Consider the following 57671-nt stretch of genomic DNA (forward strand, 5'->3'; position numbering starts at 1 on the left):
ATCGCCAACATTTGCTCCAATTTCAGCGAAAATTTGTTCAGCCATTCTTGTGGCAATTCCTGGAATAGAATCGAGTCATGACATTATTAAAGAAATATATAAAGTGGCTTTTTAAAAATAATGGTAGAAAATATGATTTAGCTGAATTTCTAGCTGAGATTTTTTTCCTATTGATCTTGAGTTCATTATTTTCACAAAAAGGTTCTTTTAGATTAATCTTTTTAATGCTGTTTTTGATGCTAAATTTTATTGTTTTATTTGAGGATATTATCAGAAAAATATTAGGTAAATTTAATATGAAATTTCCAAAATGGATAAGTGTTATTACATTTCCAACATTTTTGTTTTTCTTTGTTATCTATAAATATTAATTAATAAAAACTTCATAGGTAATATGCAACTAACGCAATGAATTAGTTTAACAACATGATCGACGATTCGTCGGTCATTTTTTATTGGACTAAATGGCAGTTTAGTTAAATAAGAAAAGGGGATATATTTCAAATTTTAGTTCAAATAATAATATGTAATAATAGTTAAATGGAATTATTAGATACATTAGATAAAGATGACTGCAAAAGATGGAGGATATAAAAATATATGAGAAATAAAAGTATAGAACTTGGAGATATCTATGCATGTAAATTACCTGATGGAAGATATGGCACAGTTAAAGTTATCAATAGAATAGAAAAATCATATTTAATTTATATTTCAAAATATATTGACATTAAATTACCAACCTTAGAAAACAAAGAAATAAATGAGATTTTGAGATCAAATAGATTTCTTTATGAAAATGAAGAAGAATTACTTTGGAAAGATGGAAAGTTGCACAAAGATATGATATATATAGGAAATTCTCATGTTTCGGATTATGAAAAAGGATTAGTAAGTTCATCATACGGTGGAAAATGGCATCCAAGTATAGCTAACCCTGTCTATTATGAATGGCGATGGCTTCATGATCGTGAAAATTATGAGAGGGAAATTCTTGAAGAGCAAATTAAAGAAAGAGAAGAATTTCTAAAAAAACCTCAAAAACCTAAAAAAATGATGAATGATGATACATTTTGGTCAATCATTTCACTTTTTGAACTTGAAAATGCTAAACATGATGAAGAAATTCTAAGTCCAGCTATTGAAAAACTTTCAAAAACAAGCGTAAAGGATATTAAACAATTTGAAGAAAATCTTGCGTATAAGCTTTATTTATTAGATACAAAAGAACACGCCAAAAACATCGGTGAAAATTCATTTAGTGAAGATGAATCTAATTTCTCTCCAGATTTATTCTTATATAGTAGATGCTTTGTTGTTGCTAAAGGTCAAGAGTTTTATGAGTTGGTTTTAAATAACCCCAAAAAAATGACAAAGAATAACTCTTTTGAGCCATTACTATCATTAGCGTCAGAAGCATATTCAAAACGAATGGGTAAAGAGTTTGAATACATTTCAGGTTGTGATTATGAAACATTCTCGAACGTTGAAGCTTGGAAATAATAATGTTAAAATGCTTTTCCTAACGCATGCATTAATTACATAAGAGTTCCAATAGGTTGTCTAATTAGACAACCTTTTTTAGTTCAAAAATCAACATTTCAATTTAACAAACCCCCTCTAAAAAAGAAAAGGACCTAAACTAGGTCCCTAACACAAAATTAAACGCGATACTCATCCGCTCGCCAATTTTTAATATTTTGTTTAATCTCTTTCGAACTCAGACCTTCATTTACCGCTTTTTCACTTAACGCTACAAATTCCTCATCACTTGAAAATCGTAATGCAATGATTTGCCCCATTGTTAATTGAGGATTTAACGGTTTACCAGTTAGCGTAAAGTGACGAAAATTTTCTTCCATTCGAATGACACGGTCTTGCACTTTGTTCGAATAAAGTCTTGTTAGAAAAAACGAAACAATTAATAAAAGCGAAGTAACTAAAATAAATAATGCTAACCAAATATGATCGCTATTTTTTATCGCGCTGCATAAGTTAACGATTGAACCAATGAGCGTGATTAACGCTAATGGTGCTCCAAAAAAGTGGAAAACTGGATGATATCTAACGTGATGATCTAAGCTTTGCTGTTTCATATGTACATCTCTCCTCTGAATGTGTTTTATGTACCCTATTCTAACATTATTATTCTAACTGCTGTTTTATCATTAAAGAATTTTTATTTACAATAAAAAAATCTAGTAAGCTAAAAAAGCTTACTAGATTTGAATAAAATTAAATCCTTTTTTCTGACACCGCTTCGCATATTACACTATACATATTTTCAACACCTTCATTAGAAGATTCAAAAGTATAAGCATTTTCTTTTAAAATCCCTAGGCTACTTGCTTCTTTTGCTACATCTATATTTGCACCCATGAAAATAAATTCCCAATTATACTTTTGTTGTTGGTGATGGATAAGCTGTTTCACTTTACTATACGTAAATTCAACGCTCGCATTCTCTAACCCATCAGTCGTAATAACAAAGATGACTTTACCAGGTCTTTCCCTCTCGCTACATAAAGACAATCTGTTACCTACATTTAAGATGGTTTTACCTACTGCATCTAGAAGTGCGGTAGACCCTCTTACAAAATACTCTTTCTCCGTTAGTTTAACTTCATGTGCATTTATCCCGCTCCATAAGACTTCATATTGATCGTCAAAAAGCACTGTTGTTACATTTGTTTCTCCATCAAAACTACTTTGTTTTTTAATAAATGAATTAAATCCACCGATCGTATCACTTTCAAGTCCAGCCATTGAACCACTTCTATCGATTAAAAATATAATTTCTGTTTTATTACTGTTCATTCTAAATCAGCCCCTTAATTCTTGATGTTATAATAGTAACTGAATTAATTAGTAGGTAGGTCGCCTTAAAAGAGACATTTTCGAAGGGGTATTTTAAAATGCTTAACCAAGAATTATTGTTTGAATTACAAATATATGTAAAACGCCATTTAGAAGAAGTAAAAATAGAAGAAATAAGTTTTAGTAAAAATGAAGTGTATGCTGCTGAGCCTTTAGAAAATATAGAGATTGAAGCATTTATTAAAAATAAACTGAAACCAACATTTAGAGAGCTCTTATTTAGCTTTATTGATAAAAAAAATGTCAGTGATCCATCAATCTATAAAAAGGCGGGCATTGATCGAAAACATTTTTCAAAAATCCGCTCCATTCCTAATTACCTTCCAAAGAAAAATACAATAATCGCTTTATCACTAGCACTTGAATTAGATAAAATTGAAGTTAGCGAACTCTTAAGTTCTGCAGGCTATACATTATCAGACAGCGATTTAAATGATTTAGTCATAAAATTTTTCTTAGAGAAGAACATTTATGATATCGATTTAGTTAACGAAGCATTGAACCATTTTAATTTAAATCCACTAATAAGATAAAGCAGCAAAAAAACATCTTAAATCACCTTTTTCTGAAGTGATAAATAGATGTTTTTTCATTTAACCTTATTCTTTTTTTAGCAACTCACTTGATCTCTTCCATTATGCTTTGATTTGTATAATGCTTGATCAGCTTGCTTCACTAACTTTAAGTAATCTTGTTCAGTTTCAGCAATCATTGATGCGACACCAATACTTAATGTAACTAATTTTTTCTCAGATTGCTCATGTTCAATCTTTAATTTTTTTATATTTTTACATAAACGATTAGCTATTTTCATTGCATCATTCAAATCTGATTTCGGTAATAAGATTGAGAATTCCTCTCCACCATACCGTGCAACAATGCCCGATTCGCTTGTCGTCTCTAATTGTAAACTAGTTGCTACTTTTCTTAAGCATTCATCACCTTTTGGGTGACCATATAGATCGTTATATTTTTTAAAATAATCCACGTCAATCATTAATAATGTCATTGGTAATGATGTGTCATAGGATTTAGAACATCCATTTAAAAGTTGTTTTTCAAAATATCTACGATTATATAGTCCGGTTAGACTATCAAAATTTGCGATGTTTTCCATTTTCTTTAATTTTATTTCTGTATTACGTGTTTGATAGGCTATAAAGTAACTTAATAATAATGCTGGAACATACATTAAAATCCAAAACCCCATCGTTTGAAGTAACCTTCCAACTACAATGTCACCAATCGGTCTTAGCATCCATTTATCGATTAAATAAAAACCAATACATTTAAATAAAATGATAATAGGGGTCAAAATAAGAATTCTTTTCTTTTCATCCCATTTTTGATAATTCATATAAAATCCAAAAAGTAAAACAAATAATAGCAAAAGTGTATCAATTAAGTAAACATAGTTAAATCCATTAATAAAATAAAAAGCAATAATATCGAAAAAGAACATTGTTACTAAAGTAATATTCCCAAAAAAGATTGCTGCAATTTCCATTCCAAGTGCTTTAATTTGAATATTTGTTCCATGGTCTGTGAAAATTGGGAAATTTAATAATAAAATCGTTAATCCACTCAATAGAATCCCGATAAAAAATTCTTTTAATTTCGATCTTCCTGCAAACCTTTGTCTTGCTTCTCCCCATAAGATGAAAGAGGTTAAATAGAAAAAACTAATGATGATTGTAAGTGTTATGAAAATATTTTTAAAAAGCATAATCCCCTCCAGGAATTACCTTAAAATTAAAATACATCAGTACTTAAATACTCTTATTCTTACCCTTCTTGCAATATTATATTAACATACTTCCCAAGGAGTTTGTATACAATTTTAACACAATAAAACTTTTCATTTTTGAAGAAAGAAGGTCATAAAAAAAGGCGTCATTAAGCCCATAATTCCTGACCTTAAGACGTCCTTTTTTAGTTCCATTCGCGCTTTAATAGTTCTTTGTTGTTCATTCGAAAAATAATCCTATTCAACAATTCCCGTATGAAGTATATCTAAATCAACCTTTACTTTAATTTTTACACTCGAATACTGTTTCCTCCATTTTTTCCCATCAAAGTCCCTTTGATGTGCTTCTAATTTTGAGCCGAAACCAATCGGATCTACATTATTTTTTTGAAGGAGTGACATAAGCTCCTTTGCATTTTTTTCAATATCTCTTTTAATTGCTTTACTTATTTGTTTAATGTGTTTAGGTAATACTATTGGTTTTTCACCGGTATATTCTTGAATTCTGGCATTCATCTTCAAATGAACTGTAAACTCTGGTATTCCTTTTTTGATTTTAATATCATATTTACTTTTAGATTTTATATTATCAATTGCTACATATTCTCCATCAATTTTGAACTGATGTAATCCTTGTTTATAATTTTCTTTCATTCCTTTAAAAATGAAAGCATACTTCCATGGAATAATTGTTATGAGTTTATCTCTTTTGAAAGTTGCAATACCATTCAATTTAATTTTGTCATCTACTATTTTTAACACCGGTAAATACGGATCCTGCCCTACTTCAAAATATTGATAGACAAACGTTGAAAAATCGGTATAGGGAAAAGGTCCAGCCTCCGAATTATGTACAAGGAGATCGTGAAGATATAAAGCTATGTTTTCATTTTTATACTGTTTTAATGAAAGTAAATCACTTGATTCACCATCAACGATCGCTAATTGTATGATATTCCCAACGGCCGGGTCCCGATTAAACGTATCAACAATTGGAAAAAAACCTTTTTTGGCTAAGTCCAGACCGAATGTAACAACTCGCATCTGACCTGACATTAACCGATACCTCATTTGGCTATCTAATCTTTCCCTTACTTTTTTTATTGTTTCTCCACTTGCAGAAGACACTTTAAATTCGATCTGTCCAGTTGGCCGAAACACAGGAAAAACAACAGTCCCTTTCAATTGTTTCGGTTTTTGAAGGTCAAACCCAGCTGCTTCAATAATATTTAGTTCATTTACATTCGCAGACGGTACAAGTGCACAGCCATTTAAAGATAATCCAATACAAATAATAGATAATAGAAGATATTTTTTCATTTTGCTTTCCCAGACTTCATGATCATAAAAAGGATTGAAAAAAGTGGTATGTAAACATAAAAAATGTATAGAGAAATTTTACTTGTATAATCTGCAAATGCATTAATTTCATATCGAGTTTCAAGTAATTGACAAACAATGAAACTAATTACACTAATCAATATTAATGTATACTTTTGCTTCCATTTAAAAATTAATTTTAAACCTCTGCTTGAGCTCCATAATAATAGAGCTAAAATTGAAATAACCTTAATTAAAAAACTGGAAATTAGTATATATTCAAATCTTTCTAAAAATGGAAAATGAATTAATTTAGCTATATATAGTCTCGCCCAGATTACATGTGCAATTTGTTTTTCACTTAAAAGTAAAAATGTTGTAAAAGCCGATAAAGTAAAGACTAAAGTTGAAAAAGCGATTCCCCATTGTGCAAACTTTTGAGAAGAATTTCCATTTCGAATAAATGGAAAAACCATTAGTAATACTTCAAACCCCGAAATTGTATAAATTGTATTTTTTGCAGACAATAGCAAATCTTTAAACGAATGATCAAGAATAGGTAAAACATTATCCATATGTATATATTTATGTGGCAAATGAAATAGCAAAGCATAAAGCGCTGCTGTAAAGATTCCAGATAGAAATGCAATTCCGACTACTACACGAAAACCGCCTGATACGATGTAATAGCATAATAATAAAATGATACTCGATAATAGCCACGTTGATATAGACGGAAACATCCAAACTTGAATGATTTCAATATATAATCTTAAAACAGAAATAGATAAAATTACATAATAGGTTAGAATGACTAAACTTAAGATTGGTCCGATAATATTACCAAAAAATTGCTTATGGGCATCAATAATATCCCCTTTTGCATTCACTAACAATTTATACATAAACCAAACAATTATATTAACAACAAACCCAGCAATTATGACACTAATCCACGCATCATAACCAGCATCTTTTGCGATGATTCGTTGAAACCCTAAAACACCAACACCTATTTGAGAGCTTGTAATAATAAAAAATAGGAGATACGGTGAAACTTGTTGTCTTCTATATGATGCCATTAATAAATCTCCCCTTTTTTATTCATCAAAATCACTCGGTGGACCAGGTCTTTTTATATCATTTGTTGATCGAAAAAGTGAAGCTGGTCTTAAATTCGCAGGTCTTTTTTTCTGTTTTGAAAATGGTAATCTAATCCACAAATCATTAAATGACGTTTTCCTAAATGGATACGTTCCAATATAGGGTCTTCCTAAAGAGGTTAATCGGAGCAAGTGCGTCATTAAATAGATAAAGCCCATAAAAATCCCTAAAAGCCCAATTAGCTGAGCCATTATGATGACTGGAAACTTTATAAATCGAATCGTATTGTTAAATTTATAGATTGCAGATGTGTAGGATGCAAGTGTACCAAGTCCTACTAAGATTAAGAGAATATTACTCGTAAGCTTAGCTTCTACAACAGCTTGCCCAATTACAATACCACCAACAATACCAAGGGTTTGTCCAATTTTTGATGGTAATCGAAGTCCAGCTTCCTTTACTAACTCGATCGTAATTTCTAAAAATAACACCTCAAAAATTGGAGGAAATGGTACAGATGCTCTAGATATGACTAATGATTCAAGTAAGCGAGGTGGAATTAGCTCATAATGATAGGTCAAAACTGCAACATAAAAAGCCGTTATGAAAATCGAAAGTGCAAAACCGAACATTCTTAGACCACGGAAAAATGTAGCGAGTACCCAATTGACATAGTAGTCTTCCATCGCAATAAAAGTCTCATCTATTAAAGCCGGTGTAAGAAGGATATTTGGAGAACCGTCAACAACAATGGCGATTTTCCCTTCAGTTAAACCTCCGACTGTCCGATCAAGTCTTTCTGTTGGAATCGATTGTGGAAAAATAGAATGCGTGTTATCACCAATCATAGACGAAATAAATGAACTATCCGGAATATGATCATATTGGATATCTTTTATCCTCTGTGTAACTGTATTAACATTTTCATCATCAGCAATTCCACTTATATAGATAACAGCAACACTCGTTTTTGATAGCTTCCCAACTACCAATTCCTCAATATAAAGATCAGATATTGGTAATTTATTTCGAATTAAATTGATGTTTACATCCATATCTTCTACAAATCCAACTTGTGGACCTAGAGTAGTAGCTTCCATTATAGGAGGACCAATTGTTCTGGATACATTATTCGAAATATTAACAAGTAAAGAATCAGTTAAATTATCACCATACTGAATTGCCGTATAGCCCTTTAGCAGTTTACTTTTAATTTTAGAACTATCTGAAGTAATGGTAAGTTGTTGAACTGGAAGTTGAGACATCAATTCTTCAAGCGTATAATTCTTTGTCAAATATGGAAGTATTTGTTCATGCATGATCTCAGACCTAATTAACGTTCGGTAAAAATACACACTATAATAACTGTCATTCTGTAGATCACTAGAAGTTTTAAATTTAATAAAATCCTTTGATTTCGATAATTCTTCAATCCAATTTTCATTTGAGGAATCTTTTTTCATACCATCTTTATAAGTTCTCATACCGTTCCCCTATTTTGATTTTATTTTATGATTTGATAAGGGAATGGAAACTATTCTAATAAATGGAAGAAAATACATCGTTTAATTCATTGAACATATAAAGTTGGTATTTTAAACCGATATATAGATTAAAAATTACCTTTGTTTCATTACAAAAAATTGAAATATTTTTTTATAAAGCTTATCAATTGGATTTTTAATGTATACTATTAAGGATTAAACTAAGAAGATCTTTTATTGAAATAGTTAATACATTTATAGTAGGAGAATAAAATGGCAAAAGAGAAAACCTTAGAACAAATTGCATATGAAAAATTAAAAAAATTGATCCTATCAGGTGAGTATCAAACTGGTATGCATTTGAAAGAAACTGCACTTGTTTCTGAATTACAAATGAGCAGAACACCGATTAGAAGAGCACTTGGAAGACTTGTATCCGAAGGGTTGTTATCACATAATAACTTTCATGGAACGACTGTTACATATACTCATTTCACTTTACAAGAAATAATAAATATGATTGAAATTCAATGGTGCTTTGCTGTATTTTGTGTAGAAAAATCCCAAAGGAAGCATACTCCATTTAATGTTAAACTACTTAGAGAAATTACTGCCTCTATGGAAAAAGCATATCATCAAGATGATGCCCACAAATATCACAGTGCGTTAACTGAGTTTTATAAAACATTTTTACTAAATTCTCAAAACAATTTAATCATCGAAATGCTTGATAATTTATGGAAAAGATTTACTGAAGAAGCAACGTCATCTAATGTATTTAATGTAAGAAAAAATAGAATCCCAAACACATTAGACTTATATAACTCTCTTATTGATTGTGTGGAAAAATCTGAATTTGATAAAGCGACTGAAATTTTAACTCAACTTAAAGAGGAAGCATTTATGGATTTAATGTTCTAATGTGTAAAAACATCTAAAGCTTTTAAGGCTTTAGATGTTTTTTAATGATTATCGATAATGTATTTATAATGACTTTTGTTGTATACAATCTTTATACAAAATTAATAATACCTCGAATTATTTACTTCAAAAATTCCTCTCATTTCATTAAACAAATTGATAAATCCTATTAAATAATCTCTTCTTTTACCATATTATTGAAATAAATATTTTTCTATACTATTTTGTCAATTTTATTGTATACTTTGTGTATAATATTCGTTCTATTTCAAACACTTTTTCTTTTCTTCAATCTAGAAAAAAGGTTTAGTGAAAGCTGCGGTACATTACATTAGAATTGTGAGTATAGTGGCTCGTTAACGAAACATGAGTGGTTTTAGATCAAATCGCACTCTTGTTTCGCTGTGCACAAAAATAACACCGAAAGTAGGATGGTGAGTTTATTGCCTAATATAACACTTGAACAAAAAGCTTATGAAGAAATAAAAAAATCTATAATACAAGGTAAATATTCTCCTGGTACTTATATAACTGAAGCATCACTTGTAAATGATTTGAACATGAGTAGAACCCCTATCCGAAGGGCGCTTGTCAAATTGGAATCAACTGGTTTGGTTAAACATTTTAAAAACCAGGGCTCAATGGTACAAAACATTCAAATTACATTGATTGATATCGTAAATTTTTTAGAATGTCGTTTATTTTTAGGAATTGGAAGCATTGAAAAAGCTAAAAGGAAAATGCTTGATTTTCCAATTTATGAAATGAATGAATGCATTCAGTTATTGAAAAATGCGGTTGCTGATGAAGAGCATGATTTATACTACGAAGAAGCAAATCGCTATCATAATCTTATTTTACAAACAAGCCAAAATGATTTAATGATGGAAACAATCGGAGCTTTACAAAATAAATTTGAGATTATTGCAAGTAAATATTATTCCTATAGAAGAAGTTCAGTTGAAAATCATATTAAGAAGTACGAAGAATTAACTAAATTTTTTGAAGAAAAAGAGTATGACCAAGCATTGAACCTGTATAATGAAATGATGAAAGAAAAAATACAATCATTATTTTAGAAACATGAAAAAAAGCCTTATTCTTCACTTCGAATAAGGCTTTTTCAATGAAATTAGTACTTAAAAAAACACTAACAATTTAAGCTGTTACATCTCGTTTTGAAAATACAACCAATGATAATCCAAGGAAAATAACAAAATAGACTAATAATACAATTACTGAAAATGTCATTGTCATTCCTTCAATTGGTGGATTACCATTGACGTACTGCATTAAGTTTGTATTGGCAAATAAGATAAACTTTGTCCAATCAAAGAATCCAGCCAAAATAACTGTTACCGTATTTCCGACTGTTAATAGTAAAATTGAAATACCGATCGCAATTGTGTTGTTTCTAAATACTGTTGAAACCATAAACGCCATCGTAGCAAGCATAAATGTTTCGATGAAACTCATTACGTAAAGCTTTGCAGAATAGATCAGTCTACTTTGCTCTTCAACATGGCCATCGACATATGCTAAATATGAAGTATTCCCACTTCCTGTACCAAAAAGTGCTAAACCAAGTAGATTCGAAACTAAAAATAATATAAATAACATAGCAAAACCAAATAGAATACTAGTTAAATACTTTGACATAATTATTTTTTTTCTAGAAAACGGACGGATTAGTAATAGCTTAATCGTACCCCAATTAAACTCACTCGCCACAATATTTGCAGAAACAATAATCGTAAATAGTCCTACTAAAATAATTAAACTTGATGAAACATCCATAAAAGTCCAAACATTTGTCTTTTCATTTGGTGAAATATTATGATCTATTCTGTACTCATTAATTGCAATTGATCGTTCTAAATACTTTCTTTCAGGGTCATTTTTATCATTTATACCTTTTAATTGTTTTTTATCTTCTGCAGTTTGTACTTGTAATGTTTGCTTCCAATTCGGGTCTGCATTTTGCTCTTTTTTATGTTCATTATATTTTACAAATGAACCCATAGCTCCTACTAGTAAAATAATGAGAGCAACCATCACTATTGTACCTGGTCTTTTAATAATCTTTATCCATTCATTTTGAATCAATTTTAACATATTCTAAGTCCCTTTCTTTTTGAAATTCTAAAGCATCAACAAATTAAAGAGTTGTTAAACATTCGTAATTTCTAAGAAACGATCTTCCAATGTTTTTGCATTTGCTTTAAATCCATATACGCGAATGCGATTTTCGACTAACAACTCAATTACATTCGGTACATCTTCTCTCGTTAATTCAATATGTATTTCTCCATCAACTAACTGAGCATTATGTTTAGCTAACACTTTTAGTGCAGTTTCATTATTATTCACTTCAATTGAATACGTTTGGACATCTTCAGTTGTAAGCTCTGTTACAGTTTGTACATCTATTAGCTTACCTTGTTGAATAATGCCGATTCGATCACACATCATTTCCATTTCTGCTAATAAGTGACTCGATACAATAATGGCCATTCCTTTTTTCTTCGTAAGAAGCTGCAGGTGATCCCTCATTTCACGGATACCCGCTGGATCAAGTCCATTCGTAGGTTCATCAAGAATTAAAACCTTCGGGTCATGCAATAAACATTGAGCTAGACCAAGACGCTGTCTCATACCAAGAGAATATGTTTTAACTTTTTGACGAATAGCTCCAGTTAAACCAACAAGCTCAACAACTTCATCAATTTTCTCTTTTGTTACATTCTTATCCATTCGAGCATATTGCAGTAAATTATCATAACCACTTAGAAATTTATACAATTCTGGATTCTCTACAATTGCCCCTACATTCTTAATTGCTTCTTCAAAGTTGGACTTAATACTATGACCATTAATGACAACGTCACCTTCAGAAATATTCATCAAACCAACCATCATCCTGATCGTCGTCGTCTTACCAGCTCCATTTGGACCTAAGAAGCCAAAAACTTCGCCTTCAAAAATATCAAAGCTTAAATCAGAAACAATCTTCTTCCCCTTTATTTCCTTTGATAAGTTCTTAATTTGTACAATTGCCTTTTTCATTTCGTCCTCCTTATTTCCAATATTTTCTAAATCTAATTCTATTTTAACAATTTAAGATATTGAAAAAAACGGTCTAAAGACTGAATTTATTAAAAAACGTAATGTATTATTACTAAATTATGATAAATATTACAATTTTTTGTGTTTTTCACTGTTTTTTGAAATCTAAACCTTTAGCGTGTTAAAAGAATTAAGTGGTGTGTTTATATATAGTCAATTGGGTGGTAAATCGAGAAGTAGACTTATATTATTTTAAAATTATGTGGCATCCATATGTATTCATGCATGATATGAATGATCGATTGTAATACAAGTGGTAATTCCCGATTAGTTCCTTAGTTCCTCTTAAAACAAAAAAAAGCAGTTTCTACCTGCTCTAAAACTAATCTACTATTCTCATTAATTAATCTTTTATTTATTGACATTAAGATTCACTTTCCTTTCATAATTTATTCTCCTTTCAAAAAAAATTTAAAGTATAATTTAGTAAATTAGTATCCGATTAAAAAATAATAAAAGGTGGTAAGTATTCTGAAGCAGCCAGTATTAATAGTTGTAGCACCAATTTTAATAGTTTTATTGTTTTTAATCATAAACATATTTGATGTACTCAATGATCCTTATCTTTTCAGACAAATTGGTTTTGTATTTTTACAACGCTATGGATATATGGTATATATCAAAATAGAAAGTCATTTTTAAAGATAGGTGCGATGATATTCTGTTACTTTTTATTAATGTTTTGGGGAAATATTCTCTGATCAATTAACACGATAGTATCAACAAATTCGTTCGGATTTCTGAGCGAAAAACAACCTATAAATATTCTAATATAGTTCAAATAGTATCTTTTACATAAATAGTGGTAATTCAGTGAAAAAAAAATGCTGTAGGTTTTCACCTTATCGCAACTTTTTTACATTAATTTTATAGTCACTGTTATTCTCAAAGTATGAAGCAAAATGTTAGGAAGAAATAGGCCTATAGAATCCAAAGAATGTTAAAAAAAAATAGCCTTATCCCTTTAATTTGGGCTAAGGCTATTTTCTAGGAAATTAAGTTTGTTTAACTTTTTGCAATAGGAGCTAAAATTTTATACTTTTTATGATTGATTACAGTGTGATCATGTTCATAATAATTTCGATGGTTACGATCATTTCTCATATCTACAATCACAGAGTTTGAAAGAACTTTTGTTACAACTCCTTTTACAAAATTCGGTCTGATTTCTCTTACTTTATCCTCTTTTGGCATAAATTCAATTTCGTCACCAGGTCTTACATAATATTTATTCATTGTTATGATTGTTTTATTATTTTTGCACATCTGTTTATCACCTTTTTATTTACTTTTATTTAATATTACTAAAATATCTGAATATTCAAAAGTGAACTGGATACTAGATTTAATCGTGACTGTGTACCCAAAAATCCGTGTATAAATAGTGCTAGATAACTAATGTTATATTCTTTTATTGGGAACATGATGGAGAAGTGTAAGGTCTAATTAAAAGCATTAAAGGACTATTATCTTTAATATAGAATTTATATTATTAGTTAATTTAGTTGTAAAATATTGGAATTAAAAAAATGGTCAGAGGGGATAAAATGATAAAATTTTTAGTTATTAGCTTAATCTTTGTTCCTATTGTTATCATAGTTACAAATTCGGAATTGCAAAATATTAGTGTTTGGATACTTTTCTTGCTATTTGCACAAAGTGCTGTCTATTCCATTTGGGACTATGTTGTAAAAAGAAAAAATAATAAGAAACTATTCAACTAATGCAGTCCTTTAGTTGAACAACACGAGCTGCTTTTATGTGGCTTTTTTTATTTTAAGTAATTTGCAGATTAGTTGCATAAGAAACAATAAATAATAATGTGGTAAATGGGAAAATAAGGTAAAATAAATTATGTGTGTTACTACAGTTAAAGCTTCTTGGTGAAAACATTCTATTAATTAACTAAAAGAGAGAATACATAATTTTATATCTCTAATTCATATGGTGATATTCAACTTTATGAAAGATTAAGGAGCTAATTATGGAATTTATTACAGGAAAAGTAGTCATTATATCTGTATTTATATTTATAGTGACAATGATTGAAACTTTGGCTTATTCTACCAGAATTTCGGGTGCAAGAGTGAAACTAATTGCAACCGCATTATCATTATTTAGTACACTAGTAATCGTTTCAAGGTTTTCTACTATGATACAGCAACCAATGACTGCAAAACTCATTGCTAAAGCACCTGATGTTAACAAATTAACTTTTATAGAGGAACAATATAGGATCTTAATTGGGGTAACTACACTTGGAGTGTTATTTGGAATACTTCTATTTCCTACTTTTGTAAATATCTTTTCTAGGGCAATCATTCTGTTATCAAATGAACGTGGTTCAGTTATCGGACTGTTTATTAGTCAGTGTAATCGTAATGGATTTAATAATATTGTTAAGTGTTTTAGAGTGCCAAGTTTATCATATCTAAAAGGAATTACATTAAAAACGATTCCAAAACGGCTTTTTGTTGTAAATGTTATTATTACATCTGTATACACAATATCGGTTCTTTCATCAATCTATGCATCATTGATAGTACCGAAAGAATTTGCTCAAGCGGCATTAATGTCATCTGGAATTGTTAATGGTATATCTACAATTTTACTAACATTATTTATTGACCCTAAAGCTTCTGTTTTAGCAGATCGAGTAATGAAAAAACAAAGTGATTATATTTACTTAAAAAGCTATTCGATCACAATGATTAGTTCTAAATTTTTTGGTACAATCTTGTCTCAACTTATATTTATTCCTGCTGCATATTATGTTGCTTGGTTTGCAAAGTGGATCTAAAACTCTTATTCAATTAAAGCATTAATTAGTTGAACTACCCAAAGCTGCTTCGGTAGCTTTTTTCTTATTCAAGTAAATGGCGATTAGTTGCTTAAGAAAAATGGTATTATTATAATATTAGGTTCAAGGGATTTAGGAGCAGAACAATTAGATCTCTAAAATGATTAATCCTAATTAAAAGATACGGTTAATTAATCTTTTTGGAGTAAGAGTTAAAATAAATTTTCTTCTTGAACTACCCTACCAAATACTAAAATTAAAAGGCAGCCATTGGCTGCCTTTCTTGATTGGTCTGCTAAGTATGCGTTAGTTATGTAAGGAAATTTAGTTTTATAATTCTATTACCGAAGTCAGCATCAACAAAATTATCGCTAATATTTTTATATAGAAAGAAAGATTTGAGCAAAAAAACATTACCTAATATCTTAAAAGTAAAGCCAAGCTTATTATTATAATAATTACTTTTACATTCTTTAACTAAATTATTAATTATAAAAACATACTTGCACTCTTAAGTAACTAATTTTATTTATTAATAATATGGTCGTCAACTTACTCCCTGATTTAGTTGAATAGAAATCTATATTAAAGTAGAACAATTAAACTTCGAAATCATCAATTATTTCTACTACTTTAATTTTCCCATTAATTAATAGCTCAGGAAGTTCATTAGTAACATTACCCTTCCAATATTCTCTAGCTTGTTCAATTTTCCGAGCAAATGGTACACCATCTTCCTTTGGTAAAAGATTTCCATCCCCTTCAAAGGAACTCCCATTAACGCTTAGTTTAACGATTTGTAAAACTTTTCTATTGAACGAATCAAATATTCCCTTCCATTTCAAAGCATCTTCGTAATTTTTGGCAGCGTATAAGCAAGACAGTCTAGACGGATATTCTGGATATTCTTGTAGTCTAACCATTTCTAAAATTACTTCTCTAATTGCCCTAGTTGTTTGACCTACATACTTCTTAGCAACTTCAGCGTTTTCTGCATCCAGTTTCAAACCTGTTTCAGTAAAATGTCTGTAAAAAATCTGTATGAAATCTTCACCTTTAGTATTTAATTGCTCCATTTCAAAAAAGAAGCTATATAAGGTATTTTTCTGTTCACTGTTGAATTCAATTATCTGCCCAAGGATCATTTTTTTTCTAGTAACAATGTGATAAACATATATTTCATTATCTTTCATAGTTCGTCTCCTACTTGAATACATCATTAATTATCCTTATTTTACCAGAAATAATAAATCCTTTGTTCAACTAATCAACCATAAATTGAAATAGAGAATGATCGAATAATGATTATCCTCTTATTTTTTGTTTAGCTAATGTACTGCTTTAGTTGAATAATTTAATACCACTCGTTTACTAATAGACCGTAAATAATATGGTCTACATAATGGTCATACAACCACTCTGCTTGCCTGATTTTACCTTCTTCAACGAATCCAAATCTTTCAGGAAGTGCTCTACTTTTGTTATTTTCAACAGCGACACTAACTTCAATTTTATTCAGTCCAAGATTTTTAAATCCATAATCAATTAAAGATTTAAATGCTTTTGACATAATTCCTTTACCTTGGAAGTGCTCCCCTAACCAATAGCCAATTGTTCCAATTTTATTTAACTTATTAATGTCGTTAAAACCAATTGTACCTGCAATTTTCCCTTTATAAATAATAGCGAATGACCTAGGTATTCCACCATTTTCAGCAAATGATTTCAACCTTGCATTAATATTTTGAGCAGTATCTTCTACACTTTCAATGAAATCTAACCAACCAAGCCATTCTTTTAAGTAAGCCTTTGAACTGATCGTTAAATTATAAAATTCTTCAGCATCATTAATATTCAACATTCTTAACGACACATCTTCGTCGACCTTATGTATTAACATTTCTTTCCCCTCGCTAATAAAAAACGTTTTTAAATATTTTACCAAAAATATCCTATTACTTCATACTTCTTATTGAACTATACTGACATTTTAGTAGATAACAAAAAGGATGGAAATCTATGAACAAAGAAAGTTTATATTCTTTGTTCATAGTAAAAATGATTCATTCTTTCTTTCTACCTACGACAGGTTATCGCCAAATAAAGCGTATATCGCAGAGGTTCGGATTACATCAAGTCTTAATGAAACCATAGATTCAAAAACGATTGCTTTTTCGGACGACAAACATTACAAGCAAACCAAAAGGAGTCAAGGATGTATCATATACAATAAATAATGAATCAGCTAGCATTCAGTATGCTCGATTAGGCGACCCGAACGTTAAACAAATTCATTTCGAAGCAATTGATGACTCATACATGGCTGTTAAAAGATCAGATCAGAATGGAGTTGTAACAGAGGATCAATCAGAAGAAATGCCGTTTGATTAATCGGAAATCAAGGGGAAAACCATTCGGATTTATACAACTGATGGAAATAATAATAAAAGCGCATTTGAGACGATCGACATCCCATAATAATCATCTTTAATAGTGCAATAAATGTGCACATCAGATAAAACAAAACCCACCATCTATTGGTGGGTTCGATTATATTATTTAACCAACGTTCTCAGTTAGCTTTATCTTTTTTTGTAGGCATTCAAAATTAAATAATAAAATGATATTAATTTACTGTACGGCTCAATTCTTCACGAAGTCCGTTGCTAGCTAATTTATCCATATTTAGAAGCAGCGTTTTAACTTGTACAAAATCATCAGCACTTTCTAGTTCAAAGATTGCTACTAGATTGTTGTTATTGTCTTTAGAAACCTTCATTTTGTATTTACGTTTACGGAATAGTCGTTCTACCTTTGTTCCACGAGCTACAGAAATTCTGTAAGTGTCATTGTTATAGACTGTCCCCGCATCAAATCCATTATATGAAAAATTTGTAAAATCCTCATTAGGTATAGATACATCGATGTCTAATTCTTTGTTAAGAATAAAATCTTTCAGTAGGTCTAGTTTCGTCATTATCAATTCCTCCTTAGCCAATGGTGGCTTCTCTTGTAGTCGGAAAGTCAACCTCTGAAATATTAAAGGTCAGAGCTCATAATAGATAGCTCTTCTTCCTATTCAAATGATCATTTACCTCAAAATGAACTTGAATAAGTTTAATTTTATCATAATAATCCAAAAACATATAATAGTAGCTATTTTGTTAATTTGGCAACTCCATTTACTTCAACTAATTTGACCAGGCTATTACATTGATAATCAAGAATCAGGAAGAAATATTCAATAGATAGCATCAACCAAATGATTATTATATGTTCCTTTTCTACTAAACATAATTACTGTAGTTCTCAAGTTTTAAAAAAATTATATTTCATACTTTGTAGACTTTGTTTTAGAAGAAATCGAATGAGTTGAGATGATTCCATCTTTATTTACCTTAATCCCATGTAATATCCCACCATATGCAGCTGCCCCATCAATACAGATCTTCGTTTTACAAGGTGAATACCAAATATCGAATTTCCCTTCAGTTTTGTGAAGGATTGATGTTGGGGTATGACCGAAAATAAATGTTTTATTTGTTTCATTTTTACCGTAGTGGAACGCATCGCGAATCCAGTAAAATTCCTTGTCAGTCGTTTCTTTCCAATCTTCAAGATTAAGGTCGACTCCAGCATGAACGAATACATAATTTTCCCATTCAAAATACAATGGTCTAGATTTAATAAATTGTAGTTCAGATTCAAATTGCTCTTTCATTAATTGCGCTACTTCATTGGGACCTCTTTTATTTGTAATTTCAAATTTAAAAAATGAATTAATGGTTTCTAAACCACCCTGTCCGTAATAATACGCTTGTTTAAACTCAGGTTGCTCAAGCCAGTCCAATAACATTTGCTCATGATTTCCTAGTATAACAACCGCTCCGAATTCTTTTTCTAATTGTTGCGCTCTTATCAAAACCTCGTATGGATTCTCACCACGATCTACTAAATCTCCTAGTAACACTAGCCTTTCATGATCTGGATTCCATTGTTTAAGTAATTTTTCTAATTCATTTATACTGCCGTGTATATCTCCAATTGCAAATACCGTATCCGTATCCTTATCCATACATCCAACCCCTTCTGTAAACCTATTATTCCCACTAAATTGTTTAAATAATATAAATAGTTTAACAAATATGAATTACTAAAGTAAGTTATCCGTCTTATTGCCTTTTTACGTAATAAAGTTTTATTTAATTGTCCAATTATATCTAGGATAGTTTTTTTACCGCAGGGAATAATGAAAAGGTAAAATTTTGGTAAAGGGGATTTTTGAAATGAGTAATGAAAATAAAGATTTAAATAACAATGACTTTTTTATTGCAGATTTAACTAGTGATGCGAAGAGTAAGATTGAGAATTTGGAAGAAGAATTGGATATTACTTTGGTTGCTTATGATTGTAAGAAGTGAGTTTTCTAAGAGCGCTTTCCAGGGGTGCTCTTTTTTATTTTCTAAAAAAATAACACTCTTTTTAGTGAATGTTAAAGTAAGTATGTTTTAAATTTACAAGTAACTTTCTTGATGATGAATCACAATAAAATTGCTCCAAATTTGTAATGCCTCTTCGACTTTCTTCTGGACTAAAAATAATAAAGTTCCAAGGAAGTAAAAAAATAGGATTTATTTAGACGCTACCCGTATGATGAATAGACAAGCAACAAAAAACCATTTGTAGAATTAAGTAGATTAATGGAGAAAGGTTACAAAAGGAATTTCTAATTTCAAAAAAGAATTATTTCTTAAGGTGGTGGTATTCATGGGAGAACTAACGAATATGTTAAAAGATTTTCCAATAATTAATTTCGAATCGAAAAAACAATATCTACTGAAAGAAATATCAAAACGTTATCCGAATAATATAAAATTGCTTGAATTAGTAAATCAATTTAGAAAAAGCAATACTATCGTTTTTCCAAATGATTACCCTTTATCAAATGAATTCGTAAATACGTTATATATAGCTTTAAACTCTGATGAGGGTACGATTGAATTGTTGCTAAAAGAAAAGTTAGATGAACAAAATAAAGAATTAAAGGAAGATTATGACTACAAAATAAATTCTATCTTAAACCATTACGAAAGATTCATTAGCCTTTTGGAAGCTTATGATAATGAACTGGCGATTACATCGAACCATTTAGGTAGAAAAATTAACACACAAACTATTATCGACCTAGCAAGAAAACTAAAAATAGAATTAAAATCGATAGAATAGATAATAGGAACCTAACTTGGTTCCTTTTTGTTTATAATGTACCTCGCTGTAAATAAGTATTTAGTTTTGAAATAATTTCAGGATCGTTATCTTTAATACTCATTATTTCTCCGATAACTCTTTCCTGTTTTTTTCCGTCTTCTATTGATTCAATTAGATTTAATGTGTATTGTGGAATAGCTTTTCCATCGAAAAACCTAAATTGAATAGCATTCTTTAACATTGTTGATTTAGCTCTTACTTGACTAATTTGTTGAATATTGGTTGCAATTGAAGTCATAATTTCTTCGTCCCCTTCCAAAATATATTCATTTAATTCATTAATTATTTTTTCTAAAATTTTATCATCAGGTTGGAAGTAATAATCTAGGAATAATGTTATCATATTTGCTTTATCAGTGCCTAAAAAACCATACGATTCTATAACCTTTTGAAGACATGAAACTAAGATTTCGTAATCATCCTCTGAGTTGTCTCTATACATTAAAGGAGCTAAAGCCCAAATAATGGGATGATGATTAATACTTGAGTCTCGCCAGTAGAAATTTTTAAGATGAACTTCATTAAATGTAAAGACGTTTTTTTCTAATCCATCAACTGAATTGTATTCATACCTATTTCTAACTCCCGTGCGAGGGTATGAATTGAAACAAATAGCAAATGAATACACTGAACAATCAGGGTGATTACTTCTAATTAAACAATTGTACTCATATACTCTCCTCTGAAATTTTTTTTGAGAATAAGACTGGTTCTCGAAGTGAAGTAAAGTCTTCTTTTCCTCATCTTTTAAATGGACTTCAAAAAGAACATCAACAAATCTCGGTTCATTTTCCTTTATATTGAGTTTAGGTATGTCCGTTCCCTCGGATAGCAATCTAACGTGTCTGCTCCAATCAATTTTAAAATTAAAATCTGGATAAAAACATTGTAAATATTCTTCCAAAAACAGATGGAGGAGGTTTTTAAACATCCTATCGTGTCCTAAATTTTCAAATTCTTTACCCATATTTCCTCCTGGAAACGCATTTAGAATCAATTGTTTTTATAAATTGAAAAACAATGCTGTCTCTTGTATAGGTTCTTTTATTATATTGGATCTACTTGCACCAACCTTATCCTCCTTAAGTGTCTCATGTGAATCATAACTTTTTGAAGATCCGCTAATTTCGTTTTTGGGTCCTGGTTTTAAAAAGAAAATCAACAAAAAAACAATCGCAATAAAAGTTAAAATAAGAAATAATATTACTCTAAAAAAGCTCCCCATTATCCTCACCTTTTTCTTCAAATTACTAATCAAATAACTCTAGAACATTTAAATTCCAACATAAACTAAGTTAATCCAAAGTGAAGATACTAAAATTAAACTCAAACTTAGTCCAATGTTGATCTTCTCTTTCCATCTCTTATCTGATGGAATAATTGAAATCAGAAAACTCAGCAGGCTTAATAAAATACTTATACAATTTAAACTTAAAAATAGATTGAAGTTGTTAAATCCGTTATAGGTGACATTTAAAATGAAAACTGAATAACTAATGATAAGATAGTAGAAACTTTTCAAATTTAACCCATCCCTGAGAAAATGTTTTGTTTTTTGATTATATTAACATATTAAATTCTGGAAAAATGTTCTATATTTGAAAAATGTATGAAGATGAACTAATTATTAACGTTTGTTCCTTAAATTGTAACAATTAGTCATAATCTCTTTTATAAGAAAGATGGACTCAGAAGATGATTTTTAAACTACTGAAAATTCATATGTGTTTGCAACAAGTAATATAAAAGAAAAAGAACGATATAGAATTATCGTTCCGTTAAAAGGTAATGTAAAAATTAAAGGTAAAAATGATAGACTTCCAAACAAGGAAATTTTAAAAGAATTTAAAAATGCATTAAAGAAAAACGAATTAAGATTAATGCTTCCCCTTAATTATTGATATCAATTAATCACCACATATGAAGGTTCCCTAAGATCACTTCATTTGATGAAAAAATTCATCCAATGCTTCCCTCATCAATTTGCTTGGATAAGAACGTAACTTGTATAAAGGCGTGTCATTAAGATCAAGATTTAAGTGAAGCAAACTAATTATTTCATCTTCCTCTACCCTGTGGTAAACATAAGATTCAGCAAGATAAATCATATCATTCATTTGCGAAATAATACTTCGATCGCTTGTCGCAGTGTATTGAATTTCACCTAGTTGTTTCATATATTGATCAACTTTCTCCACATCAAATTCATTTGCCAGAAAATTTGTCACAATACTTCTCTTCATTAACTCTTCAAAATTTGTAAAATCCTTTTTTAATAGACCATACATAACAAAACAATATCTTGTTACATTATTCATTACCAATACACATTTTTTACGGCCAATTTTAAAGATATTAGCATGCCAGCAAAAAAGTTGATTCTCGTTTGATAAATCTGGTTTCTCTACTTTTATTTTTATTTCATCTGAAAGTTTTTTTGTTAATTGAATGTACATGTTCTCAATTCCTCATTTTTATTTTTCTATAAACAATTATATCTTAATTCATTTTTTGAATCACTTACCAGACTACTCTCTGATGAAAATGTTTTGCATAATAAAAAAAAGTGACTTTTTACTAGTCACTTTTTCATATCTTCTACATTTTAACCAATGGTACTGAAACAGAATCAAGAAACGCTTTTAATCCTTCACTATTCGATACTGCGTTTTTTGGGAGTACAAATGCCCGATTTGATGCATAAAAGAAATAAAATGCATAATCTGCTTCTTTCACTTCAAGTATGTGCTCCCACTTGATAAAAGTCTCTTCGATCGGCGTTTTTTCAAGAAGTCCTTTTTGATCTAAAACGATTTCAGTCTCCCCAAATATCTTTTTATTTCTAGGATCTTTTGTAAACGAAGCTACACTTCTTTTGATTCGTTGCTTTTGATCGTACGGAGTGAAAAAAAAGTGCACTACAGCTAATACGATTATTAGCCAAAGATAATTCATAATCTTGACGTCTAACACATATGCGTACAAACAGAGCAAACCGAAAAAGTAGAGAGAAGCACCAGATCGTTGCTGTAAATAGCCTTTCCCTTTTGAGTTCGAGCTGTGCATATCAAGGTTAAAACGGTATACATCATTTTCTTCGTAATTAAAAGTAAAATTCATGCTGTCCCTGCTTCCCTATTTTCATAAAAAAAGTGACCAAATTGATCACTCTTTAAAGCGTTCATCCACTTAATGTTTTATTTTCTAATTAATCCAACAATTCTAATTATACTGAATGAATTACTAGAAAACAATGGACAGACATCACCCAACTTACTACCTTTTTCTGGAAGAATGGTCTTTCAATCGCATATGATAATAGTTTGATAATTTACCAAAATAATCCCAAATACTTAAAGAATTATATTGATTCATTTAAGTAAAATTTACTTGAAATCGGTAAAAATAGTCTTATTTAGCTTAATTATTTTTAGATTCGATGATTAGAATTTCATTAAACAAGCCTATAGTCTTTCTAATTGTCGAAAAATAAATGTGTATTGAAGCCCATGGTTATGCCTGATTTTTTATAGTAGCATTAGAGACCTCAGTGTTCTTAATAATAAACAACAGGGGTGATTTGGTGCTTAATAAAAAAATCTTATCATTGGTTACTTTAGGATTATTAGTTTCACCATTGTCTTTAGGAACTGTTAAGGCAGAAGGAAACGGATACGATTTATCAAAGAAGATGATTGAACATCAGGTTAAAAAACCTCTTCAAAAAGGAATCCTAGATTTTCACACGTTTAATCAGCTTGGAAAAGAAGTAAAATCTGCTCGATCCTTTTCAGTAAAAAGCTTTAATAAAACGGGGACCATGAATAAAGGTAATGTCACTAGTGCAGATGATGATTTTATTTATGAGACGGAATATAATGATGATTTTCCTTATGCAGATAATACTTCATATGACAAAATCTTGATTGGGCAATTACTTCCTTTATATGATTTAGATTTACATAAAGTAGTTGTACCGACTGATGGACTTTTATTTGTAGCTGGGGCAACTAACTCTATTAATATTGATCTTTTATTTGCAGCTGTAGAAAAGGATTATGCTGAGAGTAATAAATTAGTATACTTAGGTTCGGAGTATGACGATGACGGCACTGAGTATCAAGCATATCAAGCTAAAGCTGGCACTTATTATGTAGGAGTTATGGATTATGATAATGCAGACGATATTGACAATAATACCGAAAATGACTTATATGCTATCATAACTGGTTTCGAGGACAACGTTGCGCCAAATAAACCGACCGTAAATAAAGTTGATAATAATGATATAGTTGTTACAGGTAAAGCAGAAGCAAATTCTACTATTACTGTTAAAGCTGGTAGTAATCAATTAGGTACTGCTAAAACATCATCAAAAGGAACCTATTCTGTAACAATAAAAAAACAAGCAGCAGGAGTTACTTTAAGTGTCATTGCAAAAGATGCTGCAGGTAATACTAGTGCAGCAGCAACTACAAAAGTTGTTGATGTTATCGCACCAGCTAAGCCAATCGTAAATAAAGTTGATAATAATGACAAAGTTGTGACTGGAAAGGCAGAGGCTAATTCTACTGTTACTGTTAAAAGAGGATCTACAGTACTGGGTACCGCTAAAGCTAATTTGTCTGGAAACTATTCACTACCTATTGCCGTTCAAAGTGCAGGAACAAAGCTGACTGTAACAGCTAAAGATGCTGCTGGAAATGTAAGTGTAGCAACAACTGTAACAGTTGTAGATGTTATTGCACCAGGTAAGCCAAAAGTTAATAAAGTAGATGACAACGACTTGAAAGTAACTGGAAAAGCAGAAGCCAACTCAACTGTAACCGTGAAAGTTGGAAGTAAAGTCCTAGGTACTGCCAAAGCTAATTCAAACGGAAACTTTACAGTTAAGATCAAAGCACAGAAAAAAGGTATTACTATTGCTGTAACTGCAAAGGATGCTGCTGGTAATACTAGTCAAGCGACTACTTTAAAAGTTGTAAGACATTAATCTAAACATTGAGCCAAGGATTAATTCCTTGGTTTTTGTTATTTAAAGTACACTAATCAATCGGATTTTTTAATAAATACTTATCAATACTTTCCCTATAAGTTTCATAGAATTCATAAAAATAATTAAGTTGGCCATCTTTAAAAATATAGATTACTCTTCTATCTTTCGTTTGATATTCTCTAATTTTATGAGTGTTTATAATTTTAGTTCTAGCCTTTTCCCCACCTTCGTAAGCTAAGCTATTTGATGAATGAATATTTATATTAATTCTATTTGAAAGATGCACTTCAATATATGGTGAAATGAAACCATCATCTATTAGATAAACATCTTTCACTTCAAATCCAGAAGGAATTAGAATTGTTTGGTTTGTATTTAATTTTTTACTTATTTCATTTTTCTCTATTTTAATCTTTGTATCTGGGGTTGGTAGGAAAAACATTATGTATAAATACATTATTAAGCCGATCCCTACAATTGAAATAAAAGAGTAGAAAATTACCTTTAGCATCATTCTCAAACCTCTCATCATATTTAAAATAGCTCCACTTGTGAAAATAGTAACATACTTAAATGCATTTTAATTAAAGTAATTTTGAAATTAATATGAAGGTTTTTTAATAAAAAAAGAGCATCCCCCCAGAGATACTCTTTTTAGTAAAACTTATTTTTGCAAATTCATATTATACAACTTACTCATTTCCAAAATTTGCTCCTGAACTTTATCAATCACTGATGGCGGACTTATTACCTGAGCATCCTTTCCCCAAGTTAAAATCCAAGTAATCAATCCATCACTAATTGCAGCTTTTGTCGTTAAGATGAAATGCTCCTCATCCACTTGCTGAATATCAGCTTTTAATCCAAAACGATCAAGTACGACATTTAATAATCCTCTTTTGAACTTAATTTTTACGTAATCAGGTTCACCAGCAAACATATTAAAAACCGTACTCAAGTATTCATCTACATTAAAACGATCATCTGGGAATTTTTCTTCCGTTCTCTTAACTTCTCGCATTCGGTCTACACGGAAATGTCTAAGTTGATCGTCAGGTAGGCTTTTTGTAATCAGATAATAGTAGTCATTTGACCAAATTACTGCGAGTGGCTTTACTGAATACTTTTTTCCATCATGGCTTAATTCAAATTCTTTCTTAAAATTATATCGGCCATATTGAAATGTCAGTAATTTTTTCTCAGCAATGGCTTGATGAATTTGATCGATTGAGAAGTGAATTCGGTTACTTTCACTCTTAATAGCAGTATCTGGGATAATGCCATTGTGAAGCTTTTTGGCTTCGTTTTCACTTGTAAGTTTTTTTAATTTATCAATAATTTTTTTGGTTTCTTGTTTATTTAAAAATCTTGAAGCTGTAACAGCATCTACTAATAAACGGAGTTCATGTAATTCAAATAGTCTTTCTTGGTGACTATATGTAGTTGCCTTACCATCTGAAGCGTTTTCAATTACATCAAAACCAACATCCACTAATACCGATATATCTTTTAAAAATGTATTTTTACTATACGAAAAGTCTTCTTCTCCTGCTGCTAATCTCTTTTTTATTTCATCAAACGTAAACTCACGATCAATATCTGTTTTACTTTCTAATAGCTTCATTAGTTTATAGAAACGTTCTCGGTTTTCCATGGATTCCTCCGTTTATTTAGTAAAATTCATAAGATGTATTTTATATGTAACTTAATCTGATTTTAATTTTAACATATTTAATTGGTAAAAATTATGGTTAAAAAATACTAGTCTTTTTTTACTAGAAAAATACCCTATAGAGTAGCTTCTATTAGCTATCTACTCTATAGGGTACTTTTTAAGGTGGAGATGCTTTTATTCGTTTGATATTATTCCATCATCGTAATCTTTATAAATTGTAACAAATTCCCTTTGGGCTATTATTAAGTCTCTAGGAGTTTTTAAATCAATTAGTGTAATTTCACGTTTATGGTTAATTGGTAAGTCTTCTTCTGAATTCCATGAAGCGAAATATTCTATTACGCCACTCTCATTAACAGCCTCTTTAATGTATTCATATAAAATCTTCAAACATTTATCACCTTCTGGAGAAATCCGTTTTTCTCCTTTCATTGGAACTTGTTGAGACATCATACATACTTGATGCTTATATTGGAAGTGTTTAGAGAAACTAAAAATCCTTTTTTCCTCTTGATTATAATTCCTTTCCATATATAAATGTGTAAAATCTAGTTCATTTGCATAAACATTAGGTGAAATAGGATTTTTACCAAAGGAACCTTCTTTCAGTCGCATTGGTGAAGAAATATAATGATATTGTGTCATGAATAGATCCTCCTTTTCTAATTAACCGGTACGCCATAGAAAGCGTGCACATCTGGAGTACGCTTTGCCGGATGATCGTGATAATAAAATTAACTGAAGCAGCAACACTCTTTGACTGATTATTAAAAGATATTAATCTCTGTATCACACCGGAGTAAGTAAGTGAGTTAAAACAAAGCCAAGTTGAATACCTTGGCTTTTTAATCGTTTATTAGCTTATTTGTACAGGAATAATTTAGAAGGTTTTTTATAAGTATTCATCTATTTCCTTTTGTAAGGATTCACTAAAACTATATAGATAGATAAGTTTATTTACTCTAAAAACATACTCAATAAACTCCCCTTGGGATTGATATTCTTTAATAATTGTATTATTTATTTTTTTGTTTTAATAGGTATAGAATCTATAATCTCTATAAGATGTATTTAATTTAATTTTAATATTTAATTGGTAAAAATGATGGTTAAATAACACTAGTCTATTTTCACTAGAAAAGTATCCTATTGATTAGCTTTTTAGGTGCTTACTCAATAGGGTACTTTTTAAGGTGGAGATGCATTTTATTCGTTTGATATTATTCCATCATCGTAGTCCTTATAAATTGTAACAAACTCCCTTTGGGCTATTATTAAGTCTCTTGGAGATTTTAAATCTGTTAGTGTCATTTCCCGTTTATGGCTAATTGGTAAGTCTTCTTCTGAATTCAATGAAGCGAAATATTCTATTACGCCACTCTCATTAACAGCCTCTTTAATGTATTCATATAAAATCTTCAAACATTTATCACCTTCTGGAGAAATCCGTTTTTCTCCTTTCATTGGAACTTGTTGAGACATCATCCATACTTGATGCTTAAATTGGAAGTGTTTAGAGAAACTAAAAATCCTTTTTTCCTCTAGATCATAATTCCTTTCAATATATAGATGTGTAAAATCTAGTTCATTTGCATAAACATTAGGAGAAATAGGATTGTCACCAAATGTACCTTCTTTCAGTCGCATTGGTGAAGAAATATAATGATATTGTGTCATGAATAGATCCTCCTTTTCTAATTAACCGGATGATTCTAATATTAAACTTAACTAAATCAGCAACTCTCTTAATCTGATTTTTAGAGATAGACCACGTAGCTTTTTTAGATTTTATCCTCGATACAGCCTCTGATTTTGAAAGCCCCTTACCAATCTATACGCCTCCCGATTTCACGGTAGCTGCAAGTGACTATATGTGAAAATCTTAACATACTAATCAATAGAAAATTATGGTATTTATGATAAAACATTGAACTTTTAGTAAATTTTACGAGTTATTTCTATTTAAAAAATTATATTGTCTCACTTTTTTTGCCTTTAGATTAACGACACTTCCTATTGTCTACATCAAATAATACTCGTTCTTTTTCTTTTATGATTCTAGTGCGAAAGTCCTCGTCCAAAAAGACTAAAAACGAAATAAGCGTGATATCAAAATGTAAACAAGCATACACATTAAATATTGATTCCCAAAATTCTCCATTTCACATATACCAATAAAATTGTACAGGAGGTCAGGAATGATTGAATTTAAACATGTAAATAAGTTTTATGGCGATTTTCAAGTCTTGAAAGATATTAATCTCACAATCAATAAAGGTGAAGTTGTTGTTGTGATTGGGCCGTCTGGTTCTGGTAAGAGTACTTTGTTACGTTGTATCAATCATCTGGAATCAATTAATAACGGGACACTTACGGTCAGTGGGATTTCTGTTGGGGATAAAAAAACAGATCTCAATAAGTTAAGACGGAATATTGGAATGGTTTTTCAGCATTTTTATTTGTATCCGCACAAAACTGTGCTTGAAAATATCACTCTCGCTCCTATGAAAGCATTGGGCCAATCTAGAGAAGTTGCTGATGAAACAGCCAAACATTTTCTTGAAAAGGTAGGCATTTTAGAGAAGTCGAAATCTTATCCTTCCCAGCTTTCTGGTGGTCAGCAACAACGTGTAGCAATAGCCCGCGGACTTACGATGAAACCGGATATTATGCTTTTTGATGAACCTACTTCGGCACTTGATCCTGAAATGATTGGTGAAGTGCTAGATGTTATGAAGACTCTTGCTAGGGAAGGCATGACGATGGTTGTCGTGACTCATGAGATGGGCTTTGCCAGAGAGGTTGCCGACCGAATCGTCTTTATGGACGAGGGTCGCATATTAGAAGAAGCAACTCCGGCTGAGTTTTATGAGAACCCGCGTGAAGAACGGGCTCGCTTATTTCTCAGTCGTATATTAAATCATTAATAGGAGGTAATGGAATGTTTTTAAAAAAATTCATAAAAATGGCTTTGGTTTCAACTACGGCCGCCTTAGTTCTTGCAGGTTGTGGTGGTAAGGATGATTCTAAAAGTAAGGATGCTCTTGCACGTATTAAGGATGATAAGAAAATCGTATTTGGCGTAAAATATGACACTCGTTTATTCGGATTGAAAAACCCATCAACAGGTAAAGTAGAAGGATTTGATATTGACCTTTCCAAAGCACTGGCAAAAGAAATGTTTGGCAATGATGTTAAACCAGAATACATAGAGGTTACTTCAAAAACTAGGGTTGGCCTCTTAAATAATGGTAAAGTTGATGCGGTAGTCGCTACAATGACCATTAATGAAGAACGTAAAAAAGAAGTAGATTTTACTGATGTTTACTTTAATGCGGGACAATCTTTGCTTGTGAAAAAAGGCAGTAAAGTTCATGGACTTGCTGACTTGAAAAAAGGGACAAAAGTGCTTGCTGTTAAAGGGTCCACTTCCGCTGTAAATATTCGTCAGAAAGCTCCTAATACAACAGTACTAGAATTCGAAAATTATGCTGAAGCATTTACAGCCTTAAAAGCTGGTAAAGGTGATGCCCTAACGACTGATGACTCAATCCTTTATGGTATGAAAGAAGAAGATCCTTCATTTGAATTAGTAGGTGGAACTTTTACCCAAGAACCTTATGGAATCGCTGTTAAAAAAGGCAATAAAGATCTTGTTGACGCATTAAATAAAGCATTAAAAAGCCTGAAAGAATCAGGTAAATACGATGAAATTAAGAATAAATGGATTAAAAAATAATTATTGATATTATCGTTGGGATCTGCAGAGTCCGTAATTTTACGGACCTGCTTTTCCTGATAATTAGGAGGAAATCCTTTGATTGATTTCTCGATACTAACGGATCATATGGAGTATTTTTTAGAAGGATTAAGAGTAACCATTTTAACTAGTTTAATTGCTTTGTTGTGTAGCTTTATTTTAGGAACAATAATTGCTGTTATGCGAATTGCTCCAATTAAACCGCTTAACTGGTTAGGTTCGGTATATGTTGAATTTATACGTAATATCCCTGTACTAGTTGTTATTTTTTTCACTTACTTAGCTGGAAGCTATAGTGGGATGGTTGCAGGAACGATTGGATTAACCATCTATACAGCAGCCTTCATTGCCGAAGCAATTCGTGCCGGTATACTTTCTGTTCCAAAAGGACAAATGGAAGCGGCTCGCTCAACAGGATTGAGTTACGGACAGGCAATGAGATTAATTATACTTCCCCAGGCGATTAAAATCGTCATCCCTCCTCTTGGCAACCAATTTCTAAATTTAGTAAAAAATTCATCTTTATTAGCAGTCGTAGCTGGTGGAGATTTAATGTATCAGGGCGATCTAATATCTGCAATGACTTACGTAACGTTTGATACTTATATTTTTGTAGCCTTATTCTACTTAGTCTTAACGATTCCTTTAAGTATTGGTGTGGGATATTTAGAAAAACGCTTGGCAAGAAGTAATTAAGGAGGTGGATGAATGGATTTTCTGCAGCCGTTCGCTGATGTATATACACTAGATCATATCAAGTTTTTACTAGAAGGATTTTGGGTCACCCTTAAGGTCGCTGCCATTTCAATTGTCCTAAGTTTCATTATTGGTGGACTTATTGGTACGCTTAGATATACAAAGATTCCTGTTGTTACTCAATTACTAACCGCGATTGTTGAGATTATACGGAACCTGCCTTTACTACTGATTATTTTCTTTACGTATTTTGCCCTACCAGAAATCGGGATTGAAATGAAAATAACGACAGCTACCATCGCAGCATTAACGGTTTTTGAATCAGCTATGATTTCAGAGATTATTCGAAGTGGATTAAACTCGATCGAAAAAGGACAGATTGAAGCGGCTCGTGCGTCCGGCCTCAATTACACTCAGACATTACGTTATATTGTCTTGCCTCAAGCATTGAGACGAATGGTTCCGCCGATTGTTAGTCAATTTATTTCTTTACTAAAAGATACATGTTTAGCTGTTGTTATTGCATTGCCGGACTTATTGCATAATGGACAGATTATTTATGCGCAGAAGGAATCTTATGTGATCCCTGTTATGGTGATGGTTTCGTTGATGTATTTTATTGTTAATTATGTTTTGTCTTTGGTTGCGCGTAGATTGGAAATAAAGCAGTCTTGAGAAATCTGGTTCATTTATTGGGCCGGATTTTTTTGATGTAAAATAATTAAATTTCGTCGATAGAAAGAAATAAAAAAATCCCCCTTTTAAATGGATCTTATATTGGAGGATTTTGCATATCTTTAATGAATTCATCAATTACATTCTTCCAATTAATACGATTATAAATGCTCCTAATCCTAAAGATATAAGTAATAGTATACTTGAAAAAATTATAATATATTTTTGTTTTCTCATTAAACCAATAACTAAAGAAAATAATGAAAAAAGAAACATAAAAATAATAATAATTGAAATGGGCATAATATATCTCCTTGACTTAATACTTAGTTAGAATAGTTTGTAATACTTTCTCTTTATATATAATGAAAGTCAATTTAACATTTCTCTCTTTATCAAGATACGTTAACGTTTCTCCTATTTCTTCAAACGAGTGAATGTAGTTATTACCGTACTTATTTATAATAGTAGATATATCATCTCCTTTTCCAATCCCTTTATTAGTTTTTAGTTTAGGATCTTCAGAAAAAATACTATTAATTTTGTTGTTTTTAATTCCTATATAAAAATTCTTAAATTGATAGTTTCTATCATTTTCAACAGAAAGTATTACTACTATATCTGTGTGTTTAACTGTACTACCATATTTGCTTTTTAGATCTACCAATAGTTCAGGTGTAACTTGTTTATCAATCATAATTTCATTCATTCCTTCATTTTTTAGTGAAGTACTTTCTAGTAGTCTATTTTTTACTAAAATAGAAGTACGCTCAACAATGAAAAAACCTATTAATAGCAATACAATAATTCCAAATAGTAACGTAATATACTTCCAGGGGATTAGTTTAAATAATAGATTCCCTAGAATTAGTAATAAAATTAAAACTAAGACTTTTATTATCATTTTTTTATTCCCCCAAACTTTTACGAAATGTAGATATTCCATGACCTTTAACTACAAAAAATAGCGAAGGCTTCCTAAATTAACAGTGAAGGCTTCGCTTATTTGATTTGCACGAACTTTTTTAGTGTCCTTTTTAAAAGTCTCTTCCACATCATCTAGTTCATAGTTATTCATCTTGTGATAGATGATTTAATGAATCAATTTTTAGTTTTTCTAAATTAATTGGATTTTCACTATCAGCATTGATCAACCATTGATAGACAGGAATCATATTCATATCTTTTTCCCAACATTTTTCAAATAGCTTAGAAACTTCTTTTGATACATAAAAATTCACCTTATGATTGACACTTGGTTTAAATTCAATAAAAGCTTCTGCAAGTTCTAATAGTGCATCTTGTTTTTCTTCTGTTAAATTATCAAAAGTATATACTCTCACAAAGATTAAATTTCTATCATCATCCCAGTCTTTTAAAAAAACAGGATGTAAATCTTTAAAATCATTAGGTGTTCCTGCCCTACGAACATCTTCCAGTACCAAATAACCTATTTTTTCATAATAACCCTTTTTTATTTCTTTTATTGTAAAAATCATATGGTTTTTATAATTCAAATCCAATTGTAATAAAAATTGATAATTTACCAAAAAAAACACTCCTTTTTAAATTAACAATAAAAATGCTCCCCATGCAGCAATACTTGAAGTAGCAAATATAACAAGACCTACAACTGCCACAAAGATTCCTATAGCAATTATTATATCAGCAGTCTTTTTCAGATTTAACTTTTTAGCTTCAATTTTATCCTTTGCTTTCTCCATTTCTTTTAAATCTTCTTGTGCTTTTTTATAATCTTTTAGGGCTTTAGCCTTCTTTTGAATACTTTTAGGTACACCTGCTTCTTTTAATGTTTGCCCATGTGATTTTGTACCATCTACGTTTTCAATACCTTCAACCTTTCCTTTATATACATGGACATGTGGTTTTTGCTGTTTAGCACCGGCTGTCGGTTTGTCTACTCTTGCTTTCCACCCTTGACCTAGATCATGAGTTTGACTATAACCTCTAGCTTGTTTAAATTCACTTGGATTTTCTGGAGTAAAATATGTTGCTGAATCTATTCCTAATTTTGAAAGTTCTGATTCTAATTTAGCAACTTCTTCATCTGATATTTTTTTTTGTTTTACTATATCTTTAATATTATCTATAATCGCTGATTGTTCATCTGTCATTAAAGTTTCTGCTCTACTTTGCGATGGATACACTGCACCTAAGAAAAATACAACAATGAATCCAATTAAAAATTGTTTTAGTCTTTTTTTTGAACTTAATTTTTTTAAACTACTTTTCTGTTTCATATACTTCTTAAACATTTTCATCAGCCTTTCCATTACATTAATTTTAGAATCTAAATACTTCCGAAATATAAAATTTAAATACATACTTTCATCTAGTACCCCTAAATAAACTACCAGATGTTGTGTCTATGACTAGTGAAAATAATGTAACTCTGGAACTATAAATTTTTCAAGATCATCCTCCTTATTAATCGTAAAATTTTTAGTAAAATTTACTAACTTGTGAAAATATTAACATACTAGATTCTATTAAACTCATCATCAATGTGACAAATATTTGAAGATTTTGGAAATAAAAAAAATGCAGTCCTCAAAATTTGAAGACTGCAGTTTTACTTTAACATAGTATTGATCACTGTAGACAAACTCGATAAAAATCAGGTTTGCCTTCAGTCTCAGGTTGTTAGTTCCTTCTTGAGAACTAACATTTTTTACTACTTAAACTTATCTTTCACACGCTATTAAATCTTTATCTCGATCCATTTTTTTATTAGCGTCATATAGAGCTTTTGATGCATACGGTTTATATTTAGTCTTACCGCCTTTATTTTTAACGGATGAACTACGGGCAACTCCACCCTTGTATGTCTTGTTCAATTCAGTACAGTTTTTAAATGTTTTCACAGCTGCACTAGCATCATCAGTTGAAATAATTGAATAACTTTGAATAAGTCCAATTGTAAGAATACCAATAACAAGTTTTTTCATTTTTAATAACTCCTATCTATTTATTTTGTAACAAATGCTACCTTATTTATAAAATTTCCAGTAAATAAATATGTTTAATAGTTTGCTAAGAAACAAAGATGTATTTCATATTTATCTTAATCTATTTATCATTTTAACATAGAAAATATTGTTATTTCAGTAAAAATGTACTAGATTTATTTAGTGAGTATTTACTAACTTTAATAAACCTACTCAAAAATTGAATAAGTCTTTCGTTTTTTCGCAGAAAAAATGTGTACAGACTTGGCTGTACACATTTCTTAATTAGTATATTATTTCGTTCTTAACACAGAACATTTTTGGTTTAATCTAGGCATTATTGCAAATTAAAGAATACTTGACCTCCAATAAACTCTTCATATCGTAATTGCGCCTTTTCCCCAGTTTTTACTAAATTAGCAATATATCCTTCTTTTTCATTTCCTACATACATTTCATAACTAAAATCTGGATCTGTTGTGCCATAAACATCTCCGCTATAAATATCTCCACTTTCACTTACTACTTTAAAGTTCATAATTCCATCAATATTAAATGCTAAATCTTCAGTAGCTGATTTTACAAATTTAACTTTTACTTTTGTTAAAATCCATTCATACCCTTCTGGCGTAGGATCATTAAATTCGTTCATGCTTTTTAATTTAGCGTAGGCAGCATCTCCACGTACTACTTCTTCTACCGTTAAGTCAAACTTAATTGGAAATGAATCTCCATTGTCATTATATAATTCATCATCAACAGTAGCAGTTTTCTTAAATGGAACTGGATTCGTTCTTGAACCAAGTTTTGATTGTTTTGGTTTTACTTCTTTTTTAGTTGTTTTTACTTCTTCCTTTTTTGGAGAGTCTTCTTTTACAATCACATCTTTTGTGCCTTGCCCACATGCTGATAATAACGAAATTGTTAATAGAGTTGTTCCTAATAAACTTACTACCTTTGAATATTTTCTGTTCATTTTTTAGCCTCACTTTTAAATTTTTTTGTTAACCTAAAGAAATTTTCGAGTTATTTTTCCTTAAGCGAATCTGGGTAAACGATTTTATCAAATTCTTTTTGAGTAGCTTGATCTTTTACTAAAATGGTTACTTTATAGTCATTTGGATCTACACCGTTATAAAGTTGATACATCATTCCGGACATCCCAAATGTAAATGCAGCGAGACCATCCATGCTATTTTCATAGGCTGCTTGGTCAACAATCAAAGTAAACTCTGTGAAATCGTTGTTGTAAGTAATATCCTTTAGCGAAGCAAAATCTTTACTTTGTTTTGTTTCATTGACTGTTTTAATGATTTGATCTTTAATACTCTTCATCATTTTCTTGTGTTGAGATTTTGACATTTTGTAAGTTAGAGACCCATCGGTGTTTTTTGTTACTTTGATTCCTTCTTTTTCTGCACCGGCGATAACTTTGTTTATGTCGTCTCCCTCAAACATTGAAGCTGGTAATGTGAGTTTTACGTTGAATAGACCCTTATCGACAGCTACTGATTCTTCTTTTGGTTTTGAATTTATTGTTGTTTGTTTTGCTTGGTTGTTTGATGAACAGCCGACTTGTAGAGTAATTAGAAGTGCTAATAATAGGTAAGTGAATTTTTTCATATAAAAATCCTCCTTCAGTTTTTTTAAAATTAAGGTTTGATTAAATCTGGATTAATCTTAACTGATGGGATGGTCAGAAAATTGAGTGGGTAAATGAAAGTATTGGTTCTATTTGGGAAATTGGGGTTTTTAGTAAAAAACATAAAAAACCTGCTCAAAAAATTGAACAGGTTTGTATGTAAAATGTTTTTACTTAATTTAATAACTTCCAAATTTAGAAAGGACACTATTACTTTCAATCTAAATTTACAGCTAAATATAGTCATAATAAAAAATTTAATATTTTACAATTTAAAATATTAATCTACCAATCTGAATTAATAGCAATAGTATAAAAATTGGTATATAATCATATTAATTATTACGTACGTAAAATGAGGTGTAGTTAATGGACTTTGGTTTCAGTTACGTATTTCCAGCTGTTCGTGGAAAGCAAGCTTTAAAGGAGTATTATGTTGTAATGTGCCCTTTAAAACTCATACCAAAAATTTTCCTCTTTGATGAAGAAGAAATCCCAGCAGAACATAGATCACAAAGAATTTTAAATAAAAATCGCATACCTGAAATATCAAACTATATTATCGAAAATAGTAAAGATTATGTTTTCTCTTCTTTGACTGCTTCTGTAGATGGAGAGATGCAATTTAATCCAATCAATGCTGATGGTGGCTTTAAAGATATCGGTCAATTACACGTTTCCTTAGATGCTAGATTTTTAATTAATGATGGTCAACATCGTAGAGCTGCGATTGAAGAAGCACTAAAAATAGATCCAGAACTAGGAAATGAAACAATTTCTATTGTAATTTTTCAAGATACAGGATTAAAAAAATCACAACAGATTTTTTCGGATTTAAATCGTCATGCGGTTAATACCACTACCTCGATTGGAATTTTATATGATCACCGTGATAAATTATCAATTATTACTAAAGAAATTGTTGCAAATAACACTTTATTATCACGTTACACAGATAAAGAACGTGTTACATTATCTAAGAATTCTCCAAAAATACTAGCTCTAAACCATATTTTTAATACGAACCTTAGATTAGTTAATAGATCAAAAGGTGAAAATTTATTAGATGAAGAAGAGCAATTTTTAGTTGATTTTTGGAATGAATTAACTCAAACAATTCAAGAATGGAACTTAGTTTTTGAAAAGAAAATGAGTGCTAGAGATTTAAGAATGAATTATATCAATGGTCATGGTGTATGCCTTGAAGCAATTGGTTTAGTTGGGTATTTCTTAATAAAAAACTACTCTAATGATTGGAAAGACTATATTCATCAACTTAATTCCATCGATTGGAGTAGAACTAACGAAAAAGATTGGTTACATCGAGCAATTAGTCCAAATGGTAGGATTCAAAAAACGCGCGATACGATTCTATTAACAGCTAATAAAATTAAACAATTGCTTAATTTGCCATTAACTGAAGTAGAACAAAAAATAGAAGAAAAATACGGGTTAGGTGATTTTAATGACGTTAAACTTATTTGAGAGTTTAAAAAATAATACATTCATTACTGATGCAAAAGAACATATTAAAAAAGTATATCTTGCTGATTCTAGACCTTGGGTTGTTGGTTATAGTGGTGGAAAAGATTCAACTGTTGTAGCTCAGTTAGTATTTGAATCTCTTTCAGAACTACCTAAAGAGAAACTTCATAAGAAAGTGTATATCATCTCTTCTGATACTTTGGTAGAAACACCTTTAATTATTCAATCTATTAATACTACATTAAATAGAATTCAAAAAGAGGCTCTGACACGAGATCTTCCAATTGAAACACATAAGGTTAAACCTATTTTTGAAAACACATTTTGGTCTCTTTTAATAGGAAAAGGTTATCCATCCCCAAACCAAAAGTTCCGTTGGTGTACTGATCGATTAAAAATTGAACCTGCTGATCGCTTTATTATGGATAAGGTCGATTCATTTGGTGAAGTTATTATGGTTCTTGGTGTTAGAGAAAACGAAAGTGCTACAAGAGATAATGTCTTAAAGTCACATACTATTGAAGGTAAAGACTTAATGAGACACTCTACACTTTCGAATGCATATGTGTTCGCACCAATTAAAAGCTTTAGTCTTGATGATGTTTGGGATTATTTATTAAATCACACATCACCATGGGGAGACGACAATTTTGAACTTCACAAACTTTATCAAGATTCAAGTAGTGGAGAATGCCCACTCGTAATCGATAAAAATATTAAAGAAAGTGCTGGTTCATGTGGTAATAGCCGATTCGGCTGCTGGGTATGTACTGTAGTAACCGAAGATAAAGCACTTAATGGATTTATTAATAGTGGTAGTGATTGGATGAAACCATTATTAGTATTTAGAAATTTCATTGCAGATATTCGTGATGATCGCTCAAGACGTATGAAATACAGAATGAATGGTCAAATGTATTTAAAAGAAGTAAAAATTGAAACAATCGATGGTTTGGAGTACGTTATCATACCTAAAAAATCTAGAAAAGGTAAAGAAACGATTCTATTAAGTGAATATACACAGCTAGAGAAAAAGGAATTAAAACGATATATAAAAGAACATAATATTGATTTAAGTGCACCATTTGATCCAATGATATTAATTAAACTAGAAAATGGTAAATTCGGACGACTTGGGGTTGGACCATATACAATGGAAGCCAGAAAAGAAATCTTAACACTATTATTAGAAACACAGCGTGATCTAAAACATCCTTATGAAGAAAATTTTGAGCTAATAAGAGAAGAAGAACTTCGAATGATCAGAAGATATTGGCTTGAGAATGGTGATTGGGAAGATTCACTTCCAACAATCTATAGAGGTGTTATGGGAAAAGATCTTGATTGGGAACAAGATGACCGCCCTCTTTTTGATCAAGAACAAGTTTTTGATTTAGAAACACTTTGCAGAGAATATAATGTTGATTTAAAAATGTTAAAAAAACTAATTTCTCTTGAAAAAGATTTTGCTGGTTATAAAGTTCGTCGAGGTTTAATGCAAGATCTTGAAAAAGTTCTAAAACAAGATTATTTACACATTTAATTAGAAAGGTTCTAAAAACATGAAATTCAAAAAACTTATATTAGAAAATATCGGAGCTTATCGTGGAACCAATTCTTTTGATTTAGAAACTTCCCAAGGTCAAAATGTAGTATTAATTGGTGGAGAAAATGGTGCAGGTAAAACAACATTTTTAAATTCAATTAAATTAGGACTATTTGGAGCGTTCGGTTTTGGCTTTAAAAATAGTTCAGAATATGATAAACGAGTTTATGCAAGTATCAATTCATCAATAAGAACGATCAATAATAGCTCTGCCAGTATTCAAATTATTTTTACCGAAATAGAAAACTATCAGAAAAACGAATATAAGATAATCCGTGGTTGGAAACTTTTTAATGAAAAACCAAAAGAATATTTTATGGTTTATAAAAACGACCAATTTTTAAATGAAGCAGAAACGGATAATTACTTTTCAAAACTTAAAGAGCTATTCCCTCCTAAATTATTCGATTTATGTTTATTTGATGGAGAGGAAATATCGAAAATTATTAATAATAATGAGTTATCTCAATATTTAAAGGAACTTTCAACAATTGTTTTTAATTTAGATTTATTTAATAATCTTCAATCAGATCTCACAAATTATTTACAAAAAGAGATCGATGAAAAAAAATTCAATCAAACTGAAGAAGAATTATTTGAAGAGCAAAAAAAGAAAGCATCAATCGTTGAAAAAACACAAAATATTGACCTTAAAATAAACCAATTTAATGAAAAGAAAACACAATTAAATGAATTGTTTTCTTCAAATAAAAAAAGCTTTGAAATCCATGGCGGTCTTAAAGATGAGCAAAGAAACGAACTACTACGAGAAGAGTCTGAAATCGAATCTGAACGTAAAAAGTTAAATGAAAAAGTAAAAGGATTTATTTCTGTTTTCTTACCTTTTTATATGAACAAAAAACTACTAAACGAATCTCTAAGTCAAATTGATGCAGAAGATCAATTAATTTTATTTAAACAAGCGAGTAAATTTTTATCAGTTTCTGATATTCAAGATATTATTGAACAATTAGATAATAAATCAATCCAACCAAGTCAATTACAATCACTAATTCTTGATAAGTTCCGACCTAATCAACAGGTTAATACGATTCATAACTTATCCCCTTCTCAGAGAGGACAAGTTGAACAGATTTCGAATCTTATAAATAATGAAAACCACTTAAATTATTTAGAGGTTATTAGTAAAAATCGTGAACTTTTATCTGATGCACAAGAGATCCGTAAAAAAATAGCAACAAATGATAAAGCAAATGATTTTAACAAAATGCTCGAAGAAATGGAACGAATTACAAAAGAAATCAGCAAAATTGAATTTGATCTTCAAACTTTAGAAGAAATGCAATTAAATCTTAAAAACGAGCTAGCTGAATCCGAAAAGGTAATATTTGCTAAAGAAACATTTTTAAAGCAGGAAACCCGTACTGAAAACACTTTTGAAATGGCTCAAAATATAATAAAGCTAAGCTTACGCTTTCAAGAAGTGCAACATCAGAAAAAGTTACAACAAGTACAAATGGAAGCAACTGATATGTTAAATAGGTTAATGCGTAAAAATCAATATATTTCTTCTATAAGAATAAACTCAGTTACATTTGACGTTAAATTATATAATGCTTCAAATGAAGAAATAGAAAAAATCACACTTTCTGCTGGTGAAAAAGAAATATTATTACTTTCTATTATCTGGGCAATGTTTAAATGTTCTGGTAGACGCGTACCATTTATATTTGATACTCTACTTGGTCGTTTAGATAATACACATAAACAAAGAGTATTAACTGACTTTATTCCTAAATGTGGGGAACAAGTATTAATCTTATCTACAAATTCAGAAGTAAACTCTACCCAGTTTAAACTTTTGGACGAGCATATATCAAAACAATATTTATTGCAATTTAATACTGAAGAACAAAACATAAAAGTAACTTCAGGATACTTTCAATTTAATTAAGGAGGATTGAAAATGATCCATCGATTAAAACTATCTAATAATACATCAGAGATTCTAAAAGAACTTCAATCCTCTACTCAGCTAACACCAAATATATTAGCACGTTTAGCAGTCGGAGCTTCACTTACAAATAATTCAATACCTGAAATTCCGAACTACAGATCGAATAATGGGTTAGAAATTAACAGACAGACTTTTACTGGAGAATATGATCAAATTTATAAGACATTAATTTCTCAACATGCTGGAAAATTACTAACAGATGAAGAGTACTTTCCTACCCTTTTTAATGCACATCTTGAGCGTGGTATTTCAATTATTCAAAATGAATATAAGTACGCTGGAAATGCAGAAAAATTTTATGAAAACATGTTAAAATTTAATGTGGAGTGATAAGAATGCTATATTTAGATAACAGTGCAACTACCCCAATTCATCCAGAGGTAAAAGATGCAATGTTACCTTACTTACTCGAGGAATTCGGTAATCCCTCGAGTAAGTATTATACATTAGCTGAAAATGCCAAAAATGCTGTAGAGTCTTCCCGACAACACATAGCAAAATTACTTGGATGTGATTCTGATGAAATTATTTTTACAAGTGGTTCGACAGAAAGCAATAATATGATCCTTAAAGGAATTGCCGATTATTATGGTAATTCCGAGAAAAATCATATTGTTACTTCTAAAACCGAGCACCCTTCTATATTAGAAGTATGTGAATATTTACAATCAAAAGGATTTAAAATAACTTATCTAGATGTTGATCAATTTGGAAGGATAAATTTAAATCAACTTGCAGAGATTTTAAAGAATGAAACTCCCCTACTTGTTTCACTAATTTGGGGTAATAATGAACTAGGTTCATTAAATCCGATGATTGATATTCAAAACCTTTGTAGAGAATATAATGTTTTTTTACATACTGATGCCACTCAAGTGGTTGGAAAAATTGAATTCTCTTTAGAAGAATTATCGGGTATAAATTTTTTATCATGTTCAGCTCACAAATTTCACGGTCCCAAAGGTGTTGGAGTAACTGTACTTAGAAAAGATGATTTAGGACTTCCAATTCCCATAACACCCTTACTACATGGTGGGGGGCAGGAAAAAAATTATCGAAGTGGTACCCTAGCAGTTCATAATATTGTAGGAATGGGAAAAGCTGCCGAAATAACTTTGAAAAATTTTAATGCAAATTTAGATAGACTTATTACTTTAGAACTTGAGTTAAGAGATATTTTAAATAATAAATTTGGAACTTCAATTATTTATAATAATGATATTGAACAAAAAATACCTGGTATACTAAATGTCCAATTTAAGGGTCTTAATAATGAAATTTTAGTAAAAAAACTTGCACCATTCATGGCCGTCTCAACCGGCTCAGCTTGTAGCTCAAGTAAACCTAGCCACGTATTACAAGCAATCGGTTTAAGCCTTAATGAGGTGAGGAATACAATTCGTTTCTCTTTAAATCCAACCATAAATGTAAAGGATTTAGAAATATTCAATAACTTATAAAGCTGAAGACCAGAGGTCTTCAGTTTTTTGATCACCCTAAAAATAGGAAATAAAAAGCTTTAAAAATTATGTTAAAATAAATACATATAGAATACAAAAAAAGAAGGTGAATGTAATGACTGACATAAAAAAACAATCCGACCTTTTATTAGATTCATTATGTAAAGAAAATGATATTCCAAAAGAGTTAATTTTAGAGCTTTTTAAAAGCGCAAAAAATCATTCATATGAAAATTTAACACAGGGTGCTAGAAAGAAAAATTATACTGATCTAATTGAATTTTATATAAAAAAAGATTGAGGTGAAATTATTGTTACTAAAAAAACTTGTTTTTGATAGTTATAAAACCTATTATGGTCAACAATCGGTAGAATTATATATTCCTAGAGACATTAGGGAAAAAGAAAATAAAAATATTATCCTTCTTGGCGGTTTAAATGGTGCTGGTAAAACAACAATTTTAAAGGCAATTTTATACGTATTATTTGGAAAAAGAGGTATGAGCGAAGTTGAATATAAAAAGCTTTTTTCAAATGTAATTAATAATACATTTTTTGATGAAGGTGGTCGCTCTTGCTCTGTTACATTAATAATTGAGACAGACCGTGAAGAAGAATGGAAACTTCAAGTAAAATGGTATTTCGATAATCTTAAGAGAGTAACTAATGAAGAAAGAAATTTAAGTATTAAAGCCCCAGGTTCTAAACATGAAAGACATGCAAGAATTGATAATATTGAAGCTTATAATAAATTTATTGATCGTGTTATTCCCTACCATGCTGCCCCATTTTTTATCTTTGATGGTGAAGAGATAAAAGACATTATTTTGAGGCAAGAAAGTTCTGAAATGCGTGCAGCAATTCAAAAAATTACTGGGATTGAAGCTTATAAAATTCTTTTAGAGGATTTAAATAGTATTAAAAAAGGATACGAAAATGTATTATCTAAAGCCTTAGATACAAGTAAATTAGGGCATTTTCAAAAAGAAAAAGTTGAACTTGAAAATGAAATCAGTAAAAGAGAGAAAACTATTGCTAAACTTGAAGAAGAGAAAACAAAATATTTAAGACAAATAAGTGAAGCGAAAGAACAAAGAAATAAAAAAGTTCTACAGAATTCAAAATCTCGCGAAACTATTATAAAAAATCAAGCGAAACTAACAACTGAACTTGAACTAGAAAAACAAAATTACTCAAAGCTATTTTTAGAAAACGCTACAAATATTATTCTATCCTCTAAAATAAATAAATTGAAAAAATCAATCCAAATTGAAGAGGATTATAAAAAGAAAAAGATTATCCAAGAAATGTCTTTAACTCCTTATCGAACATTTATGGAACAACTTTTAGATAGAACTTTGACACCCCCTCTTTCAGAACAACAATTGGGCCAGTTAAAACAAATCGGTGAAGAAATTTGGGTAAAAGAAAATAAAATTCAACAACAATCTTTTGAAGAAATAAAAGAGATACATGATCTGTCTACAAAAGACAGTACATTAATTCATGGAATTCGTACTACATCATATGATCTAATTGTAAGTAAAATAAATCGAATTGAAAAATTAGAACACGACCTTCAATTTATTGAACAAGAAATTAGAAATGCTCCTGAAATGGTTGATACTAACGAAGATAATGATAAAATAGATATCTTTACAAAAAAATTAGGTGAAATTGAGTTAAGATTAAAGACAATTAAACCAAAGCAAGCAATTGCTAAAGAAAAACTTTCTACAATAATGAATAATGTTACTCGTTTAAGTCAACAAAATAATAATTTTAGTGATATTAAAAAGAGCCTTGATTACATTAATAAATTGATCAAAATAACTACTTTGTATATTGGTCAAACAACTAATTTAAAAGCTCAATTTATCCATGACGAATTCTCAAAAATGCTTAATACATTATTTAGAAAACAAGATGAGTTCGGAAAAATCGAGTTTGACCTTAATACTTATTCAATCCGTCTATATAATGACCGCGGACAAGAGATTAGTATTAATGACCGTTCTGCTGGTGAAATGCAAATGATTTCATCTGCTTTAATATGGGCACTTACTAAAGTATCAGATTTGTCACTACCAATGGTAATTGACACTCCACTTGGAAGACTTGATAGTTATCATCGAAACCATTTAATTAACCACTACTATAAAGAGCTATGTGATCAAGTAATTATCCTATCGACAGATACTGAAATTACTAAAGAATATGTTGATTTAATGAAAGACAGTTCATATAGACAATATATGTTAGATTACAACGAAAATAAAAAATACACTGTTATTCGAGACGGTTACTTCGATTTTGTGGGGGTGAAATAATTGTCTAATAAAAAAATGCAACTATCTGGCTCTGGTAAAGAAATACTTGAAAATATAATTGGAGCCCTTGAAATTGACCGACCATTAGGTATAAAAATAGCATTAGCCAAGGGTATTGCTATTTCTGAAGGAGAAATCACTGAAGAGTATAAGGATTCATTAAAAAAGTGGGAAATTCCAGATAATATTATTAAAGAAAATGAATTTACCTTTTTTAAACATTTAATTATTGAGGAAGTTAATAAGAGTTTAACTAATGATGAATTGCATAAACACATGATATTATATATTGAATGTGGTCTTAGATATATTGATGATCAATTAAAGAATTTAAACTCATTAGAAGATGCTAGAATTAAAATCTTAAACTAATTCAAAAAGGAATCGCAGATGCGATTCCTTTTCTTTATTTTCGTTCAGATAGTGGTGCTATATTAACCACTGTCACGATCGATTGAGTTAACTCATTATTATCTTTTAATACAGGACCTTGAACTACACATTGCCCTTTTCTTAACGAAGACAATTTACTTTCCCAACTTTTCTTTTCAGATGAATCATTACTTAGACTATTTGCTACAGTACTAATTTCTTGCTCAGGTGGTAAGAAGAAAATTTTCTGTGAAGCATTTTGTAATCTCGCTAGTTCATCTGGTGATAATTGTGATTTTAAAAATTGTGTTGCATACCATGCAGACCATCCAAACTTACGCCCTTCGGTTAATATTCTAGCAGAAGGAGATTGTTCCGTATGATCTAAATTTTGTGCCTCATCCATTATTACAGGAATCGGATTATTTTTATTTCCACTACGTACAGAGTAATTCCATAAATCCCAAAGGATAAATTCTGTGATCATCAACTGTACATCTCTTGGATAACCGGTTAGTTGAATTACGAAAACAGTCCCTTTATCTTCTAATATATTATTCCAACTAAATGATTCATCGAATGTAAATGGATTCCGATCAATTAATGGTCTTATTTGAGACAATGCTGTTTTACTTGGTGGAGTATCTAATTCTTCTAAGCATTCTTTTAAAGCTCTCAAATTCATTTTGTCCCCATATTTTTCTAAACCATTAAGGATACTATCGTAGATTGCATTTAATTGTTGTATTCCTAAACTTTTATAAACCGCCCCAAAAACACTTTTTACACGCTCTGCGATATCTGTGTTACTCTCCGGTAATGAAATTCCCCCTATATCTCGAACATTTTTACTAAATGGATTTACAGGGAATTGTTCAGAATAAACGATTTTTTGTCTTAATTTTTCACCCAAAGCACCAACAAATTCTGGTTCTAATTGGTTTGGTAAGAAGCCCTCAGTGTAATCAACGACTACATTTGAAATCCCTAACTTTGATAATTCTAATAGTAAGCACTGCATGAAATATGTTTTCCCTTGACCAGAAGTGCCTGCAATTAGTAAATGTCTATTTGCTAGCCCTTTATTACCATATTCCCAATAAACTTTTCGATTAGAATTCTCTGCCTTACCAAGGTAGATTCTTGCTTCTTCTATTGAAGATATTTTTGTATCAGGCTCTGTCATTGGAATCAAATTAATAGGAATGTCTTGATTAACCAATTTAGGATACTTATCAGATTTTGTTAGGTCATTTGTTGCCTCTATTTCTTCATCAGATGACTCTTTATGATTAATTGAATCCTCTTCTGGTTTTGTTGACGTATCTTGTACTTGTGTTGTTTCACCAACTGGAACAGGTATAGGTACAGATACATGTTCTGTTTCAGTTTGAGGCTCTAAACCTAACATTCGTTTACTATCATATTTCATTTTTTCTTCATCTGTTTTTTCTTGATAAAGTTTAGTCTTTTCATCAGTTGGGATATCTTGAGAATTATATTTATAAGACAATAAGCTTTCTCTTACAAAGTCACTTTCTTTATTTTGAATCCATTCGTGCATTTCATCAATTGAAGTTACTAATCCCCTATACCCATCAGCTTCTACCAGCTTTAATACTGTTACTCCGTCTTCCAATTTAGAAGTTCTAATATATGCATCTTTCTCAAATGATAAAATTGCACATTCTCCTATATATGGAGTAAGATTATTTGAAATGGTATAGTCATTTTTTATAATTTTCTCTACTATTTCATCTGATAAATTATAGTCCTTTGTACTGAAGAAATCACTTGTATAGATCTTTTGAGCACTTGATAAAAATAATTGTGCAAAGAAGTTTCTATAGAATTTAGTAGTGAAACTATTCGAATCAGATGAAATAAGAGTATCATTGATTACCTTTTTAGTTTGATTTACTTGTGTATGAGCTTTTTTAATTACACTACTATTATTTATTCCGATTTTCACTTCAATTGGGTAAAAATGGAATGCCAGGTTATTGTCTTTATTTTCTAAACCAATTAGTAAAAGATCATCACTATGCGCTCCTGAGAAGCCTAAATTTTTCGCAGTGAAAACTCCGTCACTTTTGCTTAGTCCCACGGCACCTGCAACTCGCAATATTTCTTCTAAAGAAATTGGTACCCATAAAATATCAGGATGACTAAAGTAAGATAATGAATATTTAATAGCAGATATAATACTTAATTTTTCTCGAGAATATTGTCCTTTACTTCCAATTATTCTAAGTAACCATTCACCATTAAATGTATTAAATGCATTAACTGCATTAAATACATTCTGGTCTGTTCCTTCTACTTCTTTTTCCTTTAGGAACTCACTAACTACTGAAAAATATTGTTGGGACTTATTCGTAACGGTTATTGCGTCAAATCTACTAGATGAAGAGTATTGATCGCTATAATGAATGATGACAATATTGTCCATCTTATTAAAGTACTCAAGATCTATTGTCGGGTCAACAAAAGTTACCCAATGTGAAGATTTTAAAATTTTAGCTAAAAAGTCTTCATCCGTAGTTGACGTTCGTGAAACGATTGCCTCACCTTTGTGATAAGCATTATTACCATCGTTAGTTAAGTTAGCAGATAATTCATTCAAATAATATGAAACTTCTCCTAATACATCTTGATCACTGATCGAATAGCATTTTGTACCAAAACCAGTTCTATAATTTTCTTTCCCCTTCATTGATGGTATTGTAGAATATAAGCCTTCTAAATTCATGCCAGTAATCATTTCATTCATTGGTTGTAGAGCATCATGTTCTTGAGCTAACATTTTGTAAAAACTAATATGACCATAATTAATCTCTTCGTTTATATCCTTTTTATAAAAAATAATACTATCTCTTATTACTCTCATTAAATCTCTAGGATCATTTTCATTAGCTTTTAACTTTATATTTAACCATGCTTCAAATTGATCAGGATTTTCAATAGTTGAAAGAAGATTAAAAGAACTTTCTGTTAGAGCTTCATTATAAATAGAAACTTCTAAATTCTTAAGATTTGTTAAACCAACTTTATTAATCTTTTTTAGCAACCAATTTACTAATCCTCTTAATACTTCAAAATCATTTTTTATATTAATGATATTTATTCTAATCGGAGCGTTTGATCTTTCATGCAATAGATAGCTAAAATGTTCTTCAAATTGCTTTACTTTATCCTCTACAACTTTTGCCATATATTGATTAGCATCTGCAACCGAAACTTGACTAACTGGTTTGTATGAAAGCCATTCATTATTATCACTTATATTATCTGGTCTATACAAGCTATTATTTTTACTATATATAAATGGTAATAGACCATTAGGATTTAGTCTGTTTAATATGACATTATCCACGATTTCGCTTTTTAGAACATCATTAATTTTCAATTGAAATGCAACCATAAGGGGATGAAAAGGTGTAAAGTAAATTATATCTTTTCCCTTTATTGTACCAAGTTTACTTAAATCTCTTCCTTTTGATCCAATTGCTTCACCCTCTGGGAAACTATTTATTTCATTTATATATGCATTTACATATTCATTAGCTCGTTTTGATAATTCTTTAGAAAAATAACATAAACTAGGAATATTCTCTTTCCGTCTAAAGTAAGTAATAAATCTACTATAAGCTTCCCTTAAGTCATCATTTATTTTAAGATCTTCACTTATTAATTCATCTGAGTCTAATACTGCTGCTTGAAACCCTTCATTAATCCATTTTGATTCCCATTCAAATTGACGTTTACTATTTTTGTTTAAATAGAATTCTCTATTCCCAAACTGAAGTTTGTTATTTCTTAATATGAAATCTAATTGTTCTTCCCTTTTCAGTTTCCAAATTCGGAATCCATTTATTGGGATAGACTCTGGTATATCATTTTTTAATAAAAACTTTATATCAGTTTCAAACTCGATAAATTTGATAATAAAATCTAATTCATCTTCTTCATTAAACGCTTCAGGTAGTGGATTAACAACAATTTGTTCATCATTTTCGAATGATATAGCTTCATTATTTCCATTTAGATCAATTCTCTTTTTATTAAACCCTTGGCCAAATATCAACTCATTACCTTCATAATATAATTCAATTTGCCCTAGTAAAGGGTTTAAAAGATATGAGGTTTGATAGTTCTCAAGATTATTCGGTTCAAACGGAAGAATAATCAAATTAATTTCAACACCTAATGCAGCTTTACTATCATGCTTATAAGTAAACTTTAAATAAGTAGGTGTATTCTTTTGAGCATGAATATTGAATGTAATTTTCTTTGTACCAACTTTATAAGTTGCAAATTCAATAAATTTATTAGGTATTACTAAAAATTTTTCGTTAAGACTTTTAACATTTTGTCCTTCAAGTTGAAAATTAAAATTCATTTCTATTTCATCCAGCTCTTTTGTATTAAAAACTATAATATGACGTTTTCTTTTTCCAGCAGCTGTCTCATTTTGTACTCGGTTCCAGATCACCAAACTATCTTTTACATCTACTTCTTTTAAAATTAATTTATTTCCCCTTAATTCGTCGATACGATCGAAATATGATTTTGCGACATCTGTAAAAGGAGTTGATTGCCAATCATCTTGTTTTAATTTTGGGGTTAATTTGTTTGTGAATTTATTGTCTAAGTCATTTTCATCATTCCCTAAATCATGAACACGTTTAACATAGTCAAATAACTCTTTATTTAAATGTAGTCTCTCTTTTAACTTACTACCTTTTAAAGTTGTAAGGTCAGGATCTTTAAAAATTGAGAGCTTTTTATAATCCTCATCATACATTTCCCCTTGATTTAGAATGACAAATATTTCTTCAAAGTCAAAAAATGTAATTTGTTGAATGATTTGTTCTTCTAAAATTGATTCCATGCGATCTAAGAGAATTGTTTTTGTAACATCTTTTGCAAATGTTTCTTCCATTTTTAATTTTAGATTTTTAACAATACTATTAGGATGTAAAGGCAAACCTTCTCGTTGAAGGTCTCTACTTCCGCCTTGAATTGAGTCTAATTGTTCAGTAACTATACTTAATAACGCAGTATCTTTCCAATCATCCTTTTGTTCACCGACTAAATTTCTTAGTAATACTAAAAAGTCGGGCTTTACTCCATTAAGAGTAGTTGCCAATACTAACTTTGTACCATTAATTTCAATACAATAAGTTTCAAAAGGTTCCTCGCTGTGTTTATGGGTATAGCTAAAAGGTAATGCATTAAATTGACTATTAGTTCTAAGTTCATCAAAAAGTCCAATTACATCTTCTTCTTTGTCAAGTTGTAAATAGAAGCGATCTCCACTTCTAAGTTGGTTGTCCTTAAAGTAATCAATTACTAATCCAGTAATATATTTATAGAATTGGTTTAACATATTGAGAATCTCCACTATCACTTTTTTTGTCTATAATATTATAAGAAGTTAACAAATCAATAATCTCTTTTTTGGAATAACGGTCAAATAAAATCCCTCTTTTCTCATATTCATCAAACAACTGAGAAAGTGGAATTCTTTGATCCTTTACACAAATAGCTGTTAATACTAATAAAAATTCATGTGTTATATTAAACACTTGACCGTAACTACCACGACTTTTTAAGAATGTACCGCTACCTAAATTATCAATATTTTTACCATATTTAAAACGTGCAGTACTATTCATCCCCTCTTTAATACAACTAAATAAATTTGTCATTGCTGAATGTAAATCATTAGCTGGCTCAGGAGGTGTAAGCTTAAAGAATTCACAGTATTTATTTGTCCACTCATTTATTTCTTTTATGAATTTATTTTGTTCTTCTTCATTTAAATCCTCAAAATGTAAACTAATGTCTTTATAACTGAAGAACTGAATATCTGAATCATTTTTACAAAAGTTATTTTGACTTAAGTGGGACATCGCATGTACATGTGCAAATAAGTTTTCAGACTTAATTCTTATACGTTTATACCCTTGTAAATCCCCTGTTGCTTCCCTTCTTTTATTCATTACTTCCCAATCTAGAGCAAAGTATAGCGGGGATGCTTTAGAGTAGTCAGCTTTTGTAAATTCTTCAAATTTTACAGATAATTGGCAGATATACATAAACATATAAAAATTTGTTATTATTTGAAAATGGTTTAAAAAATAATCTCGATGTTGACTTAAGAACATCATATCTTCTGCATATAAATTCTCATAAAATGGTAATAAATTTTGAAAATTTTTGACTTTTTCTTTATTCTCTAACTTAGGACTATTATTTAAAATAAACTCTGTTAGAATGTCTTCTGGTTCAGAATCTACAAAAATCTTTTTCAAATCATCACGAACTGCAATTGTATCTTTAATAAATGAGGCATATCTTTCAACATTCATATTTTTATCTAAGGGTACATAATTAAATAGAAATGGATGAATGGGTTTTAATTCTTGATTTTGACCAATAAAGATGTCATCTAAAAGCCTTGTTAGGTCAACTTTTGAATCATCATCGCAATCTAACTGACTTGAGCTCATAATTTTATCAACTAGAGAGTTTGAAGAATGAATAAACTCTTCATCTTTCCCAGGTTTTAAAGCCTTTACATTACAGATATTTCTTACCAGTTCTCCAATAACTTCTTTATAATTACTCTTAATATTCAGCGCACTCTTTGTAGTAAAGGGAAATACATCTAAAATATCACCCGTTGTATTTTTTTTATTATTTTTTTGGGTTTCAAACAATGAAGTTAATTTGTCAACCTGTAATAAACTTTCCATATACTTCTACTCCTTTTTAAACGCAAAAGTGATTTCATCACCAAATTCATCACGAGATAATCGATAATATCTTTTATCTTCTGGAAAATAGACTAGGATCTCATTTCTTTTTTCACCAAATTGCATAACCTTTTCAACAAATTCAATAAATTTAATACCTTCTTCTTCATCTTTTTTATTAGGTCTATATCCATTAGAAATTTTTGTTAAAAGCTCAAATATGAAATAATCTACTTCCAAAAACTCTTCTTTACCTTCATTGTTTGAATAACCTAGTAGAAAATAAGTCTTAAATGCACTCAAAACTTCATCATTTTGTAATTTAAAATGATTGGTACTTGGTTTAAGTGTTAATGACTGAGCAATTCTAAATTTTTCTGTTGGCTTATTAATAAAAATATAGTCACCTTTAGGACTACCTTTCCATTTGAAGATCGCTTGTTTTAGCAAGTTATATATAGACTTTATTTCTTTGATATCTCTTCTTTCACAAGAGTACAAGTAATTAATAAAATTATTAAATTCAACATTTATATTCTTCTTAGAAAATTCTTCATTTAATAAAAATGTTATCCTTAAGAAACTTTCTGAAAAACGTATAAAAGTGCCTTTTACTAATTCATCTTCCATTAAAAATGGTATTAGCCAATGTTTAGCATTTTTATTTTCAATAAATTCATCGAATACACTTTCTAAATTATTACTTGTATTTAATTGAATCATTAATTGATCAATATGTTCAGACCTTAAATGAATTGGATCTAATGAACTGATCAAATTAAGCAACTCAGATCGATCATTTTTATTAAATAAAAGATTTGGGAGTGTACTTTCCAATTTTAAAAACGGTGTCATTTCTGCTTCAGATACCAGTTCATCTGGAATCAAAATATCTGAAACAAAATTTAAAAATGAACGAGCTGAAACAACGATTTTATTTTTAATAATTGCTTTGATGATTAAATTAACAATTTGTTTTTGTACATATTCATTAGAAAGAAACTCGTAATTTTCATGAATAATTGAGTATATATTATTCTCTTTATCTTTCTTATAAGATTTGTAAAAAGGATTATTCATGTCAGGATCACATACTTTTTTGAGAAGAGATTCAAAAAAGTTTGATTCCACACCAGACTTTCTAATTTCAAATGACTGATAATCAGAAAAACTGATTAAATCAAATTGATTTTCACTATATTTGGTAGTCACACTCTGACCAAAAACATCACTATTATTTACAAATTCTTTTAATCGCTCATAAGTATAACCTTCAAATTTTTGTGAAATGAAGTTATGAAGCACACCCATATTAATAGCTAAAATAACTTTTTTTGTTGATGATTCAATATTTTGATCAGAAAAATCATTTAAAATTTCTTTTAAAGTTTCCAATGCATTTTTATTTGGTGAAAAACTTTCTGTAGCGTCATTAAAAATCTCATATTCATCTAATAAATTAGTGTTGCTTTTCAAATAAGCTAATAAGTGTGACTTTCCGTCCCCGACACTACCACAAAGAAGAATTAAATTGTTAGTTTTATTCTGTTTATTTGAATTAAGGATCTCCTCAAAATCAGTCTGGATCTTTCTTTCTACATGCAAATAAATTTTAAATTTACTAAAAGAACTTGCATTTTCAATTGCTTCTTGAGAAGAACCCTGTAAACGTTTTAACTCCCTTAAAAGATAGCTTTGTCCCTCTAAAAGCGTCAAATCTAGTTCTTCCTCATATTCTTTGTTATTTTCTTTAACAACATTTACAGGCGGTATGTTTTTATCCTTATTAGTTTCTTCACCATTTTCATCAGCTGGTACTTCTTTCCGAAGAAGTTTTGAAAGTTGTTTTTCTATCATGCTAGTTAACTCATCTTGTGGTAATCCTTTATTTTGAGGCTTTGGGTATTCATATGCCGGCAATTGAGTGTCATGATCGTTAGAATAACTTTCAAAAAACCAAACCGCTACATCGTACATAACTTTATGTAGTTTTATAGCAATACTTAGATCATCATAGCCTGCCTGATGCGCAGCTTTATTACCAATAATACGAATTGTTTCGAAATTCTTTTGGATATCATCTTCAATAAATTTATTTGAACTTAAATAACTAATCATTTCATACAACGAAAATTTATATGGTAATTCAATTTCTTCTATTGTATAAATCACCTTTAACATTTCTTCAGCAAATAACCTTGCTTTAATTATTGAACTTGCAGAATCTTCATAAACCAATTCTTCCATTTTCTTTGCACTTTGTGCAGCCAATGGAGATAACGGTTCAATAAAACTTAAAAAATTTTTTTCAAACTCCATATTCTGTTCTCCTTGAAAAAATCTATTGTAATTTCATGAATTTACATTTTTATCCCAAATTATTATAACATATAGTGTTACAGACTTTTAATTGATACTTAATTATTCATTATTAAGTATACAAAACAACCTACTCAAAAAAATGAGTAGGTTGTTCTCGGGTGTATCAATTTAATTAAGATTCATTTAGTTTTACCTTTAATTTTTCTAGATATTGCTCTTCAGATTTTGTAATAACATCTTCAGCAGAAATTCTAAATAATTAATTAAAATCATCACACCTACATAAAAATAAATTATCGTATTAACTCAGCTACTTTTTGTTTCTTAATCAAATCTTTTATAACATGTTCGATTCTTTCAATTTCACCAGAACGGTTTTTCCACCAATTCCTACTCCAAATACGTTCAATTTTCCATCCTCTATCTTCAAGGAATTTTTGGCGATAAATGTCTCTTTCTTTAGCACTTGGTGAGCTATGGTACATAGCTCCATCACATTCAATACCAAGAAGGTATTTAGAAGGATCATTTGGATCAACAATTGCTAAATCTATGCGATATCCTGATAAACCTACTTGAGTATGGACTTCGTATCCTAGTTCAACTAACATATCATAAACTTGAACCTCAAACCCTGAATCAAAATGTAATGCATGTGGCGTAACCATCGTATTACTTCCTTCTTGAATATCTTTTAGTGTACTTGTAACTAGATCTCTATTGTTTTCGGAAGTAGCTTTTGCATATTCAAGATATGCTTTTAATAATTTCGGACCTCTATTTTTAGAATTTGATACATCAAGTTCATTTGGCTCTATACTTGAAACTACTAGGATTTTTTCTTTTGCACGACTTACGGCTACATTTAACCTATTTTCTCCGCCAGATTGACTTAAAGTACCAAAACGATTATAAACTCTACCATTCTCTCCTTTAGCATATCCAATTGAGAAAATAATGACGTCACGCTCATCACCTTGTACATTTTCGATATTTTTTACAAATATTCTTTCATCCAAATCACGTGATTGAATTTGATTATAGATCACTTCAAATTCTTTATCTGTTTCAGCAAGTTTTTCAATTTCATCTAGAATTTTTTCTTGTTGTTTAGCATTAAAAGTAATGATTCCAACAGATAAGTTCGGATAGGTAATTATTTGTTTTTTAAGTTCTGCTACAACAAATTGTGCCTCTAAAAGATTCGATTGATTTATCCATAATCCATCGACTTTTTTCCAAGTTATTGCAGCAGGTTGTTTTAAAGGCTCAACGTTTGGTGCAATTTGAATATTAGAATTATAAAAAGCATAATTTGAAAAGTTAATCAATTCCTCGGACTTAGATCGATAATGCCATTGTAAAATGCTTTCTTGAAAATGACGCTTAGACAAGTTTAGTAAGCTCTTTGATTCCTCAATTTCTCCCATTGTTTCATCATCTTCATCTACCTCCATACTACCTTGGAATAAATTAGATGGTGGTAATTGCATTTCATCTCCAGCTACAACTACTGTTTTCCCTCTATAGATAGAAGGAAGCCCATTTTCAACTGTACATTGAGACGCTTCATCAAAAATAACAAGATCAAATAAACCTTCAGTTAGAGGTAAAATTGATGAAACAACCTCAGGTGACAGTAGCCAAACTGGTAGTAATTCCGTTAATCCTTTATCTGAAAACTCTCTTACCAATTTTCTTAAAGGCCATAATTGTCTCTTTTTAGATGTTTGATGGCTTAGCTCTTTAATCGCTTTACCAAAGTTTAATTTAGTTTCTTCTATTGAACTTAGTAATTTATTTTGAAGCATTAGTTTACCAGTATTCCGTTTTTGTTCGATTAAATTTTTCAATTTATCACGAATTCTATTAAACTGTTCTGTACTAATTGCTTCAATTATAGGATGTTTTCTTTCAATTTCATCAATCCAATGTAAATAAATAGAATCTTTAAGGGAATACATCCATTCTGTTGCTAAATTCGTTTCAACGAAAGGTACTTCTTTAACAGCTAGTTCAATTAATGAAATTACTGTTTCATCTTTTTCATGATAGAAACGGTCCATTCTTCTTAGCTCTTCAAAATCTGAGAAAATATATTCGTGCATTTTTTCAAGCTCATTTAATGGAATCTTTCCTTCATTAACTAGTTTTTCCATACTTGTAATCCACTCTTCAGCTACATATGGAATTAAATTTTTTAACTTCAACATGAATTTTTCTGTTTCTTTTGAAAGATCATAAAGCATTTTTAACCATTGCTTTATTCTAATCCATTCTTTTGAACTTGTACC

Annotated in this window: 52 protein-coding genes (1 of these 52 running past the window's edge); 21 read left to right on the top strand and 31 right to left on the bottom strand. The window is 30.0% G+C overall.

Going from position 1 to position 57671, the window contains the following annotated elements:
• The first annotated feature begins 600 nt into the window (after window positions 1-600).
• Window positions 601-1503, top strand: coding sequence for a DUF4240 domain-containing protein (locus AN960_RS20560; protein WP_056475685.1), 903 nt, complete (start codon window positions 601-603; stop codon window positions 1501-1503).
• Between the two features lie 158 nt (window positions 1504-1661).
• Here the strand turns inward: AN960_RS20560 and AN960_RS20565 are convergent, their stop codons facing one another.
• Complete coding sequence (locus tag AN960_RS20565; protein ID WP_056475688.1) at window positions 1662-2096, bottom strand: DUF6526 family protein; 435 nt, start codon at window positions 2094-2096, stop codon at window positions 1662-1664.
• A gap of 139 nt (window positions 2097-2235) precedes the next feature.
• Entirely contained in the window at window positions 2236-2817 is a 582-nt protein-coding gene (locus AN960_RS20570) for a vWA domain-containing protein (RefSeq protein WP_056475691.1), read from the bottom strand.
• A 98-nt stretch (window positions 2818-2915) separates the two neighbouring features.
• Here AN960_RS20570 and AN960_RS20575 point away from each other — a divergent pair, with 98 nt between their 5' ends.
• A complete protein-coding gene (locus AN960_RS20575) occupies window positions 2916-3410 on the top strand; it encodes a hypothetical protein (RefSeq protein WP_056475694.1) in 495 nt (164 codons plus the stop codon).
• A 77-nt stretch (window positions 3411-3487) separates the two neighbouring features.
• Here the strand turns inward: AN960_RS20575 and AN960_RS20580 are convergent, their stop codons facing one another.
• The 4 genes from AN960_RS20580 to AN960_RS20595 all read right to left on the bottom strand — a co-directional run bounded on the left by AN960_RS20580 (window position 3488) and on the right by AN960_RS20595 (window position 8532).
• Complete coding sequence (locus tag AN960_RS20580) at window positions 3488-4603, bottom strand: GGDEF domain-containing protein (protein WP_056475697.1); 1116 nt, start codon at window positions 4601-4603, stop codon at window positions 3488-3490.
• Between the two features lie 258 nt (window positions 4604-4861).
• Window positions 4862-5944, bottom strand: a complete 1083-nt coding sequence (locus AN960_RS20585; RefSeq protein ID WP_056475700.1) for a Ger(x)C family spore germination protein — start codon at window positions 5942-5944, stop codon at window positions 4862-4864.
• Window positions 5941-7026, bottom strand: a complete 1086-nt coding sequence (locus AN960_RS20590) for a GerAB/ArcD/ProY family transporter (protein ID WP_056475703.1) — start codon at window positions 7024-7026, stop codon at window positions 5941-5943. Before AN960_RS20590 ends, AN960_RS20585 begins: the two co-directional genes overlap by 4 nt.
• Before the next feature lie 18 nt (window positions 7027-7044).
• Entirely contained in the window at window positions 7045-8532 is a 1488-nt protein-coding gene (locus AN960_RS20595) for a spore germination protein (RefSeq protein ID WP_056475706.1), read from the bottom strand.
• Between the two features lie 273 nt (window positions 8533-8805).
• On the opposite strand from AN960_RS20595, the gene AN960_RS20600 reads away from it, so the two are divergent.
• Together AN960_RS20600 and AN960_RS20605 are read left to right on the top strand one after the other, a co-directional pair.
• The gene (locus tag AN960_RS20600) at window positions 8806-9453 is read left to right on the top strand and encodes a GntR family transcriptional regulator (RefSeq protein WP_056475709.1); all 648 of its coding nucleotides are present in this window, start codon (window positions 8806-8808) and stop codon (window positions 9451-9453) included.
• A 443-nt stretch (window positions 9454-9896) separates the two neighbouring features.
• Window positions 9897-10532, top strand: coding sequence for a GntR family transcriptional regulator (locus tag AN960_RS20605; protein ID WP_056475712.1), 636 nt, complete (start codon window positions 9897-9899; stop codon window positions 10530-10532).
• 79 nt (window positions 10533-10611) lie between these two features.
• Here the strand turns inward: AN960_RS20605 and AN960_RS20610 are convergent, their stop codons facing one another.
• The 3 genes from AN960_RS20610 to AN960_RS20620 form a co-directional block, all read right to left on the bottom strand.
• Window positions 10612-11568, bottom strand: a complete 957-nt coding sequence (locus AN960_RS20610; RefSeq protein WP_056475714.1) for an ABC transporter permease — start codon at window positions 11566-11568, stop codon at window positions 10612-10614.
• 54 nt (window positions 11569-11622) lie between these two features.
• A complete protein-coding gene (locus tag AN960_RS20615; protein ID WP_056475717.1) occupies window positions 11623-12519 on the bottom strand; it encodes an ABC transporter ATP-binding protein in 897 nt (298 codons plus the stop codon).
• A 1065-nt stretch (window positions 12520-13584) separates the two neighbouring features.
• The gene (locus tag AN960_RS20620; RefSeq protein WP_056475719.1) at window positions 13585-13845 is read right to left on the bottom strand and encodes a DUF2187 family protein; all 261 of its coding nucleotides are present in this window, start codon (window positions 13843-13845) and stop codon (window positions 13585-13587) included.
• A 718-nt stretch (window positions 13846-14563) separates the two neighbouring features.
• Between AN960_RS20620 and AN960_RS20625 the strand changes: the two genes are divergently transcribed.
• Window positions 14564-15379 (top strand): lipid II flippase Amj family protein, encoded by an 816-nt coding sequence (locus AN960_RS20625; RefSeq protein ID WP_056475722.1) that lies wholly within the window; start codon window positions 14564-14566, stop codon window positions 15377-15379.
• A 599-nt stretch (window positions 15380-15978) separates the two neighbouring features.
• On the opposite strand, the gene AN960_RS20630 is transcribed toward AN960_RS20625, so the two are convergent.
• Together AN960_RS20630 and AN960_RS20635 are read right to left on the bottom strand one after the other, a co-directional pair.
• Window positions 15979-16572: a DUF2441 domain-containing protein gene (locus AN960_RS20630; protein ID WP_056475725.1), complete on the bottom strand. Its 594-nt coding sequence runs from the start codon at window positions 16570-16572 to the stop codon at window positions 15979-15981.
• Between the two features lie 161 nt (window positions 16573-16733).
• On the bottom strand, window positions 16734-17279 hold the full coding sequence (locus AN960_RS20635) for a GNAT family N-acetyltransferase (RefSeq protein WP_056475729.1): 546 nt from the start codon (window positions 17277-17279) through the stop codon (window positions 16734-16736).
• 266 nt (window positions 17280-17545) lie between these two features.
• Between AN960_RS20635 and AN960_RS20640 the strand changes: the two genes are divergently transcribed.
• Complete coding sequence (locus tag AN960_RS20640; protein WP_056475732.1) at window positions 17546-17770, top strand: hypothetical protein; 225 nt, start codon at window positions 17546-17548, stop codon at window positions 17768-17770.
• A 235-nt stretch (window positions 17771-18005) separates the two neighbouring features.
• Here AN960_RS20640 and AN960_RS20645 read toward each other — a convergent pair whose 3' ends face one another.
• Together AN960_RS20645 and AN960_RS20650 are read right to left on the bottom strand one after the other, a co-directional pair.
• The gene (locus tag AN960_RS20645) at window positions 18006-18356 is read right to left on the bottom strand and encodes a hypothetical protein (RefSeq protein ID WP_056475734.1); all 351 of its coding nucleotides are present in this window, start codon (window positions 18354-18356) and stop codon (window positions 18006-18008) included.
• A 348-nt stretch (window positions 18357-18704) separates the two neighbouring features.
• Complete coding sequence (locus AN960_RS20650) at window positions 18705-19454, bottom strand: metallophosphoesterase family protein (protein ID WP_082459622.1); 750 nt, start codon at window positions 19452-19454, stop codon at window positions 18705-18707.
• Window positions 19455-19665: 211 nt separating this feature from the next.
• On the opposite strand from AN960_RS20650, the gene AN960_RS25200 reads away from it, so the two are divergent.
• Both AN960_RS25200 and AN960_RS20655 read left to right on the top strand, forming a co-directional pair.
• Complete coding sequence (locus tag AN960_RS25200) at window positions 19666-19800, top strand: hypothetical protein (protein WP_286131769.1); 135 nt, start codon at window positions 19666-19668, stop codon at window positions 19798-19800.
• 346 nt (window positions 19801-20146) lie between these two features.
• Window positions 20147-20605 (top strand): hypothetical protein, encoded by a 459-nt coding sequence (locus tag AN960_RS20655; protein ID WP_056475737.1) that lies wholly within the window; start codon window positions 20147-20149, stop codon window positions 20603-20605.
• A gap of 31 nt (window positions 20606-20636) precedes the next feature.
• On the opposite strand, the gene AN960_RS20660 is transcribed toward AN960_RS20655, so the two are convergent.
• The 3 genes from AN960_RS20660 to AN960_RS20675 all read right to left on the bottom strand — a co-directional run bounded on the left by AN960_RS20660 (window position 20637) and on the right by AN960_RS20675 (window position 23767).
• Window positions 20637-21614 (bottom strand): RpnC/YadD family protein, encoded by a 978-nt coding sequence (locus AN960_RS20660; RefSeq protein WP_056475740.1) that lies wholly within the window; start codon window positions 21612-21614, stop codon window positions 20637-20639.
• 970 nt (window positions 21615-22584) lie between these two features.
• A complete protein-coding gene (locus tag AN960_RS20670) occupies window positions 22585-23103 on the bottom strand; it encodes a DUF6933 domain-containing protein (protein ID WP_056475745.1) in 519 nt (172 codons plus the stop codon).
• A gap of 142 nt (window positions 23104-23245) precedes the next feature.
• Window positions 23246-23767, bottom strand: coding sequence for a YcxB family protein (locus AN960_RS20675; protein ID WP_056475748.1), 522 nt, complete (start codon window positions 23765-23767; stop codon window positions 23246-23248).
• A gap of 463 nt (window positions 23768-24230) precedes the next feature.
• Here AN960_RS20675 and AN960_RS20680 point away from each other — a divergent pair, with 463 nt between their 5' ends.
• Window positions 24231-25640, top strand: coding sequence for an Ig-like domain-containing protein (locus AN960_RS20680; RefSeq protein WP_056475750.1), 1410 nt, complete (start codon window positions 24231-24233; stop codon window positions 25638-25640).
• A gap of 52 nt (window positions 25641-25692) precedes the next feature.
• On the opposite strand, the gene AN960_RS20685 is transcribed toward AN960_RS20680, so the two are convergent.
• The 4 genes from AN960_RS20685 to AN960_RS20700 all read right to left on the bottom strand — a co-directional run bounded on the left by AN960_RS20685 (window position 25693) and on the right by AN960_RS20700 (window position 28995).
• Window positions 25693-26157: a hypothetical protein gene (locus AN960_RS20685; protein WP_056475753.1), complete on the bottom strand. Its 465-nt coding sequence runs from the start codon at window positions 26155-26157 to the stop codon at window positions 25693-25695.
• A 150-nt stretch (window positions 26158-26307) separates the two neighbouring features.
• Complete coding sequence (locus tag AN960_RS20690) at window positions 26308-27297, bottom strand: helix-turn-helix transcriptional regulator (protein WP_056475756.1); 990 nt, start codon at window positions 27295-27297, stop codon at window positions 26308-26310.
• A 195-nt stretch (window positions 27298-27492) separates the two neighbouring features.
• Window positions 27493-27963: a hypothetical protein gene (locus AN960_RS20695; RefSeq protein WP_056475759.1), complete on the bottom strand. Its 471-nt coding sequence runs from the start codon at window positions 27961-27963 to the stop codon at window positions 27493-27495.
• A 561-nt stretch (window positions 27964-28524) separates the two neighbouring features.
• Window positions 28525-28995: a hypothetical protein gene (locus tag AN960_RS20700; protein WP_056475762.1), complete on the bottom strand. Its 471-nt coding sequence runs from the start codon at window positions 28993-28995 to the stop codon at window positions 28525-28527.
• Between the two features lie 521 nt (window positions 28996-29516).
• Between AN960_RS20700 and AN960_RS20705 the strand changes: the two genes are divergently transcribed.
• The 4 genes from AN960_RS20705 to AN960_RS20720 all read left to right on the top strand — a co-directional run bounded on the left by AN960_RS20705 (window position 29517) and on the right by AN960_RS20720 (window position 32449).
• Window positions 29517-30245 carry an amino acid ABC transporter ATP-binding protein gene (locus tag AN960_RS20705; RefSeq protein WP_056475765.1) on the top strand — a complete coding sequence of 243 codons (729 nt, stop codon included), beginning with the start codon at window positions 29517-29519 and terminating at the stop codon, window positions 30243-30245.
• Between the two features lie 14 nt (window positions 30246-30259).
• Window positions 30260-31057: a transporter substrate-binding domain-containing protein gene (locus AN960_RS20710; protein WP_056475768.1), complete on the top strand. Its 798-nt coding sequence runs from the start codon at window positions 30260-30262 to the stop codon at window positions 31055-31057.
• Window positions 31058-31135: 78 nt separating this feature from the next.
• Complete coding sequence (locus AN960_RS20715; protein ID WP_056475769.1) at window positions 31136-31774, top strand: amino acid ABC transporter permease; 639 nt, start codon at window positions 31136-31138, stop codon at window positions 31772-31774.
• A 12-nt stretch (window positions 31775-31786) separates the two neighbouring features.
• Window positions 31787-32449 (top strand): amino acid ABC transporter permease, encoded by a 663-nt coding sequence (locus AN960_RS20720; RefSeq protein ID WP_056475772.1) that lies wholly within the window; start codon window positions 31787-31789, stop codon window positions 32447-32449.
• 138 nt (window positions 32450-32587) lie between these two features.
• Here AN960_RS20720 and AN960_RS24640 read toward each other — a convergent pair whose 3' ends face one another.
• From AN960_RS24640 to AN960_RS20755, 7 genes are all read right to left on the bottom strand, one after another.
• The gene (locus tag AN960_RS24640) at window positions 32588-32752 is read right to left on the bottom strand and encodes a hypothetical protein (protein ID WP_156339738.1); all 165 of its coding nucleotides are present in this window, start codon (window positions 32750-32752) and stop codon (window positions 32588-32590) included.
• 16 nt (window positions 32753-32768) lie between these two features.
• Window positions 32769-33353 carry a hypothetical protein gene (locus AN960_RS20730; protein WP_056475777.1) on the bottom strand — a complete coding sequence of 195 codons (585 nt, stop codon included), beginning with the start codon at window positions 33351-33353 and terminating at the stop codon, window positions 32769-32771.
• Between the two features lie 166 nt (window positions 33354-33519).
• Window positions 33520-33999 (bottom strand): hypothetical protein, encoded by a 480-nt coding sequence (locus tag AN960_RS20735; RefSeq protein WP_056475780.1) that lies wholly within the window; start codon window positions 33997-33999, stop codon window positions 33520-33522.
• Window positions 34000-34014: 15 nt separating this feature from the next.
• Window positions 34015-34725, bottom strand: coding sequence for a hypothetical protein (locus tag AN960_RS20740; RefSeq protein WP_156339739.1), 711 nt, complete (start codon window positions 34723-34725; stop codon window positions 34015-34017).
• A 429-nt stretch (window positions 34726-35154) separates the two neighbouring features.
• A complete protein-coding gene (locus tag AN960_RS20745; RefSeq protein ID WP_056475785.1) occupies window positions 35155-35418 on the bottom strand; it encodes an excalibur calcium-binding domain-containing protein in 264 nt (87 codons plus the stop codon).
• 337 nt (window positions 35419-35755) lie between these two features.
• Window positions 35756-36394: a hypothetical protein gene (locus AN960_RS20750; protein ID WP_056475788.1), complete on the bottom strand. Its 639-nt coding sequence runs from the start codon at window positions 36392-36394 to the stop codon at window positions 35756-35758.
• A gap of 50 nt (window positions 36395-36444) precedes the next feature.
• Window positions 36445-37041: a hypothetical protein gene (locus AN960_RS20755; RefSeq protein ID WP_056475791.1), complete on the bottom strand. Its 597-nt coding sequence runs from the start codon at window positions 37039-37041 to the stop codon at window positions 36445-36447.
• A gap of 388 nt (window positions 37042-37429) precedes the next feature.
• Here AN960_RS20755 and dndB point away from each other — a divergent pair, with 388 nt between their 5' ends.
• The 8 genes from dndB to AN960_RS20795 all read left to right on the top strand — a co-directional run bounded on the left by dndB (window position 37430) and on the right by AN960_RS20795 (window position 46291).
• A complete protein-coding gene (gene dndB, locus AN960_RS20760) occupies window positions 37430-38545 on the top strand; it encodes a DNA sulfur modification protein DndB (protein WP_056475794.1) in 1116 nt (371 codons plus the stop codon).
• A complete protein-coding gene (dndC, locus tag AN960_RS20765; protein WP_056475797.1) occupies window positions 38526-40088 on the top strand; it encodes a DNA phosphorothioation system sulfurtransferase DndC in 1563 nt (520 codons plus the stop codon). The genes dndB and dndC overlap by 20 nt, the downstream gene beginning before the upstream one ends.
• Window positions 40089-40107: 19 nt before the next feature.
• Window positions 40108-42066 carry a DNA sulfur modification protein DndD gene (dndD, locus tag AN960_RS20770; protein WP_056475800.1) on the top strand — a complete coding sequence of 653 codons (1959 nt, stop codon included), beginning with the start codon at window positions 40108-40110 and terminating at the stop codon, window positions 42064-42066.
• Window positions 42067-42078: 12 nt separating this feature from the next.
• Entirely contained in the window at window positions 42079-42459 is a 381-nt protein-coding gene (dndE, locus tag AN960_RS20775; RefSeq protein ID WP_056475803.1) for a DNA sulfur modification protein DndE, read from the top strand.
• Between the two features lie 5 nt (window positions 42460-42464).
• Complete coding sequence (locus AN960_RS20780) at window positions 42465-43589, top strand: aminotransferase class V-fold PLP-dependent enzyme (protein WP_056475806.1); 1125 nt, start codon at window positions 42465-42467, stop codon at window positions 43587-43589.
• Window positions 43590-43704: 115 nt separating this feature from the next.
• Window positions 43705-43890, top strand: coding sequence for a DNA modification system-associated small protein (locus AN960_RS20785; RefSeq protein ID WP_056475808.1), 186 nt, complete (start codon window positions 43705-43707; stop codon window positions 43888-43890).
• A 10-nt stretch (window positions 43891-43900) separates the two neighbouring features.
• Window positions 43901-45919 (top strand): DNA sulfur modification protein DndD, encoded by a 2019-nt coding sequence (dndD, locus tag AN960_RS20790; protein WP_056475810.1) that lies wholly within the window; start codon window positions 43901-43903, stop codon window positions 45917-45919.
• Window positions 45920-46291 carry a hypothetical protein gene (locus AN960_RS20795; RefSeq protein WP_056475813.1) on the top strand — a complete coding sequence of 124 codons (372 nt, stop codon included), beginning with the start codon at window positions 45920-45922 and terminating at the stop codon, window positions 46289-46291. It begins immediately after the preceding gene.
• A gap of 34 nt (window positions 46292-46325) precedes the next feature.
• Here the strand turns inward: AN960_RS20795 and dptH are convergent, their stop codons facing one another.
• From dptH to AN960_RS20815, 4 genes are all read right to left on the bottom strand, one after another.
• The gene (dptH, locus tag AN960_RS25205) at window positions 46326-51683 is read right to left on the bottom strand and encodes a DNA phosphorothioation-dependent restriction protein DptH (RefSeq protein WP_056475815.1); all 5358 of its coding nucleotides are present in this window, start codon (window positions 51681-51683) and stop codon (window positions 46326-46328) included.
• A complete protein-coding gene (dptG, locus tag AN960_RS20805) occupies window positions 51664-53055 on the bottom strand; it encodes a DNA phosphorothioation-dependent restriction protein DptG (protein ID WP_056475818.1) in 1392 nt (463 codons plus the stop codon). The genes dptH and dptG overlap by 20 nt, the downstream gene beginning before the upstream one ends.
• Window positions 53056-53061: 6 nt before the next feature.
• Window positions 53062-55374, bottom strand: coding sequence for a DNA phosphorothioation-dependent restriction protein DptF (gene dptF / locus AN960_RS20810; RefSeq protein ID WP_056475821.1), 2313 nt, complete (start codon window positions 55372-55374; stop codon window positions 53062-53064).
• 296 nt (window positions 55375-55670) lie between these two features.
• Window positions 55671-57671: the 3' portion of a PDDEXK-like endonuclease domain-containing protein gene (locus AN960_RS20815; protein WP_056475824.1), read on the bottom strand. The gene runs 1749 nt beyond the window's last position; the window shows 2001 of its 3750 coding nt (coding positions 1750-3750); its start codon lies off the right edge, out of view — the gene reads right to left on this strand; the stop codon is at window positions 55671-55673.

The organism is Bacillus sp. FJAT-25509 (assembly GCF_001420605.1).
Lineage (GTDB): Bacteria > Bacillota > Bacilli > Bacillales > Bacillaceae_G > Gottfriedia.

Excerpts from the sequence above, each read along its gene's own strand:
- AN960_RS20600 (WP_056475709.1), top strand. The coding sequence starts at position 8,806 with ATGGCAAAAGAGAAAACCTTAGAACAAATTGCATATGAAAAATTAAAA.
- AN960_RS20690 (WP_056475756.1), bottom strand. The coding sequence starts at position 27,297 with ATGGAAAACCGAGAACGTTTCTATAAACTAATGAAGCTATTAGAAAGT.
- dptG (WP_056475818.1), bottom strand. The coding sequence starts at position 53,055 with ATGGAAAGTTTATTACAGGTTGACAAATTAACTTCATTGTTTGAAACC.
- AN960_RS20750 (WP_056475788.1), bottom strand. The coding sequence starts at position 36,394 with ATGAACAGAAAATATTCAAAGGTAGTAAGTTTATTAGGAACAACTCTA.
- AN960_RS20660 (WP_056475740.1), bottom strand. The coding sequence starts at position 21,614 with ATGGGTAAAGAATTTGAAAATTTAGGACACGATAGGATGTTTAAAAAC.
- AN960_RS20620 (WP_056475719.1), bottom strand. The coding sequence starts at position 13,845 with ATGTGCAAAAATAATAAAACAATCATAACAATGAATAAATATTATGTA.
- AN960_RS20580 (WP_056475697.1), bottom strand. The coding sequence starts at position 4,603 with ATGCTTTTTAAAAATATTTTCATAACACTTACAATCATCATTAGTTTT.
- dndD (WP_056475800.1), top strand. The coding sequence starts at position 40,108 with ATGAAATTCAAAAAACTTATATTAGAAAATATCGGAGCTTATCGTGGA.
- dptH (WP_056475815.1), bottom strand. The coding sequence starts at position 51,683 with ATGTTAAACCAATTCTATAAATATATTACTGGATTAGTAATTGATTAC.
- AN960_RS20745 (WP_056475785.1), bottom strand. The coding sequence starts at position 35,418 with ATGAAAAAACTTGTTATTGGTATTCTTACAATTGGACTTATTCAAAGT.
- AN960_RS20685 (WP_056475753.1), bottom strand. The coding sequence starts at position 26,157 with ATGATGCTAAAGGTAATTTTCTACTCTTTTATTTCAATTGTAGGGATC.
- dndE (WP_056475803.1), top strand. The coding sequence starts at position 42,079 with ATGATCCATCGATTAAAACTATCTAATAATACATCAGAGATTCTAAAA.
- AN960_RS20565 (WP_056475688.1), bottom strand. The coding sequence starts at position 2,096 with ATGAAACAGCAAAGCTTAGATCATCACGTTAGATATCATCCAGTTTTC.
- AN960_RS20595 (WP_056475706.1), bottom strand. The coding sequence starts at position 8,532 with ATGAGAACTTATAAAGATGGTATGAAAAAAGATTCCTCAAATGAAAAT.
- AN960_RS20635 (WP_056475729.1), bottom strand. The coding sequence starts at position 17,279 with ATGTTAATACATAAGGTCGACGAAGATGTGTCGTTAAGAATGTTGAAT.
- AN960_RS20610 (WP_056475714.1), bottom strand. The coding sequence starts at position 11,568 with ATGTTAAAATTGATTCAAAATGAATGGATAAAGATTATTAAAAGACCA.
- dndC (WP_056475797.1), top strand. The coding sequence starts at position 38,526 with ATGACGTTAAACTTATTTGAGAGTTTAAAAAATAATACATTCATTACT.
- AN960_RS20785 (WP_056475808.1), top strand. The coding sequence starts at position 43,705 with ATGACTGACATAAAAAAACAATCCGACCTTTTATTAGATTCATTATGT.
- AN960_RS24640 (WP_156339738.1), bottom strand. The coding sequence starts at position 32,752 with ATGCCCATTTCAATTATTATTATTTTTATGTTTCTTTTTTCATTATTT.
- AN960_RS20700 (WP_056475762.1), bottom strand. The coding sequence starts at position 28,995 with ATGACACAATATCATTATATTTCTTCACCAATGCGACTGAAAGAAGGT.
- AN960_RS20585 (WP_056475700.1), bottom strand. The coding sequence starts at position 5,944 with ATGAAAAAATATCTTCTATTATCTATTATTTGTATTGGATTATCTTTA.
- AN960_RS20650 (WP_082459622.1), bottom strand. The coding sequence starts at position 19,454 with ATGGATAAGGATACGGATACGGTATTTGCAATTGGAGATATACACGGC.
- AN960_RS20755 (WP_056475791.1), bottom strand. The coding sequence starts at position 37,041 with ATGAAAAAATTCACTTACCTATTATTAGCACTTCTAATTACTCTACAA.
- AN960_RS20615 (WP_056475717.1), bottom strand. The coding sequence starts at position 12,519 with ATGAAAAAGGCAATTGTACAAATTAAGAACTTATCAAAGGAAATAAAG.
- AN960_RS20570 (WP_056475691.1), bottom strand. The coding sequence starts at position 2,817 with ATGAACAGTAATAAAACAGAAATTATATTTTTAATCGATAGAAGTGGT.
- AN960_RS25200 (WP_286131769.1), top strand. The coding sequence starts at position 19,666 with ATGAGTAATGAAAATAAAGATTTAAATAACAATGACTTTTTTATTGCA.
- AN960_RS20630 (WP_056475725.1), bottom strand. The coding sequence starts at position 16,572 with ATGAAAGATAATGAAATATATGTTTATCACATTGTTACTAGAAAAAAA.
- dptF (WP_056475821.1), bottom strand. The coding sequence starts at position 55,374 with ATGGAGTTTGAAAAAAATTTTTTAAGTTTTATTGAACCGTTATCTCCA.
- AN960_RS20645 (WP_056475734.1), bottom strand. The coding sequence starts at position 18,356 with ATGACGAAACTAGACCTACTGAAAGATTTTATTCTTAACAAAGAATTA.
- AN960_RS20740 (WP_156339739.1), bottom strand. The coding sequence starts at position 34,725 with ATGTTTAAGAAGTATATGAAACAGAAAAGTAGTTTAAAAAAATTAAGT.
- AN960_RS20730 (WP_056475777.1), bottom strand. The coding sequence starts at position 33,353 with ATGATAATAAAAGTCTTAGTTTTAATTTTATTACTAATTCTAGGGAAT.
- AN960_RS20670 (WP_056475745.1), bottom strand. The coding sequence starts at position 23,103 with ATGTACATTCAATTAACAAAAAAACTTTCAGATGAAATAAAAATAAAA.
- AN960_RS20655 (WP_056475737.1), top strand. The coding sequence starts at position 20,147 with ATGGGAGAACTAACGAATATGTTAAAAGATTTTCCAATAATTAATTTC.
- AN960_RS20625 (WP_056475722.1), top strand. The coding sequence starts at position 14,564 with ATGGAATTTATTACAGGAAAAGTAGTCATTATATCTGTATTTATATTT.
- AN960_RS20575 (WP_056475694.1), top strand. The coding sequence starts at position 2,916 with ATGCTTAACCAAGAATTATTGTTTGAATTACAAATATATGTAAAACGC.
- AN960_RS20560 (WP_056475685.1), top strand. The coding sequence starts at position 601 with ATGAGAAATAAAAGTATAGAACTTGGAGATATCTATGCATGTAAATTA.
- AN960_RS20780 (WP_056475806.1), top strand. The coding sequence starts at position 42,465 with ATGCTATATTTAGATAACAGTGCAACTACCCCAATTCATCCAGAGGTA.
- dndB (WP_056475794.1), top strand. The coding sequence starts at position 37,430 with ATGGACTTTGGTTTCAGTTACGTATTTCCAGCTGTTCGTGGAAAGCAA.
- AN960_RS20590 (WP_056475703.1), bottom strand. The coding sequence starts at position 7,026 with ATGGCATCATATAGAAGACAACAAGTTTCACCGTATCTCCTATTTTTT.
- AN960_RS20720 (WP_056475772.1), top strand. The coding sequence starts at position 31,787 with ATGGATTTTCTGCAGCCGTTCGCTGATGTATATACACTAGATCATATC.
- AN960_RS20695 (WP_056475759.1), bottom strand. The coding sequence starts at position 27,963 with ATGACACAATATCATTATATTTCTTCACCAATGCGACTGAAAGAAGGT.
- AN960_RS20710 (WP_056475768.1), top strand. The coding sequence starts at position 30,260 with ATGTTTTTAAAAAAATTCATAAAAATGGCTTTGGTTTCAACTACGGCC.
- AN960_RS20675 (WP_056475748.1), bottom strand. The coding sequence starts at position 23,767 with ATGAATTTTACTTTTAATTACGAAGAAAATGATGTATACCGTTTTAAC.
- AN960_RS20705 (WP_056475765.1), top strand. The coding sequence starts at position 29,517 with ATGATTGAATTTAAACATGTAAATAAGTTTTATGGCGATTTTCAAGTC.